The following is a 47,914-nucleotide window of genomic DNA, read 5'->3' as shown; positions in this document are numbered from 1 at the left end:
ATGTTTCGGTGGTCATAGCGTTAGGGAAACGCCCGGTTACATTCCGAACCCGGAAGCTAAGCCTTTCAGCGCCGATGGTACTGCAGGGGGGACCCTGTGGGAGAGTAGGACGCCGCCGAACTATTTTTGGGGGGAGCCCCGCACCGTATGGTGCGGGGCTTTCCTGCGTTTACGGCCAGCTAGAAGGGGCCACCTCCCGCCGAGGTGGCCCCTTTCGCATGCGTCTGTGTACGCGCCTGTGTTTCCTGAGTTAAAGACGGCCCGCTGCCTTCAGGGCAAGATAGGCGTCGGCAAGGGCCGGCGCGAGATTGTCCGGGGTGGCGTCCACGACAGTGACACCGTGGCGCTGAAGCTGTTCGGACGTACGACGCCGCTGAGCCTGGGTCTGTGTGCCGGCCGCCGCCTCGTAGACGGCGTCGACGGTGCCACGAGCCTCGGACATGCGCTGAGTGTGCGGGTCGGACACAGACGCCACGAGGACGGTGTGGCGCTGAGTGAGCTGCGGCAGCACGGGGAGCAGGCCCTCTTCGATGGGGGCTGCGTCCAGGCTGGTGAGAAGAACGATCAGAGACCGGCGCGGAGCGCTGCTGAGGGCGGCGGCGCTCAGACCCCGGGCGTCGGTTTCGACGAGCTCCGGCTCCAGCGGGGCCAGGGCATTCACCATGGTCGGCAGGAGGTCGTTGGCCGTGCGGCCTTGGACCCGGGCCCGGACGCGGCGGTCATAGGCCAGGAGGTCGACCCGGTCGCCAGCTCGTGAAGCGAGCGCCGTGAGGAGCAGCGTGGCGTCCATGGCGGCGTCCAGACGCGGGACGTCGCCCACACGGCCAGCCGATGTGCGGCCGGTGTCGAGGACGATGAGGATGTGGCGGTCGCGCTCCGGCCGCCAGGTGCGTACGGCGACCGTCGTCTGGCGGGCGGTGGCGCGCCAGTCGATGGAGCGGGTGTCGTCGCCGGGGACGTACTCCCGCAGGCTGTCGAATTCGGTGCCTTCGCCACGGGTGAGGACGCTGGTGCGTCCGTCCAGTTCACGGAGGCGGGCCAGCTTGGAGGGCAGGTGCTTGCGGCTGGTGAAGGGCGGCAGGACCCGGACCGTCCAGGGGACGGTGTGATTGCCCTGGCGGGCGGCGAGGCCCAGCGGGCCGTACGAGCGCACCGTGAGGCGGGCGGCCTGGCGGTCACCGCGGCGGGTGGGCCGCAGGACCGTCGTGAGTCGTCGGCGCTCGCCTGGGGGGACGGCCACCTTGTGCCGGGACGCGGGCTGCTCGGTGCCGGGAAGCCAGCTGCTGGGCGGCCATGCGTCACGGAGCTGGGCGCGAAGACGGCGGCGCGAGGGGTTCGTGACGGTCAGATGAACCTCGACGCTGTCACCCAGTCGAACTGTTGTGTCACCGCTTCGGGTGAACTGCAGCGTTCGCACTGGCGCGGCGAGAGCGTAGTCGCACAGAATTGCGAGTGAGAGGGGCGCGTTGACGGCGAGCATCCCCGCCCAGCTGGGGGCGAGGATGCCGACGGGGAGAGAGCCGATCGCGGCGAGGAGCGCGGTTCGTCCGGTGAGGGCCACGGTTCACTGCCTCATCGCGGAACGGGGACGTGGGCCAGGATCGACGTGATGACGGAGTCGGGAGTGACTCCCTCCATCTCGGCCTCCGGGCGCAGTTGTATGCGGTGACGCAGGGTGGGCAGGGCCAGGGCCTTCACATCGTCCGGGATGACGTAGTCGCGGCCGGTGAGCCAGGCCCATGCGCGTGCGGTGGAGAGCAGAGCGGTGGCGCCTCGAGGGGAGACGCCAAGGGTGAGCGAGGGGGATTCACGGGTGGCTCGGCAGATATCGACGACGTAGCCGGCGATTTCGGCGGAGACGGAAGTCTTGGCGACCGCCGCGCGGGCGGCCTCCAGCTCTGCCGGTCCGGCGACGGGGCGCACTCCGGCGGCCTGGAGGTCGCGAGGGTTGAAGCCTTCCGCATGACGGGTGAGCACATTGATCTCGTCCTCCCGCGAAGGCAGAGGGACCGTCAGCTTCAGCAGGAAGCGGTCCAGTTGGGCCTCGGGAAGCGGATAGGTGCCTTCGTACTCGACCGGGTTCTGCGTTGCCGCGACCAGGAAGGGGTCTGGGAGGGGGCGGGGCGTGCCGTCGACGGTGACCTGGCGCTCCTCCATGGCCTCCAGGAGGGACGACTGGGTCTTCGGAGGCGTGCGGTTGATCTCGTCCGCGAGCAGGAGGTTGGTGAAGACCGGGCCCGGCTGGAAGGAGAACTCGGCGGTGCGGGCGTCGTAGACGAGGGATCCGGTGACGTCGCTCGGCATCAGGTCAGGGGTGAACTGGACGCGCTTGGTGTCCAGTTCGAGCGAAGCGGCCAGGGCCCGGACGAGCAGCGTCTTGGCGACGCCGGGCACACCCTCGAGGAGGACGTGGCCTCGGCAGAGCAGGGCGACGACGAGTCCCGTGACAGCGGGATCCTGCCCGACCACGGCCTTCGCGATCTCGGTGCGCAGAGCCTCCAGGGAGGAGCGGGCGCTGTCCGAGATCTCAGGGTTCTCGGGGGTCGGGGCACTCATGAGGTGCGTACCTCTCTTTCGAGGGCGTCGAGTTGGTCTGCCAGGAGAACGAGCGCGGCGTCGTCGGAGGGAGCCGGGCCGAAGAGGAGAGCTCTGGCGTCCCGGTCTCCGGACGTCAGCCGGGCGGAGACGGCCGGGAGCAGGGCATCGGGGGAGTGGGCGGCCGTCGGGGGAACGCCCAGGAGGGGAGCGAGACGGGTACGGGTCGCCGTGCGCAGGACGGTGGCCGCGCGGTCACGCGCGTTCGCCTTGCGGTAGAGGCGGGCGCGGCCCTCGGTGGATTCGGACGCGCGGATCGCCACAGGGAGACGCTCGGTCACCAGGGGACCGAGGCGGCGGGCTCGCCAGATGGCGGCGAGGACGGCGGCGAGGGCGAGTTGGAGCGTGCCCCACAGCCAGCCGGACGGGATGAGGTCGAGGAACGCGCCTTCGCTGTCGGTGCCGCTTCCGTCGCCGTCCTCACCGCCGCCGCCCGCGGCGGAGGGATCACTGAGTGAGGGGAGGTACCAGACGAGATGAGAGCGGGAACCGAGGAGCTGCAGGGCAAGGGAAGCGTTGCCCTGCTTGTCCAGACGGTCGTTGTAGAGGATGTCGGGTGCGCCGAGGAGGACGGTGTCGCTCGTGGCGGGGCCCTTGATGCGCAGCAGCGTCGGCAGGCCGTCGCTGGGGTAGCACTTGTCCGCGCCCGGGGCGCCGGTCGTGTAGCGCTCGCCGCCGGTGTCGGCGTCACCCGCGCGTACCGCGGCCGGCAGAGAGCAATCCGGGTCGTGGGCCGACACCGGGATGGAGGAGCCGGTGCTCACTCCCGGGGCCAGGGTGTCGACGGAGGGGGCGCCCGCGCCGACGAGGACGGTGCGGCCCGCGCTGTCCATGGCGTCGCGCAGCAGGTCCTGCTGATGCCCGGTCAGCATGTCCGGGTTCGTGACGAGGAGAGTGGTGTCCGGGCCGGCCGCGCCGGTGGCCTCGTCGAGGGTGGTGACCACTCGGGTGGTGACGCCCCGGTCCTTGAGGAGCTCCGCGACGGCTCGGCTGCCTTTGGGGTCGGCCGAGCGAGGATCGAGACGGCCGTGCTGTGCGCCGGAGCGTACGAGGGCCATGACGATTCCGGCGACGACGAGGAGCGTGAGGGCGATCAACAAGCCGCGGGTGCGGATCCAGATCTGACGGGTGGTGAGGGAGGAGGAGGTGGTCGCGGCGGTCATCCGGCCGCTCCCTGGGCCGCGTCGCTCAACAGAGGCTTTGCCCGTTCGATGGTGGTGTCCAGGTCCTTGAGGCGCTGGTATGTGTCCCGGTCGGCGGTGCGGCCGCCGTATGTGACCTCGTCGAAGGCCCGGGCGGCGGCCCGGAGTTCGTCCGCGTGGGCGGGCAGCGGGCGGCCCGCTTCGGCGGCTGCCTCGTCGGCGGTCCGGCCCGGGCGGGGATCGAGCAGGGTGCGTTCCTCCAGCGAGCGGACGACGGCCCGCATCCGTTCCTGGACGGCCTGGTTCCAGCGGCCCGCGGCGGCGTGCCGGTCGGCTTCGGTGCGGTGCTCGGCGGCGCTGCGGGGGCGGTCGTCGAAGAGGGAGTCCGCTGTGGTGGCCGCGCGCCGCGGGGTGCCCAGCCGCCACCACAGAGCACCGATCAGTGCCACGACGACCAGGGCGATGACGACGAGGCCGAGCGGGCCGCCCGGGGCGGCACCCGACGCGGAGTCGAAGATGCCGCCCACCCACTCCCAGAAGCGGTCGAGTGCCCGCTGGAGGATGCTCGGGTCGTTCTCGTGGTACATCGGCTTGGACAGTTCCCGCTCGGCCGCCTCCCGGGCGGGGACGCGGGGAGTGTCCACCGGCACGTCATCGTTCGCGCGGGTCAGCAGCCACGCCGTCGTCGGTCCCCCCGTGATCGGCACGGCATCAGCCCCCGGGAGTGTCGTTGGGCGAAGGGGAGCCGTAGCCGGGCACGCCCGCCGCGCGGGCGAGTTCCAGGTCGAGGGCCTCGCGCCGGATCCGCTGGTCGACGTAGAGGAGGACGCCGACGCCGGCGGAGATCGGGTACGTGATCGAGGACGCGATCACCGCGCCGATGCCCGTGACGATCAGGAAGGGCCAGCCGAACTGGGGGGTGTCGCCGGAGAGCAGCCCGCCGAGCCCCTCGCCGTCCACCGCGTAGGCGAGGAGACCGAACGGGATCGCGATGATCATCGAGACGAGGAACGTCAGCAGCGCCGTCAGGGTGAGGATGCCGAAGATCCGCCACCACGCGCCCTGGACGAGCTTCGCCGAGCGGCGCAGGGACGCGACGACTCCCTGACGTTCCAGCATCAGCGCGGGGGACGAGAGGCTGAACCGGACCAGGATCCACAGGACGAGCACGGCCGCGGCGAGGGCGCCCACGAGGGTCAGTGCGACACCCGCGGCGGAACCGGACAGCAGCAGCCCGGGAAGCACGCACACGGCGACGATCCCGACGCTGATCAGCGGCAGCAGGAAGGTCAGACCGAGGAGCTGCAGGAGCCGGGGCCGGGCCTCGTGCCAGGCGTCGGAGAGCGTCACCCGGCGGCCCAGCACCGAGCGACTGATGACCACGGTCAGCAGTGCGGTGCTGATGACGGTGGCGATGAGGGTCAGGAGCATCGTGGGGCCGAGATTGACCAGGCTCGCCTGCAGCGAGTCGATCGATTGCTCGAGCTGCTCCGACGGGCTGGCGTTGGGATCGATCTCCGGCGGCGCGGGCATGACGTACCGCTGCAGAAGGATGTCGCCGATCTGCGTGATCACGGAGATGGTGATCGTGATGCCCAGAACCGTGCGCCAGTGGGCCCGCAGGGTGGCGACCGCTCCGTCAAGGATCTCGCCGACGCCGAGAGGGCGCAGCGGGATCACGCCGGGCTTGGCTGCCGGTGGCCGGTTCCAGCCGTCATGGTGCCGTCCGCCGCCCCAGGCCGGAGGCGGGGGCGGCACGGGGCCGTCCGGGACGGGGCCGGGCGCGGTCGGCGGGGACCACTGTCCGGCCGGCGGCTGGTCCTTGGACCACTTGGACGCGGCGCCGCGCTCGTCGGCGGGCTCCGCAGGCCGGGGGATGTCGCCGCCCCGGCCCTCGGAGGGGGCAGATCCGGGCGAGGCCCAGCCCGGAGTGTCGTTCACGGTCGTCCACCTCGTGGATTGGTCGCGGTACCGGCTCGTCGAGCCGGCTCGGTCACGGTGCCGGGCCGCCCGGCGGGGCGGCGGTTCGCCAGCCATCGTGCCACGCGCCGCTCGGCACCGGACCTGGGGCCGTATCTCGTTCGCACCTTCATTGTCGGTCGTTCAGCGGGCAGACTGGGCGGATGGCTGATCAGTACGCACAAACTCCCGTCGGCACGGCGCCACCCGCGATTCCGTCCCTGCGCTGGGAGGAGCCGCCGGAGGGCCCGGTGGTCGTGCTCCTCGACCAGACGCGGTTGCCGGCCGACGAGGTCGAGCTGGTCTGTACGGACGTGCCGGCCCTGGTCCGGGCCATCCGGACCCTTGCCGTCCGCGGGGCCCCGCTGCTGGGCATCGCCGGCGCCTACGGGGTGGCTCTCGCGGCAGTGCGCGGATACGACGTCGACGAGGCCGCCGAACTGCTGGCGGGCGCGCGGCCCACCGCCGTGAACCTCGGCTACGGCGTGCGGCGGGCGGCAGACGCCTACCGGGCGGCGGCGGAGAAGGGCGCGGACCGGCAGGAGGCCGCCGAGGCGGCCCTGTGGGCGGCCAGGGAGCTGCACCGGGAGGACGCCGAGGCCAGTGACCGCATGGCGGCCCACGGGCTGGCCCTGCTCGACGAGCTGCTTCCCGGCGGCAGCCACCGGATCCTCACTCACTGCAACACCGGGGCGCTGGTCTCGGGCGGGCGGGGGACCGCGTTCGCCGTGGCGCTGGAAGCGCACCGGGCGGGCCGGCTGCGGCGGCTGTGGGTGGACGAGACGCGCCCGCTGCTTCAGGGGGCCCGGCTCACCGCGTACGAGGCGGCGCGCAACGGACTGGCCTATACGCTGCTCACCGACAACGCCGCCGGCTCGCTGTTCTCGGCCGGGAAGGTGGACGCCGTCCTCGTCGGCGCCGACCGGATCGCCGCCGACGGCTCCGTGGCCAACAAAGTGGGCAGCTACCCTCTGGCGGTGCTGGCCAAGTACCACCATGTGCCGTTCGTGGTGGTGGCGCCGACCACGACGATCGACCTTGCCACCCCGGACGGGGCCTCGATCGAGGTGGAGCAGCGGTCCGGGCGCGAGGTGACAGAGTTCACTGCGGCGCCGCAGATCACGGCGGCCGGGAAGGGCGGCGGTGCCGGTCTGCCGGTGGCGCCCCTGGGAACCCAGGCCTACAACCCCGCGTTCGATGTCACGCCCCCCGAGCTCGTGACGGCTGTCGTCACCGAATCAGGGGTGGTGTCACCGGTGACCGGAGAAGGAATTGCCGAGCTGTGTGCCAGGTCACGTCAGGTAACGATTAGCTAATGGGATGATGTCGAATATGAAGGGACGCGTCCTTGTCGTCGACGACGACACCGCACTGGCCGAGATGCTCGGGATTGTGCTGCGTGGTGAAGGTTTCGAGCCGTCGTTCGTAGCGGATGGCGACAAGGCACTTGCCGCATTCCGGGAGGCAAAGCCGGACCTGGTGCTGCTCGACCTGATGCTGCCCGGCCGGGACGGCATCGAGGTGTGCCGGCTCATCCGGGCCGAGTCCGGGGTGCCGATCGTGATGCTCACGGCCAAGAGCGACACCGTCGACGTGGTGGTCGGGCTCGAGTCCGGGGCCGACGACTACATCGTCAAGCCGTTCAAGCCGAAGGAGCTCGTCGCCCGGATCCGGGCGAGGTTGCGGAGGTCCGAGGAGCCCGCGCCGGAGCAGCTGACCATCGGAGACCTCGTCATCGACGTGGCCGGGCACTCCGTGAAGCGGGACGGCCAGTCGATCGCGCTGACCCCGCTCGAGTTCGACCTGCTGGTCGCGCTGGCCCGCAAGCCCTGGCAGGTGTTCACCCGCGAGGTGCTGCTGGAGCAGGTCTGGGGCTATCGCCACGCCGCCGACACGCGGCTGGTCAACGTGCATGTGCAGCGGCTGCGCTCCAAGGTCGAGAAGGACCCGGAGCGGCCGGAGATCGTCGTGACCGTCCGTGGCGTCGGTTACAAGGCCGGACCGAGCTGACATGTCCCGCGGCAGTGCTGCTCCGAAGCCCGGGAACCCGGGAGTCCGTGCGGGGCGGGCTGCCGGGCCGGGGCGTGGTCACTCGCGCCTCGGCCGACTCCTCCAGGGCGGTCGGCTGCTGAAGGACGGGACACCGGTCAGCCCGGTGCTCCGGCTTCTGGTGCGCCTGGTGCGCCGACCGCTGCTGCCGGCCGTCCGGCTGTGGCGGCGCAACATCCAGCTGCGGGTGGTCGCCTACACGCTGCTGATGTCACTCGGCGTGGTGCTGCTGCTCGGGTTCGTCGTCATCGGCCAGATGCGCAACGGTCTGCTGGACGCCAAGGAGAAGGCGGCGCAGAGCCAGGCGTCCGGCGGCTTCTCGGCCGCCCAGGACCAGGCCATCGCCGCGCCTCCGACCGGGCCGGACGGCAGCGGAGGGGCCGGCACGACCGCGCGGGCCTCCCTGAACTGGCGCTCCGACCTCGTGGTGCAGCTCGCCAGCGGCGGGCAGAGCGCGTACAACGTGGTGGCGCTGAGCTCCGACTCGGCCGGCGCGGCTCCCAGCCGCGGCGCCCGGGCATCGGGCGGCGTCGAGCCCGCGACCAGTATTCCGGCCGGGCTGCGCGAGTTCGTCGCCCAGGGGACCGGCACGTTCCAGACGTTCACGCGGATCCACTACACCGACGGCAAGGCATCCGAGGCCGGTCTCGTCATCGGCAAGCGCCTCAACGACATCGAGGGCAATTCGTACGAGCTGTACTACCTGTTCCCGCTGACGCAGGAGGAGGAGTCGCTCGCCCTGGTCAAGACGACCCTCGCGACGGCGGGGCTGTTCGTCGTCGTGCTGCTGGGCGCGATCGCGTGGCTCGTGGTGCGGCAGGTCGTGACACCGGTGCGGATGGCGGCGGGGATCGCCGAGCGGCTGTCCGCCGGCCGCCTCCAGGAGCGGATGAAGGTCACCGGCGAGGACGACATCGCACGCCTCGGCGAGGCCTTCAACAAGATGGCGCAGAACCTGCAGCTGAAGATCCAGCAGCTGGAGGACCTGTCCCGGATGCAGCGGCGGTTCGTCTCCGACGTCTCGCACGAACTGCGGACGCCGCTGACGACCGTACGGATGGCCGCCGACGTCATCCACGAGGCGCGCGAGGACTTCGACCCCGTGACGGCCCGCTCGGCGGAACTGCTGGGGGACCAGCTGGACCGGTTCGAGTCGCTGCTGTCCGACCTGCTGGAGATCAGCCGGTTCGACGCGGGCGCGGCGGCGCTGGAGGCGGAGCCGATAGACCTGCGGGAGGTCGTACGCCGGGTGATCGGCGGGGCCGAGCCGCTCGCGGAGCGCAAGGGCGGCCGGATCGTCGTCGTGGGCGACGAGCAGCCGGTGGTCGCGGAAGCTGACGCCCGCCGTGTCGAGCGGGTGCTGCGGAACCTGGTGGTCAACGCCGTCGAGCACGGTGAGGGCCGGGACGTCGTGGTGAGGATGGCGGCGGCCGGTGGTGCCGTGGCCGTCGCGGTGCGTGACTACGGAGTGGGCCTCAAGCCGGGCGAGGCGACGCGCGTGTTCAACCGCTTCTGGCGGGCCGACCCGGCGCGCGCCCGCACCACCGGTGGTACGGGCCTCGGGCTGTCCATCGCCGTCGAGGACGCCCGGCTGCACGGCGGCTGGCTGCAGGCATGGGGAGAGCCGGGTGGCGGTTCGCAGTTCCGGTTGACGCTGCCGCGTACGGCGGACGAGCCGCTGCGCGGTTCACCGATACCCCTGGAGCCGGAGGACTCACGGCGCAATCGGGAACGGGCCGCGGCCGAGGAGGCACAGGACGGTGCCCGGAGGGCGACCGTCCCCGGCCAGGGCGGTACGGTCAGGCCCGCCCCTCCGGGGTCGGCGCGCACGTCGATACCGCCGCGGCAGGCGCCCGCGGCCGCCGATCCGACGGCGCTGCCCGGCAACGGCGCCAGGGTCGTACCTCGCGGGGCGGGGGAGCGGACGGGCGACAGCGCCCGGTCCGGACAGGACGCGGATCGGGAGGGTACGACTCGTGGGCGCTGAGCGTCGTCACAGCCGTGGACGCACGGTGCGAGGGGTGGCGGCGCTCGGCTGCGCCGCGCTGCTCGCCGGGTGCGCGTCGATGCCGGACAGCGGGGACGTGTCCGCCGTCAAGGCGTCACAGCCCGGGGACTCCCAGGTACGGGTGTATCCGGTGCCGCCGCGGGAGAACGCCGAGCCGGGCGAGGTCGTCGACGGGTTCCTGGAGGCCATGACGGGCGACGACCCGGGCTTCGCGGTGGCCCGCATGTACCTGACGAAGCAGGCGGCGCGGTCCTGGAAGCCCGAGGAGCGCACCACGGTCCTGACGGCCGCCCCGACGCGCAGGCAGCCCGAGCGGATCAGCAGCCAGGAGTCGCAGAGCATCGTCTACCCCCTCTTCGGGCAGCAGGTCGCGACGGTCGACGGCCGGCAGGCCTACCAGCCGGTGGCCCCGACCGACTTCACGGGCACGATCCGCCTGGTGCAGGTGACCGGTCCCGACGGCAAGGGCAGGGAGTGGCGTATCGACAGCCTGCCGCCCGGTCTCGTGCTCAGCGAGTCGGACTTCCAGCGCAACTACCGCTCCGTGAACAAGTACTACTTCGCCTCGGGGCGGAACTGGGTCGTGGCCGACCCGGTGTACATCAGACAGCGGCAGGATCCGGTCACCCGCATGGACACCGTGGCGCAGACGGTGAAGGCCCTGCTTGACGGGCCCACCAGGTGGCTGAAACCGGTGGTGGACTCGCGTTTCCCGACCGGTACGAGCCTGCGGGACGACGTCAGGTCGCTGACCGTCGACGACCAGAGCACCCTGAAAGTGCCGCTGAACGCCAGGGCGAACAATGTGGGGCGCGCCCAGTGCAAGAACATGGCGGCCCAATTGCTTTTCACCGTGGGGGATTTGACGCCCACACGGGTGGGACAGGTGGAGTTGCTGCGTTCGGACGGTTCCACGCTGTGCGTTCTCAGTGAGGGGGAGAAGGCCGACTTCATGGCCGATCCCTCGCCCGGCACCTCCGCCTATTTCGTCGACGACGCCCACAAACTGCGTGAGCTGGAAGTCGGGGCGAAGGACGTGAGCCAGCCGCCGGCGGTGCCCGGGCCGTTCGGCGACGGCTCGACGAAGGTGGACACGGTCGCCGTCTCCCGGGACGAGCGGCGCGTGGCCGCTGTCTCGGAGGGCGGACGCCAGCTGCGCGTCGCCGCGATGCGCGCCGAGACGGAGCTGCCCGAGCCGCTGCTGGCCAGCTCCGGCAAGGTGCCCGAGGAGCGGCTGTCCGCGCCGAGCTGGGACGCCCGCAACAACCTGTGGGTGGCCGACCGCAACCTCGCCAAGCCACGTTTGATGATCTTCCCGGGCGGTACCGGTGAGCCGCTGGACGTGAGCACGCCGTGGCTGCGCGACGGAGTGCGGATCGAGGCGCTGCGGGTCTCCGAGGACGGGGTGCGCATCGCGCTGCTGCTCACCAAGGGCGGCAAGACGACCCTGCACATCGGCCGCGTGGAGCGGCACGGGGCCGGCGCCCAGCAGTCCGTCGCCGTGGCGGAACTGCAGTCGGTGGCGCCCAGTATGGAATCGGTGACCTCGGTGTCGTGGGCCGGGCCGAGCCGGCTGGTGGTCCTCGGCAAGCTGGCCGGTGGCGTGCAGCAGGTGCGGTACATCCAGACGGACGGTTCGACGTCGGCCGCGGGCATCCCCGGCCTCAACCAGGTCAAGGCGGTCGCGGCGGCGAACAGCGACGGTCTGCCGCTGGTGGCGGCGTCGGCGGACGACGGAATCGTACGGCTGCAGTCCGGCGGAAACTGGCAGCCGATGGCCGAGAAGGGCACCTCTCCGGTCTACCCGGGCTGACGAGGCCGTCCGGCGGTTGTCCACAGGGGTGGCCGCGGTCCGCGGCCCGCGGCACAGTGATGTCATGCGGGGATGGTGGCGGGAGATCACCGGCCTCGTGCTGCCGGTCGCCTGCGGGGGCTGCGGTGCCCCTCGTACCCAGCTGTGCGAGGCGTGCGCACGGGCCTTGTACGGGGCGCCGGCCCGTCGGGTACGGCCCGTGCCGGAGCCGGCCGGCCTGCCGGTCGTGCACGCCGCCGCGCCCTACGCCGACGCCGTACGGGCGGTTCTCCTCGGTCACAAGGAGCGCGGGGCGCTCGGGCTGGCCCGGCCGCTCGGAAAGGCCCTGGCAGTGGCCGTCAGAGCCGCTGTACCGCCGTCTGACGGCTCGCGGGCCGGACCCGTGCTGCTGGTACCGGTGCCGTCCCCGCGGCGCGCGGTGCGGGCACGTGGCCACGACGCGGGCCGGCGGCTCGCCCTGGCGGCCGCCGCGGAGCTGCGGCGTACGGGGACGGCGGCCCGGGCCCTGCCGGTGCTGCGGCAGCGCCGGCACGTGGCGGACCAGTCCGGGCTGGACGCACGGGGGCGCATGGCCAACCTGACGGGAGCGCTGGCCACCGGGGACGGGGCGGGCCGGCTCCTGGCGGGCGGACGCGTGGTGGTCGTGGACGACCTGATGACCACCGGCGCCTCGATCGCCGAAGCGATCAGGGCACTGCGTGCCACGTCGGGGCGCCCCGGCCCGGGATTCGCACACCTGAGCGCTGCGGTGATCGCCGCTCCACCGGATTCGTTCGAAATAAACCGGAACTGACAGGGAAGTTTCAACGTTGCTGGTGGTAAGAGAGTCGAACCACCTGATTGGACGTACGTGCTGGTAGCGGGTGCCGACACCCGTCCTAGCGAGCTATGTTCGGTTGTGAGGAATGGCGAAAGCCGCGCTTCACCGAATGCACTGTTGTGCTTCCGGACGGATTCCGGGACTGGACAGGACATACGAGGTTGGTGGGGTGGGGATCTTGTCGACTGGGGAGGAGGAGGTCGAAGTCGCCAAGTCCGAGGCTCCGGTGTTCATCGGGGCCTGGTGCAACAGGGAGACGCTCGCCGGCTGCTGAGCCGGTGGGAGCGATCCGGGAACGGAGTTCTGCGTGGACATCGTCGTCAAGGGCCGCAAGACCGAGGTGCCCGAGCGGTTCCGCAAGCACGTGGCCGAGAAGCTGAACCTGGAGAAGATCCAGAAGCTCGACGGCAAGGTGATCAGCCTCGACGTCGAGGTGTCCAAGGAGCACAACCCGCGGCAGGCCGACCGGTCCGACCGCGTGGAGATCACCCTCCACTCCCGAGGCCCGGTGATCCGGGCGGAGGCGGCTGCAGGCGACCCGTACGCAGCGCTTGACCTGGCCACGGGCAAGCTCGAGGCGCGGCTGCGCAAGCAGCACGACAAGCGCCACACGCGCCGTGGCACCGGCCGGCTGACCGCGGCCGAGGTGGCCGACGCCGTTCCGGGCGTGGCCCGGCTGAACGGGAACGGCGCCGTCGTGACCGAGGAGCGGGCGGAGACCATCCCCACCACCAGGATGGGCTCGCTCGAAGTGCGCGGTGAGGGGCCGCTGGTGGTGCGCGAGAAGACGCACACCGCCGCCCCGATGACGCTCGACCAGGCGCTCTACGAGATGGAGCTGGTCGGGCACGACTTCTATCTGTTCGTCGACTCGGAAACCAAGCAACCCAGCGTCGTCTACCGGCGGCACGCCTACGACTACGGCGTCATCCACCTCGAGAGCGACCCGCTGGCCGGGTCCGAAGGAAGCGGCGCCGGCGGCGCGCTCGGCGGCTGACGGCCCTCGCCCCACCTCCGTCCAGTGGTGCCCCTGGAGCGCCTCGTGCGCCCCCAGGGGCACCCCCGTGCCACCACAGGATCACCGCTTCGTCGTCCGGGCATGAAATCATGGCGACGCGCGCCAACCGGTGCGCTCTCGACTCCGGTTGGCGTACCGACCATGACCATCAGGCCACGGCCTTCAGGGGGAGGAACGATGGCGGACAGCTTCGGCCCGGTGCACCACCCGGGCGGCTCCGGCGCCCCGGCGGGCGGGGCGGACGCCGGGAGCGATCCCGGCCCCGACGCGGACGACGGCACGTCCCGCAAAGAGCCCATCAGGGTCCTCGTGGTCGACGACCACGCGCTCTTCCGGCGGGGACTGGAGATCGTCCTCGCGCAGGAGGAGGACATCCAGGTGGTCGGGGAGGCGGGCGACGGCGCGGAAGCCGTCGACAAGGCCGCCGACCTGCTCCCGGACATCGTGCTGATGGACGTCCGGATGCCCAAGCGCGGCGGCATCGAAGCCTGCACCTCCATCAAGGAAGTGGCCCCCAGCGCGAAGATCATCATGTTGACGATCAGCGACGAGGAGGCCGACCTCTACGACGCGATCAAGGCGGGCGCGACCGGCTATCTCCTCAAGGAGATCTCCACCGACGAGGTGGCCACCGCCATCCGAGCCGTCGCCGACGGGCAGTCGCAGATCAGCCCCTCGATGGCCTCCAAGCTGCTCACCGAGTTCAAGTCGATGATCCAGCGCACCGACGAGCGCAGGCTCGTTCCGGCGCCGCGGCTGACCGACCGGGAGCTGGAGGTCCTCAAGCTGGTCGCCACCGGCATGAACAACCGGGACATCGCCAAGGAGTTGTTCATCTCCGAGAACACCGTGAAGAACCACGTCCGCAACATCCTGGAGAAGCTCCAGCTGCACTCCAGGATGGAAGCGGTGGTCTACGCGATGCGGGAGAAGATCCTCGAGATCAGATAGCCCCGGCGGGGATCAGATCAGCGCGGCCGTCAGCTCGGCGGTGAGCTCCGGGCGGTCGACCCGCTCGACACGGACGGAATCGCAGCCCACCCATTCGGCGGCCTCCCGCAGCGCCTGAGCCATCGGGCGTACGGCCTTGGGGCCGTCCAGCGACACCTGCTTCGCCACCAGCGTCCTGCCCTCGCGCGCCGGATCGACGCGGCCCAGCAGTTTCCCGCCCGCCAGCAGCGGCATCGCGAAGTAGCCGTGTATGCGCTTCTGCTTCGGGACGTACGCCTCCAGACGGTGGACGAAGCCGAAGATCCGCTCCGTGCGCGCCCGCTCCCAGATCAGCGAGTCGAACGGCGACAGCAAGGTCGTACGGTGCCGGCCGCGCGGCTCGGTCGCGAGCGCCTTCGGATCCGCCCAGGCCGGCTTCTCCCAGCCCTGCACCCGCACCGGTACCAGCCCCGAGTCGGCGACCACCGCGTCGAACTGCTCACCCTTGATCCGGTGGTAGTCGGCGATGTCCGCGCGGGTACCCACCCCCAGCGCCTCACCCGCCAGCCTGACCAGCCGACGGAGGCACTCGGTGTCGTCCAGCTCGTCATGGAGCAGGTGATCCGGGATCGCGCGCTCGGCCAGGTCGTACAGGCGCTTCCAGCCGCGCCGCTCGGTGCACACGACCTCGCCGTACATCAGCGCCCGCTCGACGGCGACCTTCGACGCAGACCAGTCCCACCACTCGCCGCCGTTCTTCGCGCCACCGAGCTCGGTCGCGGTCAGGGGGCCCTCGGCGCGCAGCTGCTTGATCACCGTGTCGTACGCGCTGTCCGGAAGGTCGTGGTACCACTGCGGGCGGTTGCGGTAGGCGCGGCGGCGGAAGGCGAAGTGCGGCCACTCCTCGACCGGCAGGATGCACGCCGCGTGCGACCAGTACTCGAAAGCGTGGGGTGGTGCCGGAGGCTCGCCTTTCGACGCGGTGGTCCAGTACGCGGTGTCGACCGCGGTCCGGCCGACCGCGCCCAGCCGCGCGTACGGAATCAGCTCGTGGGAGCGCGCCAGCACGGAGATCGTGTCCAGCTGCACCGCACCCAGATGACGCAGGACGCCGCGCACCCCCGCGCGCCGGTCCGGAGCTCCCAGGAAACCCTGGGCGCGCAGCGCGATGCGACGGGCCTCGTCGGCGGAGAGTTCGGCGGTGGGAGGCGGCAGGGTCGTCATGGCTCCGCACGATAGACGGGGCCACTGACAATCGGTTCCGGTCGGCAGGAGCCCGGTCCGCGGCGTCTCCGGCGAGCGGGCGACCCGGCCGGCAGCGGACCGGTGGGCCGGGCCGCTGAGCCGTGGGCCGGTCAGCCGCGGGCCGGGAGATAGGGGGTGGGGCCCGGGAGGTCCAGGTCCGAGGGGAGCAGCGAGCCGATCCAGCAGTCACGGCGCGTCTGGCGGTGGTCGTGGCCGGCCCGCAGGACGCCCTCCACCGTGAAGCCGGCCTTCTCGGCCACGGCCCGCGAGCCGGTGTTGCCCACTTCTGCCCGCCACTCCAGGCGGGAGCAGCCGAGGGCGGTGAAGGCCCAGCGGGCCAGCGCCGAGACGGCTTCCGCGGTGTAGCCCCGGCCCCGGTGCTCCTTGACCGTCCAGAAGCCGATCTCCCACGTGCCCGGGCCGGGGTGGTGCAGGCTCGTCGAGGCGAGGAGCGGCCCGCCCTCACGGAGCCGCACGGAGAAGGTGTACTCGGTGTCCTCCCGCCAGCCGTCCGGGACGGTCCGGCCGGTGAAGTGCTCCGCGTGCTGCTGTTCGTACGGCCACGGCAGGGGGATCCAGCGCTGGATGTCGGGGTCCTGGACGGCGGCGCGCACCTCGTCGGTGTCCGCGGGGGTGAAGGCGCTCAACAGCAGGCGTTCGGTGATCAGGGTGGTGGGCTCCATGTGAGGATTCTGGTTCCGCCCGAGTGCACTGTGCGAGCACTTTTCGGTACGGGCGGCACCTTCCAGGCGTCCCGTGCGTTCTCCTTACCGGGCAGCAGTCGGCCTCCCGGGGTGGAGGAGCTCCCGGCGCAGCGGGGTCCTCGCTTACGATGGCCGTTGCGGTGGGGCCCACCTGCCGTGCCCGTGCCCGTGTCCATGACAAGACCCAGTGCCAGGCCCGACCGGCAAGGAGACCAGCCTCAGTGTCCGTCTTCAACAAGCTCATGCGTGCAGGCGAAGGCAAGATCCTGCGCAAACTGCACCGCATCGCGGACCAGGTCAACTCCATCGAAGAGGACTTCGTCAACCTCTCCGACGCCGAGTTGCGGGCGCTCACCGAGGAGTACAAGGAGCGCTACGCCGACGGCGAGAGCCTCGACGACCTGCTCCCGGAGGCGTTCGCGACCGTCCGCGAGGCGGCCAAGCGCGTGCTCGGCCAGCGTCACTACGACGTCCAGCTGATGGGTGGCGCCGCGCTGCACCTCGGCTACGTCGCCGAGATGAAGACCGGTGAGGGCAAGACCCTCGTCGGCACGCTCCCGGCGTATCTGAACGCGCTGTCCGGCAAGGGCGTCCACCTGATCACGGTCAACGACTACCTGGCCGAGCGTGACTCCGAGATGATGGGCCGGGTGCACAAGTTCCTCGGCCTGTCGGTCGGCTGCATTCTGGCCAACATGTCGCCCGCACAGCGCCGCGAGCAGTACAACTGCGACATCACGTACGGCACGAACAACGAGTTCGGCTTCGACTACCTGCGCGACAACATGGCGTGGTCCAAGGACGAGCTCGTCCAGCGCGGCCACAACTTCGCCTGTGTCGACGAGGTCGACTCCATCCTGGTCGACGAGGCCCGTACGCCGCTGATCATCTCCGGCCCGGCCGACCAGGCCACCAAGTGGTACGGCGACTTCGCCAAGCTCGTCACCCGCCTCACCCGGGGCGAGCCCGGCAACCCGCTCAAGGGCATCGAGGAGACCGGCGACTACGAGGTCGACGAGAAGAAGCGCACGGTCGCCATCCACGAGGCCGGTGTGTCCAAGGTCGAGGACTGGCTGGGGATCGACAACCTCTACGAGTCGGTCAACACCCCCCTCGTCGGTTATCTGAACAACGCCATCAAGGCGAAGGAACTGTTCAAGAAGGACAAGGACTACGTCGTCATGGACGGCGAAGTCATGATCGTCGACGAGCACACCGGCCGCATCCTCGCCGGCCGCCGCTACAACGAGGGCATGCACCAGGCGATCGAGGCGAAGGAAGGGGTGGACATCAAGGACGAGAACCAGACCCTCGCCACGATCACCCTCCAGAACTTCTTCCGCCTCTACGACAAGCTGTCGGGCATGACCGGTACGGCCATGACCGAGGCCGCCGAGTTCCACCAGATCTACAAGCTGGGCGTCGTCCCGATCCCGACGAACAGGCCGATGATCCGCAAGGACCAGTCGGACCTGATCTACCGCACCGAGGTGGCCAAGTTCGCCGCCGTCGTCGACGACATCGCGGAGAAGCACGAGAAGGGCCAGCCGATCCTCGTCGGTACGACGTCGGTCGAGAAGTCCGAGTACCTGTCGCAGCAGCTGTCCAAGCGCGGCATCCAGCACGAGGTGCTCAACGCCAAGCAGCACGACCGTGAGGCGACGATCGTCGCCCAGGCCGGCCGCAAGGGCGCCGTCACCGTCGCCACGAACATGGCCGGCCGTGGTACGGACATCAAGCTCGGCGGCAACCCCGACGACCTCGCCGAGGCGGAGCTGCGCCAGCGCGGCCTCGACCCGGTCGAGCACGTCGAGGAGTGGGCCGCGGCCCTGCCCGCCGCTCTGGAGAAGGCCGAGCTGGCGGTCAAGGCCGAGTTCGAAGAGGTCAAGTCGCTGGGCGGGCTCTACGTGCTCGGCACCGAGCGGCACGAGTCACGGCGTATCGACAACCAGCTGCGCGGCCGTTCCGGCCGTCAGGGCGACCCCGGCGAGTCCCGGTTCTACCTGTCGCTCGGCGACGACCTGATGCGGCTGTTCAAGGCCCAGATGGTCGAGCGCGTCATGGCGATGGCCAACGTGCCGGACGACGTGCCGATCGAGAACAAGATGGTCACGCGGGCCATCGCGTCCGCCCAGTCGCAGGTCGAGCAGCAGAACTTCGAGACGCGCAAGAACGTCCTGAAGTACGACGAGGTGCTCAACCGGCAGCGCGAGGTCATCTACGGCGAGCGCCGCCGCGTCCTGGAGGGCGAGGACCTGCACGAGCAGGTTCGGCACTTCATGGACGACACGATCGACGCGTACATCCAGGCGGAGACCGTCGAGGGCTTCGCCGAGGAGTGGGACCTCGACCGGCTGTGGGGCGCCTTCAAGCAGCTCTACCCGGTGAAGGTGACCGTCGAGGAGCTCGAGGAGGCCGTCGGCGACCGGGCCGGCATCACCGCCGAGTTCATCGCCGAGATGGTCAAGGAGGACATCCACGAGCAGTACGACGCGCGTGAGAAGCAGCTCGGCTCGGACATCATGCGCGAGCTGGAGCGCCGCGTGGTGCTGTCGGTCCTCGACCGCAAGTGGCGTGAGCACCTCTACGAGATGGACTACCTCCAGGAGGGCATCGGCCTGCGCGCCATGGCCCAGAAGGACCCGCTCGTCGAGTACCAGCGCGAGGGCTTCGACATGTTCACCGCGATGATGGAGGGCATCAAGGAGGAGTCCGTCGGCTACCTGTTCAACCTGGAGGTCCAGGTCGAGCAGCAGGTCGAGGAGGTCCCGGTGCAGGACGCGGCCGCCAAGACCTCCCTGGCCAAGGAGGACGCCGTGCCCGCCGGCGCGGGGCGCCCGGAGATCCGGGCCAAGGGCCTGGACGCGCCGCAGCGTCCGGACCGGCTGCACTTCACCGCGCCGAAGGTCGACGGGGACGGCAGCATCGTCGAGGGCGACTTCGACAGCGGTGAGGGCCCGGCCCGCTCGGAGTCCGACGGCATGACCCGCGCGGAGCGCCGCAAGGCGCAGAAGGGCGGCCGCCGCCGCAAGAAGTGACCCTGGGTCCAGCGGTCTTCGGGGCCGGTCACGCGTGTGTCGCGTGACCGGCCCCGCTTCGTTCCGCCGGCCGGACCCACAGGGCCTTCCCGGCGTTCCCGGCGTTCCCGAGCGTCCCTGTGCCCGGCTGAGCCCCGCCCGGTGGCCGCCCGGCCGGGTCATGGGGAGATGCGGCTCCCGCCCAGTTCCACGGCCGCGCAGCGCCACTTGCGGTCCCTGCCCTGCTCGAGGCGGAAGGCCATCGCCCGGACCTGCTCGCCCGCCGCGACGCTCGCGTACGCCTCCACGACGCCCGGCCGCAGGGGGGAGCCGCCGCACCGGCGGATCACGGCACGGGCGCCCCGGCCGCGCAGCGGCGCGCTGGGGGCGAGACGGATCAGCTGGTCGTAGGCCTCGCCGACGGTCTGGCCGAGCATCCAGTGGACCGGGCGCTCCCCGCTCAGCACGGCGAGCAGGCGCTCGGCGAACACCGCGTGCGGCGGGCGGGGCCGACGGCCCGCACCCCCGCCCGCGGCCGGAGCGGGGCGGCGCTGGTCGCGGCGCCCGCCGGGACCGGTCGTCGCGCGTGCGCCGGGCCTCGCCGTGCCGGTCCTGGCCGTGGCGGTGCGAGTGGTGGTGCCGGTGCTGGCGGTGGTGCGGGTGGTGGTGTCCATGGTGATCGCCCCCGGTGCTCGCCGACCCGGTGATACCGGTCGGTAACTTCTGTTGGGGATCTTGTACGGGCGGGCCGGGAGCACCCGCAATGAACATGTGTCTCCCCCGGCTCCGGAGCGCGGATCACCTATCCGGACGACCGAGGCACTGGTGGCGCGTGGCAAGGGCGTGGAGGAGTGTTGCCAGGTGGACGAAGCGGCCCGTCGGGCACCGGGCCCCGAAGGGGGACGCGCACGTATCCTGAAAGGCGTCTCCCGACTACGAAAGCGGCCTGCCATGCGCGTGTACGTCCCCCTGACGCTCCCCGGTCTCGCACAGGCGCACACAGCGGGCGAGCTCGGCCCCGGCCCGCTGACGGCCTACGCCGTGACGCCCGGGCTGCGCGAGTGGTACGTCTCCGACGACATCGAGGAGCTCGAGTACGCGGCGCTGAGCCGGGCGGCGGCCGCCTCACTGCGGCTGATCGCCGGAGACCCCGGCGCCCCGCGCAGGCGGGTCGTCGTGGCGGTCGACGTACCGGACGGGGCCGCGGTCGCCGACCCCGACGGCGGGCTGCACGCCTCGTCGGTCGGCGAGGTGCGGATCGCCCGTGCGGTGCCGCTGGCCAAGGCGGCCGCGGTGCACGCCGACGGCGACGACGCGGAGGCCGATGTGTCGGCCGCGGCGGACGCCCTGGGCGCGGCGGACCTGGGCGACGACGACGCGCAGTTCACGGTGGACGGCGCGGAGGATCACGAGCTGCTGTGGTTCGGGGTGCAGGAAATCCCCAACCTCATCGGCTGACGGGCCGGTTGTCGGACCCGGTCGGTACGGTTTCGGGGATGGGGAAGGGTATGGGGAAGCGCGGCGCTCACCTGGTGTGGGACTGGAACGGCACGCTGCTGGACGACACCGCCGCGGTCATCGGCGCGACGAACGCGGCGTTCGCGGAGATAGGCCTCGAGCCGATCACCCTCGCGCAATACCGCGAGCTGTACTGCGTGCCCGTGCCGTTGTTCTACGAGCGGCTCATGGGGCGGTTGCCCACGGAGGACGAGTGGGCGCTGATGGACGGGGCGTTCCACCGCCACTACTGGGCCAGGGCCGACGCGTGCGGGCTGACCGTCGGCGCCGCGGATCTGCTGGCGTCCCGGCAGCACGCCGGGTACACCCAGTCGCTGCTCTCGCTGGCCCCGCACGAGCATCTCGTACCGATCGTGCGGCGTCACGGCATCGAGGAGCGGTTCGTCCGCGTGGACGGGCGGATCGGCGCGTCCACGGCGGGCAAGGCCGAGCACATGGTGCGGCACCTGCTGGCGCTGGACGGCACCGTGGCCTCGTCGCCCGAGCGGATCGTCGTGATCGGGGACGCCGCGGACGACGCGGTGGCGGCGGCGCACGTGGGCGCCAGGGCGGTGCTGTACACGGGCGGCTCGCACAGCCGCGCCAGCCTCGAAGCGGCGGGTGTGCCGGTCGTGGACACCCTGGACGAGGCCGTCGCGGTCGCGGAGGAACTGGCGGGCTGACGCCGCTTCGCTCAGGTCGTCGGCGACTTCGCCCGGAGGATCCGGAGGAACTCCCGCATCCACGCCGGGTGGTCCGGCCAGACGCGGGAGGAGACCAGGGTGCCGTCCACCACGGCCTCGGTGTCCTGGAAGGTGGCGCCGGCGGCCTGCATGTCCAGTTCCAGGGCCGGATAGGCGGTCACCCGGCGGCCCTCCAGCGCGCCCACCGCGGCCGTCAGCTGCGGGCCGTGGCAGATCTGGGCCACCGGTTTGTCCGCGTCGAAGAAGGACTTCAGGATCTTGCGCAGTTCGGGGTCGTTGCGGAGATACTCGGGGGCCCGGCCGCCCGGGACGACCACCGCCACGTACTGGCTCGGCTCGACTTCCGAAAAGGCAAGATCGGCGGGCCAGCTGTAGCCCGGCTTCTCGGTGTAGGTGTCGAAGCCCGGCTCGAAGTCGTGGACGACGAACCGCAGCTTCTTGCGTGCGGGGGCGGCGATGTGGACCTCGTACCCCTCCTCGCGCAGCCGCTGGTACGGGTACAGAACCTCGAGGGACTCCGCCGCGTCGCCGGTGACGATCAGGATCTTGGCTGCCATGACTGCTGCTCCCCGGAAGTCGGAGGTCAACGTACGTCGGTCCTATCAGTGTGCCCAGACCGCCCGTGTCGCTGTCCAGAGTGTCAAACTTCGGGCCCCTCTTTTGTACACATACGGCTCATGACGGCCCAGGGGTGAGGAGCGATAGCCTGGACCCGTGATCAGCGCGATATGCCGTGGAGGCAGCGAAGCCTCCACCCCACGCCCGGCACGCTACAGCGCCCGGGCGATGCTCGATCACCCCAATCCGGCCCGGACGCCAAAAATGGCTGATAACCGCCCGGACATCTCTCATCGCGGCATAGCGTCGATTCCGACCGGAAACCCCGCGTCGTGGCGTTGTGTCACTTCTCATTTCCCCTACGTCACGCAACGGCGCGCGACAGGAGCCAGAGGACATGCAGACCAAGCTGGACGAAGCCAAGGCCGAGCTGCTCGAACGGGCCGCCCGGGTAGCTGAGCACAGTCCGGTCGGGGGGCAACTCACGACCGGGCCGGACACCGGGGAGCGTCCGGACCAGGACATGCTGCTCGACTACCTCCAGCGCTACTACCTGCACACCGCTCCTGAAGACCTCACGGACCGCGACCCGGTCGACGTCTTCGGCGCGGCGCTCTCCCACTACCGGCTGGCCGAAAACCGTCCCCAGGGCACGGCCAACGTGCGCGTCCACACGCCGACCGTCGAGGAGAACGGCTGGACCTGCAGCCACTCCGTCGTCGAGGTCGTCACGGACGACATGCCGTTCCTCGTCGACTCCGTCACCAACGAGCTCTCCCGCCAGGGCCGTGGCATCCACCTCGTGGTCCACCCCCAGGTCCCCGTCCGCCGCGACGTGACCGGCAAGCTCGTCGAGGTCCTCCCCGAGTCCGCCGCCAGGGCCGCCCAGCAGCAGCACGACGTGCTGATCGAGAGCTGGATCCACGTCGAGATCGACCGCGAGACCGACCGGGGCGACCTCAAGCAGATCACCGCCGACCTGCTGCGCGTCCTGTCCGACGTCCGTGAGACGGTCGAGGACTGGGAGAAGATGCGCGACGCCTCGCTGCGCATCGCCGAGCAGCTGCCGAACGAGCCGATCGCCTCCGACCTGCGTGAGAGCGAGGTCGAGGAGGCCCGGGAGCTGCTGCGCTGGCTCTCCGAGGACCACTTCACCTTCCTCGGGTACCGCGAGTACGAGCTGACCGCGGACGACGCCCTGCGGGCCATCCCCGGCACCGGCCTCGGCATCCTGCGCTCCGACCCGCACCACGCGGAGGACGAGGCCCACCCCGTCTCGCCGTCCTTCAACCGGCTGCCGCGTGACGCCCGCGCCAAGGCCCGTGAGCACAAGCTGCTCATCCTGACCAAGGCCAACAGCCGCGCCACCGTCCACCGGCCGTCCTACCTCGACTACGTCGGCGTGAAGAAGTTCGACGCCGAGGGCAACGTCATCGGCGAGCGCCGCTTCCTGGGCCTGTTCTCGTCCGCGGCGTACACCGAGTCCGTCCGCCGCGTGCCCGTCATCCGCCGCAAGGTCGAGGAGGTCCTCGACGCGGCCGGCTTCTCGCCGAACAGCCACGACGGCCGCGACCTGCTCCAGATCCTGGAGACCTACCCGCGCGACGAGCTCTTCCAGACGCCGGTGGACAAGCTCCGCGAGATCGTCACCAGCGTGCTCTACCTGCAGGAGCGCCGCCGGCTGCGGCTGTACCTGCGCCAGGACGAGTACGGCCGCTACTACTCGGCCCTCGTCTACCTGCCGCGCGACCGGTTCACCACCGGCGTCCGGCTGCGCCTCATGGACATCCTCAAGGAGGAGCTCGGCGGCACCAGCGTCGACTTCACCGCCTGGAACACCGAGTCGATCCTCTCCCGGATCCACTTCGTCGTCCGCGTCCCACAGGGCACCGAGCTCACCCCGCTGACCGACGCCGACGTCGAGCGCGTGGAGGGCCGGCTCGTCGAGGCCGCCCGCTCCTGGGCCGACGGCTTCGCCGACGCGCTCAACGCGGAGCTCGGCGAGGAGCGCGCCGCCGAGCTGCTGCGCCGGTACGGCAACTCCTTCCCCGAGGGGTACAAGGCCGACCACAGCCCGCGCGCCGCCGTCGGCGACCTGGTCCAGCTGGAGCAGCTGGCCCGGGGCGAGAAGGAGTTCGCGCTCTCGCTGTACGAGCCGGTCGGCGCCGGCCCCGGCGAGCGCCGCTTCAAGATCTACAAGGCCGGTGCACAGGTCTCCCTCTCCGCTGTCCTGCCGGTCCTCAACCGGCTCGGCGTCGAGGTCGTCGACGAGCGCCCGTACGAGCTGCGCTGCTCGGACCGTACCCAGGCGTGGATCTACGACTTCGGGCTACGCATGCCGCACGGCAACGGCGACTACGTCGCCGACGACGCGCGTGAGCGGTTCCAGGAGGCGTTCGCCGCGTCCTGGACCGGCCGGGCCGAGAACGACGGCTTCAACGCGCTGGTGCTGAGCGCCAAGCTGAACTGGCGCGAGGCGATGGTGCTGCGCGCGTACGCCAAGTACCTGCGCCAGGCCGGTTCGACCTTCAGCCAGGACTACATGGAGGACACCCTCCGCAACAACGTCCACACCACCCGGCTGCTGGTGTCGCTCTTCGAGGCCCGGATGGCGCCGGAGCGCCAGCGCGCCGGCACCGAGCTGATCGACGGGCTCCTGGAGGAGCTGGACGGCGCCCTCGACCAGGTCGCGTCCCTCGACGAGGACCGCATCCTGCGGTCGTTCCTCACCGTCATCAAGGCCACCCTGCGGACCAACTTCTTCCAGAAGACCGAGAGCGGCGAGCCGCACGACTACGTCTCGATGAAGTTCGACCCGCAGGCCATCCCGGACCTCCCGGCGCCCCGCCCGGCGTTCGAGATCTGGGTGTACTCGCCGCGGGTCGAGGGCGTCCACCTGCGCTTCGGCAAGGTCGCCCGAGGAGGCCTGCGCTGGTCCGACCGGCGTGAGGACTTCCGTACCGAGATCCTCGGACTGGTCAAGGCGCAGATGGTGAAGAACACCGTCATCGTGCCGGTCGGCGCCAAGGGCGGCTTCGTCGCGAAGCAGCTCCCGGACCCGGCCGTCGACCGCGACGCCTGGCTCGCCGAGGGCATCGCCAGCTACCGGACCTTCATCTCCGCGCTGCTCGACATCACCGACAACCTGGTGGCGGGCGAGGTCGTGCCGCCGGCCGACGTCGTCCGGCACGACGAGGACGACACCTACCTCGTCGTCGCCGCCGACAAGGGCACCGCCACCTTCTCCGACATCGCCAACGAGGTCGCCGTCGCCTACGGCTTCTGGCTCGGTGACGCGTTCGCGTCCGGCGGCTCCGCCGGATACGACCACAAGGGCATGGGCATCACGGCCCGCGGCGCCTGGGAGTCCGTCAAGCGGCACTTCCGCGAGCTCGGCCACGACACCCAGACGCAGGACTTCACCGTCGTCGGCGTCGGCGACATGTCCGGTGACGTCTTCGGCAACGGGATGCTGCTCTCCGAGCACATCCGGCTGGTAGCGGCCTTCGACCACCGCCACATCTTCATCGACCCGAACCCGGACGCGGCCGTCTCCTACGCCGAGCGGCGCCGCCTGTTCGAGCTGCCGCGCAGCTCCTGGGCCGACTACGACAAGGAGCTGCTGTCCGCGGGCGGCGGCATCCACCCCCGTTCCGCCAAGTCGATCCCGGTCAACGCGCACATGCGGGCGGCCCTCGGCATCGAGGGCACGGTCACCAAGCTGACCCCCGCCGAGCTGATGAAGGCGATCCTCCAGGCGCCGGTCGACCTGCTGTGGAACGGCGGCATCGGTACGTACGTCAAGGCCGCCACCGAGTCGCACGCCGACGTCGGTGACAAGGCCAACGACGCCATCCGCGTCAACGGCGAGGACCTGCGCGTCAAGGTCGTCGGCGAGGGCGGCAACCTGGGCCTGACCCAGCTCGGCCGGATCGAGTTCGACCGCAAGGGCGGCCCCGAGGGCAAGGGCGGCCGGGTCAACACCGACGCCATCGACAACAGCGCCGGCGTGGACACCTCCGACCACGAGGTGAACATCAAGATCCTGCTCAACGGTCTGGTCACCGAGGGCGACATGACCGTCAAGCAGCGCAACAAGATCCTCGCGGAGATGACCGACGAGGTCGGCGCGCTGGTGCTGCGCAACAACTACGCGCAGAACGTGGCCCTGGCCAACGCCGTGATCCAGTCCCCGTCCCTGCTCCACGCCCACCAGCGCTTCATGCGCCGGCTGGGCCGGGAGGGACACCTCGACCGGGCGCTGGAGTTCCTGCCGAACGACCGGCAGATCCGCGAACTGCTGGGCCAGGGCAAGGGCCTCAGCCAGCCCGAGCTGGCGGTCCTGCTCGCCTACACCAAGATCACGCTGGCGGAGGAGCTGGTCCACACCGCCCTGCCGGACGACGTGTACCTGCGCGGGCTGCTCCACGCGTACTTCCCCTCGAAGCTGCGCGCGGAGTTCCCCGAGCACATCGACGCCCATGCGCTGCACCGCGAGATCATCACGACGGTGCTGGTCAACGACACGGTCAACACCGGTGGTTCGACCTTCCTGCACCGGCTCCGCGAGGAGACCGGCGCCTCCACCGAGGAGATCGTCCGGGCGCACACCGCGGCCCGCGCGATCTTCGGCCTCGGCGAGGTGTGGGACGCCGTCGAGGCCCTGGACAACAAGGTCGCGGCCGATGTCCAGACCCGCATCCGGCTGCACTCGCGCCGGCTGGTCGAGCGCGGTACCCGGTGGCTGCTGGGCAACCGGCCGCAGCCGGTGCAGCTCGCCGAGACCATCGACTTCTTCGCCGAGCGGGTGGAGACGGTCTGGGCGAAGCTGCCGCAGCTGCTGCGCGGCGCGGACCTGGAGTGGTACGAGTCGATCGTCACCGAGCTCACCGAGGAGGGTGTGCCCGAGGAGCTCGCGCTGCGGGTCGGAGGATTCTCGTCGGCCTTCCCGACGCTCGACATCGTCCAGATCGCGGACCGCACCGGCAAGGACCCGCTGGCCGTCGCCGAGGTCTACTACGACCTGGCGGACCGGCTGAGCATCACGCAGCTGATGGACCGGATCATCGAGCTGCCGCGCACCGACCGCTGGCAGTCCATGGCCCGCGCCTCCATCCGCGAGGACCTGTACGCGGCGCACGCCGGGCTGACGGCGGACGTGCTGACCGCCGGCAACGGCACCTCGACGCCGGAGCAGCGGTTCAAGGCCTGGGAGCAGAAGAACGCCGCGATCCTGAGCCGGGCGCGCACGACGCTCGACGAGATCCAGAGTTCGGACGCGTTCGACCTGGCGAACCTGTCGGTGGCGATGCGGACGATGCGCACCCTGCTGCGTTCGCACACCTGAGGCACGCCGGCAGCGGAGTGCCGGTGACCGGTGAGTGAAGGGGCGCCCGCCCGAGTGGTGGGCGCCCCTTCGCGTCATCCGCCGCGCGGGCGATGTCCGGGGCGGGGCCCTCGGCCGGCGCGGCGTCAGCCGATCCAGTCCTCCAGCGACTTGGGGGCGGAGGCGGCCCACAGGCGGCGGCAGGACACCAGCGCGGCGGCGAGCAGCAGCGCGTTGCGCAGCACCATGACCGCGCAGCCCAGGGGTGTCACGGCCAGGACGTCCTCGTACAGCACGGGGTAGGCCAGGGTGCTGAGCGCGGCGGCCGGTACCAGCAGGAGGGCGACCGAGCGCTGGCTGGTCTCACGGCAGGTGAGGCAGACCGCCGCCAGGCCCAGCAGCCAGATCATGTACTGGGGGCTGATGACCCGGCTCGTGACGGTGAAGAGCAGGACGGCGGCGAGCGCGGCGTCCGGCAGGGTGGCCGGGCTCCAGCGCCGCGCCCTGACCCGCCACAGCAGCAGCCAGCAGAACGCGGCGGTGGTGAGCAGCAGGGCGAGATGCGCCACGCTCGACACGTACGGCCCGACGAGCTCGAAGGCCCCGTACTGGTACCGCACCTCGCCCGGCCAGCCGGCGAGGCGGGCCACGGACAGGGCCGTGCCGCCGAGCGACTCGATCTGCACACCGCGGTCGCCCTGCTGGCGCAGGAAGTCGAGGCTGTGGCTGAAGCCGAGCAGGAGGAGGCCGAGCAGCGCGCCCGCCGTGACGACCGCGGCGGTCCAGGACTGACGGGTGGTGCGGCCGCGGTCCGTGCCGAACAGGGCGAGCGCCGGCCACACCTTGACCATGGCGCCGATTCCGGCGAGGACGCCCCCGAGGCGCGTCCGACCCGTTCGTACCGCCAGCAGCGCGAACACGGCGAGGGCGGTGACCTGGACGTCGTACCGGGCGAGCGGCAGGTGAGCCAGCAGCGGCAGCCCGCCCACCCACACCCAGGCGCCGCTGCCCCCGACACGGGCGAGGGCGACGGCGACGGCCAGGTCGGCGAACAGGGTCAGGGCCACGAACGCCTGGAAGTAGGTCAGTCCGGGCACCAGCCCGGGCGCCAGGAAGACCAGGCCCGCTCCGGGCGGGTACTGCCAGGAGGCGTCGCCGAACGGGAAGTCTCCCGCGGAGAGCCGTCCGTACCAGTGCTGGTACTGCAGGTAGACCTCGCGGGCGATCCCGCCGATGCCGAGGCTGTCGTCCCACAGCAGCAGGAGCATCCCGGCACGGGTGAGGACCCAGACGGAGAGCAGGGCGGGCATGTAGGGTCGCCGGCCACTGAACCGGGGGGTCCGGGTGGGTGCGCTGATCCGATACGTCGTCATCCCGCCGCACTTTAGAGCATTATGTCCGGAATTCAGACTATTTCTTCTTCGTGTGTGCCTCGTACGCGTCGACGACGTCCCCCGCCGGGCCGTCCATCATGAGACTCCCGGCCTCCAGCCAGATTGCCCGGTCGCAGGTCTGCCGGACGGTCGAGTTGCTGTGGGTGACGAGGAAGACCGTGCCCGCCTCCTGGCGCAGCTCGTTGATCCGCTCCTGGCTGCGGCGCTGGAACCTCGCGTCGCCGGTCGCCAGCGCCTCGTCGATCAGCAGGACGTCGTGGCTCTTCGCGGCGGCGATGGAGAACCGCAGCCGGGCGCCCATCCCGGAGGAGTACGTGCGCATGGGCAGCGAGATGAAGTCGCCCTTCTCGTTGATCCCCGAGAAGTCCACGATCTCCTCGTAGCGCTCCTGGATCTCCTCGCGGGACATGCCCATCGCGAGCCCGCCCAGGACGACGTTGCGCTCACCGGTCAGATCGCCCATCAGTGCCGCGTTCACACCGAGGAGGGAGGGCCGGCCGTGGGTGTAGATCCGGCCCTCGCTCGCCGGCAGAAGCCCGGCGATCGCCTTGAGCAGGGTCGACTTGCCCGATCCGTTGGAGCCGATCAGTCCGATCGCCTCGCCCTTGTACGCGGCGAAGCTGACGCCCTTGACGGCGTGGACCGTACGGGTGCCGGGGGGCGTACGCCGGCGTGACAGGAGCCTGCCGAGCGCGGCGGGGGCGCTGCTCCTGCCGGTGTTCCGGCCCGCGCCCTGGACGGTGTACTTCACATGGACGCCGTCGACCACGACGGTCGGGATCCGCTGTGCGGTGCGGGTGTCAGCCACGGCCGTACGTCTCCTCCGCCTTCCAGAACCAGATGAAGCCGCCCACCGACGCGAGCAGCGCCCAGCCGGTGGCGACGGCCCAGACGTGCGGCGGCAGCTGGTCCGAGGTGAAGCTGCCGATGAGCGCGAAGCGCACGAGGTCGATGTAGACGGCGGCCGGGTTGCACTCCAGCGCCAGCAGGACCGCGCGCGGCAGATGGTTGTTCGCCAGTACGTGCTGGACGCTCCACATCACGCCGGAGACGTACATCCAGGTGCGCAGGGCGAACGGCACCAGCTGTGCGATGTCGGGGGTGCGGGCCGCGAGCCGGGCCATCACCATCGAGGCGCCGGTGTTGAACAGCGCCTGGAGGAGGAGCGCCGGGGCCGCCAGCAGCCAGGACGGGCCGGGGGTCACGCCGAAGCAGAACAGGATGGCCACCAGGGCGCACAGCGAGAAGGCCAGCTGCTGGAGCTGCTGGAGCCCGAGTGCGATCGGCAGGCCGGCGCGCGGGAAGTGCAGGGCCCGCACCAGCCCCAGGTTGCCGCTGATGGCGCGGGTGCCGGCGGTGATCGAGCCGGCCGTGAAGGTCCAGATGAAGACGCCGGTCACCAGGAACGGCACGAAGTCGGGGACGCCGCTGCGGGTGTTCATCAGCACGCCGAAGATGAAGTAGTAGACCGTCGCGTTGAGTAGCGGGGTCATCACCTGCCACACCTGGCCCAGCCGGGCCTGGCTGTACTGCGCGGTCAGGCGGGCCGTCGCGAAGGCGGTGATGAAGTGCCGGCGTGACCAGAGCTGCCGGACGTACTCCCGGAGCGGAGGGCGCGCGCCGCTGACGGTCAGCCCGTGCCGCAGGGCGAGCGCCCGCAGATCGTCGGCCGGCTCCACCGGCGGCGGGGCGAGTGTCCGGGTGCTCACGACGGCGGTCCCCTCTCAGTGGTCGGAGCGACGGAACGGAACCGTATCGTCGCCACGTCGAGAGTAGGGCGCGGTCACGTCGGAACGCAACCGTCCCGTCGTCACGTGGGCGGCGGCTATGATCCGGGTCATGACGACGCAGCCCGGGACCCCACGCCGCGCGCCCGCCGGAGCGGCGGTGCTCCGGGAGGACGTGACGGACGCCATCCGTGCCGCCGTCTTCGAGGAGCTGGCCGCGGTCGGCTTCGCCCGCATGTCCATCGAGGGCATCGCCCGCCGGGCCGGCGTGGGCAAGACCGCCGTCTACCGGCGCTGGAAGTCCAAGCTGTCGCTCGTGCTCGACCTGGTGACCGCCTTCGCGGCCCAGGGCCTGCCCGCACCGGCGACCGGCTCGCTCTACGGGGACGTGCGCGCCCTGCTCGAAGTCGCCTCGCACACACTGCGCCACCCCGTCGCCTCGCAGGTCATCCCGGACCTCCTGGTCGAGGCCGCCCGCCACCCCGAGATCGCCGACGCCGTCAAGGCGGCCCTGCTCGACAGCCAGCAGGGCGTGGCCGCCCTGGTCGTCAGGGACGCGGTCGCCCGCGGGGAACTCCCCGAGGGGACCGACCCCGACCGTGCCCTCGACCTGATCGTCGGACCGCTCTACTGGCGGCTCGTCGTGATCCGCACCGACCTCCCCGAGGGCTACCTCGACGACCTCGCCACGGCCGCCGTCGCCGCGCTCAGGAGCTGACGGTCACCCGTCCGGTCGTGGCCCGAGTGACGCCCCGGGCGCCAGGCGGTTGAGCCTGCCGACACGAAAGGACGGTGGGCCACCGATGCGTGAACTGAGCATTCAAGGCGCGTGGGTCATGGAACCGAAGATCTTCCGGGACGACCGCGGCACGTTCCACGAGTGGTTCCGGGCACCCGAGCTCGTGGAGGCCGCGGGCCACGGCCTCGGCCTCGCCCAGGCCAACTGCTCCGTCTCGGCCCGCGGCACCCTGCGCGGCATCCACTTCGCCGACGTGCCGCCCGGCCAGGCCAAGCACGTCACCTGCGTCCGCGGCGCCGTGCTCGACGTGATCGTCGACATCCGGACCGGCTCCCCGACCTACCGGGCCTGGGAGGCCGTGCCCCTCGACGACCGCGACCACCGCGCCGTCCACGTCGCCGAGGGCCTGGGCCACGCCTTCATCGCGCTCACCGACGACGCGACCGTCGTCTACCTCTGCTCGCGCGGCTACGCCCCCGCCCGCGAACACGGCGTCCACCCGCTCGACCCGGACCTCGCCATCGAATGGCCCGCCGGGCTCACCCCGGTCCTGTCCGAGAAGGACGCGTCGGCCCCCACCCTCGCCGAGGCGGAACGCCAGGGCCTGCTGCCGTCCTACACGGTCTGCGCCGACTGGTACGAGACGCTGCGGGCCGGCATCGCCCGTCCGCTGATCCCGGCGCAGCCGTGACCGGATCACCGGCACGGCCGTGACGGGCGCACCGGCGCCGCTCCGCGCCCGTGCCGGGCCACGGACGTGCCCGGGGCTGCCGGCCGCCGGGCCCTTCTGCCAGGATCCGCGCATGGATCTCGCACGCGCGCTCGACGGCCTCGACGACCAGCCCTGGCACACCACTTCGCACGCCTACGGAAGCGCCGACGACCTCCCGGACGTCCTCCGCGCGCTCGCCGGTGACGACCCGGGGGCGGCGGAGGAAGCCGTGTCCGAGCTGTACAGCAGCGTTCTGCACCAGGGCACGGTCTACCCCGCAACCGTCGCCGTGGTGCCCTTCCTCGCCCGGATCGCGTCGGCCGGACGCGCCGCGGCCGACATCCTCGGGCTGCTCGGCGGCATGGCGGAGAGCGAGGACGAGTGCGACACGGAACCCGGCGCCGTCCGGGCGGCCGTCGTCGCGCAGCTCCCGCTGATCCTGCCGCTGCTCTCCGACCGGGACACCGGGATACGGCAGGCCGCCGCCTGGGCCGCGGGACAGACCCGCGAAGCGTCCGTGCTGCCCGTACTGCGCGACCGCTGGGAGCACGAACGGGCGCCCCTGGTACGGGCGGAGCTGCTGACCGCGCTCGCCCGGCTGGACGCCGCCGGCGCCACCGTCCTCGCTGAAGCCGCACTCGACCCGGCCCAGGCACCCCACCTGCGCATCGCCGCCGTGTTCGCCTCCCTCGACGGTGGTGCGCCCTGGAGCGCGGCGCACCACGACACCGTCCTGTCCCTGCTCCCGGCCGACCCGCTGATGGTGAAGCGACTCGACATCGAACGCACGGAACCGCTGCACGCGATCGTCGGCGCGCTGCTGAACCGTGACACCGACGCCGACCGGGCCGCCGTGGCGGCCCTGCTGCACGCCGCACTGCGGGACGGCCGCGCCGAGGTCCGCACCGAAGCCCTGTGGGCGGCCGAACTGGCCTGCCGGGTCTCCCGCGGCCTGCCCCCGCTGCTCATGCCCGTCCTGCTCGAACTCGCCGCCGAGCCTGGCGCGGTGCGTGCCACGCTCCCCCTCCTCACCCTGCTCGGGCCCGCGGCGGCGGACGCCGCCCCGATGCTGGAGCGGACGGCCGACGGCGAGGGCGACGCCGCCGACGAGGCACTGGCCGCGCTCGCCGCCGTGGCACCCGAGCAGGCCGCGCGGCTGCTCGCCCGGCACCTGGGGCACCGGCCCCGCGCACTCGACGCCGCCGCCGGGTTCATGGCGCCGGCGGGCACGGTCTTCCCGTTCAACGCCGAGCTGCTGCACGCCGTGCGCGTCCGGCTGGCCGGGGACGACCCGCGGGCCGAGGAGCCCCTGCTGCTGATGAACCTGCTGCGGCAGTGGGGCCCGCGGGCCGCCCCGGCACTGCCGGAGCTGTACGCGGTGCTGCCCCGCTTCCCCGGCCGTGCGGCCGAGACGATCGCGGCGGTCGCGGCGGCCCCGGCCGGCCGTGCGGACACGGCCGAACGCCCCGGCGGCGACGAACGCGACCCGGGTGACGAGCGCGCACGGGCCGCCGGTGTGCTGCGCGAGGCGGCCGCCGACGGCTCGCTCGCGGTCGCGCGGGCGCTGTACGACCTGACCGGCGAGAGCGGCCCGCTCCTGGAGGTGCTCGACAGACGTCTGGAGGGTGGCCCCGACCTGGTCGTCGAAGCCGCCCGGACGGCCGCCGCACTCGGCCCGGGCGCCCGGGCCCTGCTCCCCGCCCTGCGGGACGCCGTGAGCGCGCCGCGCGCCGACGGCTCGTCCACCTCGCCGGAGCTCGACGCCGACGTGGCCGTCGCGGAAGCCCTCTGGCACGTCGCCGGGGAGACGGACACGCCGCTCGACATCCTGGGCTCGGTGCTGCGCCGGGCCGCCGGTGAGCCCTGGTTCTGCTGGAGCGCGGCACGTGCCGCGCGGGCGGCCGCCCTCCTCGGCCCGGCCGCACGTCCGCTGGTCCCGGGCCTGAGGAAGTTGCTCGACGACCCCGAGCAGGCGCCTTCCGCCGTCCTCGCCCTCGCCGCCGTCGCCGAACCGGACGCCCTGGACCGGACCGCGCTGGCCGAGGCCGCCCTGCGGTCCGCCGAACTGCGTGCCGACCTCATGGGGGCGTGCGACGCCCTGGAGGCGCTGGGCGCGGCGGCCCTGACACCGGACCAGGTCCGCCGCCTGAGGGTCCTCGCCGAGGGCGACACCCGCGTGACCGGAGCGGTGCTGGACCACGAGGTGGTCCGTGCGGACGAACGGCTGCGGGCGCGGCTGTGCGAGGTGCTCGCCGCGCGCTGACGGTCATCGCGGCCCGGCGGACCCGGTCCCGGACAGAGCGGGAAGCGCCTCCCGCAGCGCTTCCCGCCAGTCCCGCGGGGACGCGATCCCCGCCTCCCGCCACCGGCCGTGGCCGAGCACGCTGTAGGCGGGGCGGGGTGCCGGGCGGACGTAGGCCGCGCTCGTCGTCGCCCGGACCCGGGCCGGGTCGGCGCCCACGCCGCGGAAGACCTCACGGGCCAGGTCGCACCAGGTGCCCTCGCCCCCGTTGGTGGCGTGGTAGACACCGCCGGGCGCCCCGGAGCGGCCCAGGGCGACCAGCAGCCGGGCCACGTCCGCGGTCCATGTCGGCTGGCCGCGCTGGTCGTCGACCACGTCGAGGAACTCCCGGGTCGCCTCCAGCCGCAGCATCGTCCGGACGAAGTTGTTCCCGCCCGCCCCGTACAGCCACGCCGTGCGCACCACGTAGCCGCGTTCCGGCAGCAGTTCCAGCACGGCCCGCTCGCCGGCCAGCTTGGTCCTGCCGTAGGCCGTGCGGGGGCCCGGGACGGCGTCCTCCGGGTAGGGCACGCGCGCGTGGCCGCCGAAGACGTAATCGGTGGAGACGTGGAGCAGGGCGCAGCCGGCCGCGGCGCACGCCTCCGCCAGGTGCCGCACCGCCGTGCCGTTGACCGCGAGCGCCTCGGTCTCCCGGGACTCGGCGTCGTCCACCGCCGTCCACGCCGCGCAGTTCACGACGGCGCGCGGGCGCAGGGTCGTCAGGGCCGAGCGGACCGCGGCCGGGTCGCACACGTCCAGCCCTCCCCGGTCCAGACCCACCCCCTCGTCACCCAGGAGGGCCAGCACGTCCCGGGCCAGCATTCCGGCGGCGCCGGTCACGAGCCAGGTCACAGCGCCGCCCGGTCCAGCAGCGGCTGCCACCAGGAACGGTTCTGCTCGTACCAGGCGACGGTCTCCGCGAGCCCGGAGGAGAAGTCCTTGCGGGGCACGTACCCCAGTTCCTCGCGGATCTTCGTCCAGTCGACCGAGTACCGCCGGTCGTGCCCCTTGCGGTCCCCGACGTGGTCGACGCGCGACCAGTCGGCGCCGCAGGCCTCCAGCAGCAGTGCGGTCAGGTCACGGTTGGTCAGTTCCGTACCGCCGCCGATGTTGTAGATCCCGCCCGCCCGGCCCCGGGTGCGCACCAGTTCGACCGCCCGGACGTGGTCGTCGATGTGCAGCCAGTCCCGGACGTGCGAGCCGTCGCCGTACAGCGGCACCCGGCCGCCGTCGAGCAGCCGTGTGATGAACAGCGGAATGAGCTTCTCGGGGAAGTGGTGGTGGCCGTAGTTGTTGGAGCAGCGTGTCACCCGCACGTCGAGTCCGTGCGTGCGGTGGTACGACAGCGCCAGGAGATCGCCGGCCGCCTTGGTCGCGGCGTAGGGGGAGTTGGGCCGGACCGGCTCGTCCTCCGTCCACGAGCCGGTCTCCAGCGAGCCGTAGACCTCGTCCGTGGAGATCTGCACGAAGGTGCCGATACGGTTCCTCAGCGCCGCGTCGAGCAGGGTCTGCGTCCCCAGCACATTGGTGCGCACGAACGCGTCGGCGCCCTGGATGGACCGGTCCACGTGCGACTCGGCGGCGAAGTGCACGATCTCGTCGTGCTCGGAGACCAGCTTGTCGACCAGGACCGGGTCGCAGACGTCGCCGCGCACGAAGGCGAATTCCGGACGGTCGCGCACGGAGTGCAGGTTGGCCGGGTTGCCGGCGTAGGTGAGCCGGTCGAGGACGGTGATCTGGAGGCCGCCGGGGCCCTCGGGCCCCAGCAGCGTACGGACGTAGTGCGAGCCGATGAAACCGGCGCCGCCGGTCACCAGGACGCGAGTGACGGTGTTCATGCGGAGATCTGCACCTTGCTGTGATCGCCGAGCACCAGGCGGTGGGCGGCCGGGATGGGCGGGGCCGGGGTGATCTCGACGTTACGGCCGATCAGCGAGGCCTCCACGCGCCCCACGCCGAGCAGGGACGAGCCGCTGAGCACGATGGAGTACTCGATCTCACTGTCCGTCACCCGGCAGTCCTCCGCGATGGAGGTCGACGGCCCGATGTACGAGTTCTCCACGACCGTGTGGGCGCCGATGATGACCGGACCGACGATCCGCGAGCCGCGCACCGTCGCACCGCCGCCGATCCGTACCCGGCCGATGATCTCGGTGGCGTCGTCGACCGTGCCCTCGTTGTGCGGGGTCAGCAGTTCCAGGACCGACCGGTTGACCTCCAGCATGTCCGCGACGTTCCCGGTGTCCTTCCAATAGCCGGAGATGATCGTCGACTTGACGGTGCGCCGCTCGTCGATGAGCCACTGCAGGGCGTGGGTGATCTCCAGTTCGCCGCGGGCCGAGGGCCGGATGGACCGGACGGCCTCGTGCACGGCGGGGGAGAAGAGATAGACCCCCACGAGCGCCAGGTCGCTGCGCGGGACCGCGGGCTTCTCCTCCAGCCGTGCCACCCGCCCGTCGATGTCCAGCTCGGCCACGCCGAACGCGCGCGGGTCCGGGACCTTGGTCAGCAGGATCTGCGCGTCGGGCCGGGTCGAGCGGAACTCCTCGACCAGATCGGTGATCCCGCCGACGATGAAGTTGTCCCCGAGGTACATCACGAAGTCGTCGGAGCCGAGGAACTCCCGGGCGATCAGGACGGCATGGGCCAGTCCGAGCGGCGCGGCCTGGGGAATGTAGGTGACGTCCAGACCGAATCGGGAGCCGTCCCCCACCGCGGCCCGGATCTCCTCCGCCGTGTCGCCGACGATGATGCCGACGTCCCGGATGCCGGCCGCGGCGATCGATTCGAGTCCGTAGAAGAGCACCGGCTTGTTGGCGACCGGCACGAGCTGTTTGGCGAAGGTGTGCGTAATGGGGCGCAGCCGGGTGCCGGCGCCGCCGGAGAGTACGAGAGCTTTCACTTCGACCGACCTGACCTGGGGTGCGGGGATACGGAACAAGGTGCAGGTTGTGAACGAGAGTTGAGCGCCACGAATTACGTGATGGGCCATACGTGTGATTCGGGAATTCATTTCCGGGGCGATAACGCCTCCCTGCGGGCCCGCGGTGAACTCCGGTCCGGGTTAAGTGTGTTAATCGGTGCTTCGTCTGGTGCCGCAGGTATTGCTACGTTCGGCCACCATGAACGTCCGAATGTCGTCCCTGTCCTGGGATGTACGGAAAGCCCGGATCGCCGTCCTCGTGGTCGCGGCGATCGCGTTCGTGTCGAAAGTGGCGCTCGCGGCATCCACCCGCGGGCCCGCCGACGTGCGTTTCTTCTGGGGCTTCGCGCGGGCCATCGCCCGTACGGACCCCATTCGCGTCTACGCCGAGCCGTTGCCCTGGCTGCCGGTCTACAACCACCCCCCGCTCGCGAGCTGGCTGCTGCTGGGGCTCGAACGACTCGCCCAGGAGCACATCCCCTGGCGGCCCCTGATCCGCTTCCCGGCGTGCCTGGCCGACTTCCTCACCGTGCTCCTGGTCTTCGAGATCGTGCGGCGGCGGGGACGGCTCCGGACGGCCGTCCTCTGCGCGCTCGGCGCGGCCCTGTGCCCCGTCCTGGTGGCCACCTCCGGCTACCACGGGAACACCGACACGGTCGCGGTGATGTTCGCCTTCGCCGCCGCGTACCTGCTCACCGACCGCGGCGCGCCCCTGGCGGCCGGCCTCTCCGCGGCCGCCGGCATCAGCGTCAAACTGATCCCGGTGGTGGCCGTACCGCTGCTCTTCGCCGCCGCCTGGCGCTCCGGCCGGCGCACACTGCTGCGGTTCACGGCCGGCTTCGCGGTGCTGTTCCTCGCCGTGTGGGGGCCCGTTGCCGCCACTGTCCCCGGCGGGCTCAAGGCCAAGGTGCTGGAGTACGCGGGCGGCAACTTCAGCTTCTGGGGCATCGTGCGGTTCGCCCGCTGGGCCGGTGTGCCCGAGGAACTCGTGACCGTACTGCGCGGCCCCGGCCACTATCTGATCGTCGCCGTGATCATGGCCGTCGGGGTGTGGATCGCCCTGCGCCGCCCCGCCGACACCCCGCTCGCCGTCGCCGTCACGCTCGGGCTGCTGCTCCTGCTGAGCACCGCGTCGGGCGTGCAGTACCTCGCCTGGCCGGCGGCCGGGCTCTTCGTCGTCGGCCTGTGGCAGGGGCTCACGTACGGGGTCGTCGTCGGCGGCGTGACCGCGTCCGTGTACTCCGGGCAGCGGCCCGTCCACTGGACCGACACGGAGATGGCGTTCGGCGCGCTCGGCTGGGCGGTCCTCGCGGTGTGCCTCCTCACCGCGATCCGGCGCGCCCGGGCGGCCCCCCGTCCACGGGGCCCGGCGCCGGCCGTGGACATCGCCGGACCACGCACGGCAGAGCAGTCACCCTCCTCCGCCAACTGACCCCGTCCCGACCCCGCGAGATCGGAGAAGTCACGTGAGTCCCGAGAGCCCCGTGCATCCTGTGAGTCCCATGGGTCCCGCGAGTCCCGGGACGGAGGGCGCCGGCCCCCGGATCGGCATCCTCGTGGTGGCGTACAACGCGGAAACGACCCTGGAGAAGACGCTCGACCGCATCCCGGAGGACTTCCGGACGAAGATCGCCGAGATCCTGATCCTCGACGACGCCAGCCACGACGCCACCTTCACCGCCGGCTGCCGCTGGTCCCAGCACGACGGCAGCCCGCCGACGGTCGTCATGAGGCACACCAAGAACCTCGGCTACGGCGGCAACCAGAAGGCCGGCTACGCCCTGGCCGCCGAACGCGGCCTGGACATCGTCGTGCTGCTGCACGGCGACGGGCAGTACGCCCCCGAACTGCTGCCCGACATGGTCGAGCCGCTCGAGAAGGGCGAGTGCGAAGCCGTGTTCGGCTCACGGATGATGCGGCCCAAGGACGCACTGCGCGGCGGCATGCCCGTCTACAAATGGCTCGGCAACCGCGTCCTGACCCGCCTGGAGAACACCCTCATCGGCTCCCGGCTCACCGAATTCCACTCCGGCTACCGCGCCTACAAGGTCGACGCCCTGCGGCGCCTGCCCATCGACCGCAACACCGACGCCTTCGACTTCGACACCCAGATCATCGTCCAGCTCGTCGACGCCGGGATGCGCATCCGGGAGATCCCCATCCCCACCTACTACGGGGACGAGATCTGCTACGTCAACGGCATGCGGTACGCCAAGGACGTCATCAAGGACGTCCTCGCCTACCGGTTGGCCAAGAAGGGGTTCGGCACCTGCGACTGGATCCCCAAACCCGCCGCGTACGCCTTCAAGGAGGGCGACGGCTCCTCGCACGCCGTCATCCTGGAGGCGATGCGCACCCTGCCGCCGGGACGCGTCCTGGACGTCGGCTGCTCCGGCGGCCTCTTCGCCGAGCGCCTCGAAGCCCTCGGCCACGAAGTCACCGGCATCGACCGCGTCGAGACCGACGGCGTACGGCAGCGCTGCTCCGGCGGATTCCTCCTCGCCGACCTGGAGGACGGCCTGCCCGACGGCATCGGCGACGACTACGACTACATCGTCGCCGGAGACGTCGTCGAACACCTCTCCCGGCCCGAACACCTGCTGAACGGGCTGCGCGACGTCCTCGCCCCGGGCGGCCGGGTCCTGCTGTCCGTACCGAACTTCGGCCACTGGTACTCCCGGCTGCGCGTCGCCCTCGGCATCTTCGACTACGACCGGCGCGGCATCCTCGACGAGACCCACCTGCGCTTCTTCACCCGCGCCAGCCTGCGCCGCACCGTCCGATCCGCCGGATACGACGTGCTGTCCCTCACCGCGACCGGCGCCCCCTTCTGGTCGGTGCTCGGCGGCGGCCTCCCGGCCACCGTCCTCGGCCGGGTGTCGAAGCTGCTGACCCGCATCCGGCCGACCCTCTTCGGCTACCAGTACGTCGCCCTGCTCACGCCGCACGCGGCGCGGACGCTCATCGCTGGGGAGCACATCGATGTCCAGGACATCCTCAACCGTCAGTTCACCCCCGCCGACCGCGCCCCCACCGACCGCGTGGGCGTGTGAGCCGCCACCGGCGGCAACCGGGAGAAGGACCGTGACCCTGCCCAGCCTCCTCCTGCTGCTCTTCGCGGTCCTCTCGTCCGCCGCCGGGCAGATCATGCTCAAGCACGGCATGCGCGCCGCCGCCACCGCCGCCGAGAAGGACGGCGGCTCCCTCGCCGCCCGGGCCGCCACCACACCCTGGGTCGTGCTCGGGCTCGCGGTCTTCGCCGTCTCCGCCGTCGCCTGGATGTCCACCCTCGCCAGGGTGCCGCTCTCGGTCGCGTACCCCTTCAACGCCCTCGGCTACCTGCTGATCGTGCTGGCCGGCTCCACGCTCCTGCACGAGCGGACCTCGGTGTGGACCTGGACGGGCTCCCTCCTGGTGGTCATCGGCCTGGTCACCGTCTTCGCCGGCCAACGCAACTGAACCCCCTCTACAAGGACCGCACGCCCCCCATGACCCACCTCAGCGTCATCGTGTCCGGCCGCTGCGAACACAGCCGGCTGCGCGCCTGCCTGGAGAGCGTCACCGGACAGACGCACCCCGACCTCGACATCGTGGTGACCGTCGCCGACGACACCGCCCGCGCCCTCGTCGGCGTCCACGAACTGCGCGACCCGCGCGTCACCGTGGTCCCCGTCCCGCCAGGCGCCCCCGCCGCCGTCGCCCGGGCCGCCGGAGCCCGCGCCGCCACCGGTGCCTACCTGCAGTTCCTGCACCCGGCCGACCGGCTCCCCGACGGCGCGGCAGCGGCCCTCGCCACCCGGCTCGACCGGCTCGGCGGCACCCCCGTGCGGCCCGACGTCCTGGTGTGCGACCACCACCGGGCCACCTGGTGGGACGACGCCGCCCCCAGCGGCGACACCGCCATCCTCGGCCGGGCCCCCGCGACCACCACCCTCGCCGCCACCCCCGCCCTCCTCGACCTCGCGCCCGTCCTCGGCAACCGGCTCATCAGCGCCCGACTCCTCCAGGACCACCCCGAACTGATCGGCACCGAAGGCCACGACGAGCTGTACCTCTCGCACGCCGTGCTGCTCCTCGCCCGCTCCGTCGCCTGCTGCGACACCGTCGCCCTCGCCCACCGCACCGACCGGCCCGCCCAGCGCCGCGCGGCCGGTGCCGAGCAGTACTTCACCGTCTTCGGCCAGTACGAGCGGCTGCACCGGCTGTCCGCCGCCGCCGACACGCCCGCCGCCCTGCGCGCCCGGCTCTACGACCGCATGGTCGGCGACTACCTGGCCACCCTCGCCCGCCGCGACGAACTGCCGCCCGCCCTGCTCACCGAGTACTTCCGGCGGGCCGCCCGGCACGCCGCCCGGTACCGGCCCGACGGCCACCGGCGGCCCGCCGGCCTCGACGGCGTACGCCACTCCCTGCTCGGCCACAACGCCTATCTGCGCTACCGGCTGCTGCGGATCGTCAACGACAAACGCCGCACCGTCCAGGACGGCGTCACCGCCGGGGCCCGCCGCGCGGCCGGCGTCCGCACCCGCCGCCGCTACCACCGCGCCCTGCGCCGGCCGGTCGACGAGGACCTCGCGGTCTTCTCCGCGTACTGGGGGCGCGGCGTCTTCTGCAACCCCGCCGCCATCGCCGCCGAACTCGCCGAACTCGCCCCCGACATCCGCCAGGTGTGGATCGCCGAGGAGGACCGGGTCCCGCTGCTCCCGTCCGGCACCGACCACGTCGTCCCCGGGACGCGCCGCTACTGGGACGTCCTCGCCCGCGCCAAATACCTCGTCAACAACGTCAACTTCCCCACCGCCGTCGTCAAGCGCCCCGGCAGCGTCCACGTCCAGACCCACCACGGCACCCCCCTCAAACGCATGGGCGTCGACCAGCGCGCCCACCCCGCCGCCGCCCGCGGACTCAACTTCGACACCCTGCTGGAACGCGTCGACCGCTGGGACTACAGCCTCTCCGCCAACAGCCACTCCACCGAGACCTGGCGGCGCGCCTACCCCTCCGGCTACCGCTCCCTCGACTACGGCTATCCCCGCAACGACATCCACTACCGGGCCACCGCCGACGACGTCCTGGCCGCCCGCGCCCGCCTCGGCATCGAACCCGGCCGGCGTGCCCTGCTGTACGCCCCCACCCACCGCGACTACGAGGCCCGCTGGACACCCCGCCTCGACCTCGTCCGGCTCGCCGACCAGCTCGACGAGGACACCGTGCTCCTCGTCCGCGGCCACTACTTCCACACCGCCCTGCCCGGCGCCCCGCACCGCCGGGTCCTCGACGTCACCGGCTACGACCCCGTCGAACACCTCGCCCTGGCCGCCGACGCCCTCATCACCGACTACTCGTCGATCATGTTCGACTACGCCAACCTCGACCGCCCCATCGTCGTCCACGCCGACGACTGGGAGACCTACACCGTCACCCGCGGCGTCTGCTTCGACCTGCTCGCCGAACCTCCCGGACCCGTCGCCCGAAGCCAGGACGAACTCACCGGCATCCTCACCGACGGCACCTGGTGCGACGAGGCAGCCGCCAAACAGCGCCACGACTTCCGGCTGCGGTTCTGCGAGTACGACGACGGCCACGCCGCCGAGCGCGTCGTACGCCGGGTGTTCCTCGGCGAGGGCGAGGAGAGCCTGCCGCCCGTGCTGCCGCTCGACCGGCGCACACCCGCCCCCACCCCGCAGGAGGCCGCACGCCGATGAGCACCCGCACGGGCACCGGCCCCGACGTCACCGTCACCGTCATCGTCCACAACGACGCCGGCCGGCTGCGGCGCGCGGTCGACTCCGTACGCTCCCAGTCGCACCGCGCCGTCGAGATCGTCATCAGCGACGACCACTCCACCGACGCCACCCCGGAGGTCGCGGCCGCCCTGGCCGCCAAGGACGACCGGATCCGCGTCCTGCGGCTGCCGGAGAACAGCGGCGGCTGCGGCGCCCCGCGCAACCGCGCCATCGAGAGCGCCCGCGCACCGTTCCTGATGTTCCTCGACAGCGACGACGAACTGCCGCCCAGAGCCGTGGAACTGCTCCTCGCCGCCCACGCCGACGCCGCCCGCACCGGGCAGGACGCCGACTTCACCATGGGCGCCGTCGAGCGGGTCCGCACCGACACCGGCGACACCTCGCTGTGGATGGGGCACCTCTTCGGCCGGCGCCGCACCGTCCGCGGCATCGAGGACGAACCCCGGCTCCTCTTCGAACCCCTGTCGACGAACAAGATGTACCGCGCGGAGTTCCTGGACCGGCACGGCCTGCGCTTCCCGGAGGGGCTCCACTACGAGGACCAGCTCTTCTCCGCCCAGGCCTACACCCTCGCCCGCGCGTTCACCGTCATCACCGAGCCCGTCTACCGCTGGTACATCGCGCCCCACGCGGCCGTCGGGGACGCCACCATCTCCAACCGCCGCCACCTCATCGCCAACGTCCGCGACCGCGTCACCGTCGCCCGCCGCATCGACCGGTTCCTCGCCGAACACGGCGTCGCGGCGGCCGTCCGCGAGGAGAAGGACTACAAGTTCCTCTCCCACGACCTCCGGCTGTACGCCGGCGACCTGCCCGGCCGGGACACCGGCTGGATCGCCGAGTTCGCGGCCGTCCTGATGCCCTACCTCGACGGCCTCTCGGACACGGCCTTCGAGCGGCTCGACCGGACCGAGCGCGTCGTGATCGGCCTGCTGCGGGAGTGCCGGTACGAGGAGGCGCGCCTCGCCGCCCGGGGGCTGCGGCACGGCGCCGGCCCCCGCGAGACCGTCACCGGCGAGGACGGCCGCACCTACTGGGGCGGCACCCTGCCCGCCGGGGACGCGGCCCGGCGCGACCTCGACCTGACCGGACTCGACCTGGCGGGCTGCCCGTTCGGTTCGGCCTCGTTCCGTCACGAGATCACCCGCGTCGACCGGGGACCGGGCTCCTCCGTCGACCTCACCGTACGGACCTACGACCCCGGACTGCGGCTCCCGCTCGCCCCGCTCGCCGCCCGGGTGCACCTCTCGCCCGCCGGGCGGCGCCACACCACCCGGCTGCGGATGGACCCGGCGGGCCGCGGCGCCTTCGAGGGCGTCGTACGGCTCGATCCGGCGGCCGCCCCGCTGCCCGTGCACGGCTTCCGGGGGGTGCGCCACCCGGTGCTCGAGGTGAGCGACGGCCACACCGGCAACACCGGGGTCCTGCTCGCGCCCCTGGACTTCGAGCCGTTCGAGGTGGCCGGGCCCGGCCGGCACCGGATCACGGTCGAGCCGGAGGGCCGGGACGCGGGGCGGCTGCAGATCCGCTGGCAGCCGCGGGGCCTGGCCGGCCGGCTCCTCGGCCCGGTCGTGCAGCGCGGGCCGGTGCGGCGGATGGCCAAGGCCCTGGTCCGCGGCTGACCGCCCGCGCCCCGGGGAGGAGGCCCGGGTGCCGGAAGGAGGTTCGCGGCTGGACGGCACCCGGGACGACTGAACGCGGGCCCGGTCTAGGGGCTCGCGGGGGCGTCCTGCGGGGCGCGCCGCTGGGCCGCCGGGAACACCGTCGTCCCGGCGGCGCCCGCAGCCGGTGCCGGACTGCGCTTCTCCAGCGGTACGACCGGCGGCAGACCGGCCGGGTCCTCGCCCAGGAACAGGTGCCGCACCACCCGCTCGGCGGCGAACCCGTCGTCGTACGGACAGAACCGCGCCCGGAACGCCGCGCGCAGCTGGGCGGAGCGCGAGCCGCGCCAGTGACCGGTGGCGAAGATGTCGATCAGCTCGTCCTGGCTGCGGGCGACGGCTCCCGGCGGGAAGGCCCGCAGGTCGAAGTAGGTGCCGCGGGTGGCGTCGTACGCCTCCCAGTCCTCGGCGTGCACGACGATCGGCCGGTCGAGGCCCGCGTAGTCGAACATCAGCGACGAATAGTCCGTGACAAGCGCGTCCGACGCCAGGCACAGCGCCTCGACCGAGGGGTGGTCGGAGACGTCGATGATCCGCGGGTGGTCGACCGGTTCCGGGCCGTCCCCGTGCGTGGGGTGCCTGCGGTCCAGGATCACGAACCGCGGGCCCAGCTGCAGCAGCACCCGCTCCAGGTCGAGCAGCCGGCGCTGCGGCCGGACGTGGTCGCGGTGCGTCGGCGCGTACAGGATCGCCGTGTGACCGGCCGGGATGCGCAGGGTCTCACGCAGCCGGGCCACATCGGTGGCGGTCGCCCGCTGGAAGACGTCGTTGCGCGGGGAGCCGTACTCCAGCATCCGGTAGGCGGCCGGGTAGACCCGTTCCCACACCATCGAGGAGTGGGGGTTGGCGGACACCAGGCAGTCCCACTTGTCGATGTTGCGCAGCAGCCCGGCGAAGTCCGTGGTGCCGCCGGCGGCCGGCCGGAACTGCAGGTCCAGGCCCATGTGCTTGAGCGGTGTGCCGTGCTGGGTCTGGATCAGCAGCTGGCCGCGCCGCTTCACCAGCCGCCGGTCGAAGTTGACGTTGTTGACCAGGTACCGGGAGCGGGCCAGCGCCGTCCAGTACGCCGCCGACCCCGGCCGTACCTTGCGGGTGCCGGGCGGAACGGTGTGCGCGTACGCGGGGGCGCAGATCCACGATGTGCGGATCCGCGGGGCCAGTTCCCGCACCCGCTCCTCGATCGCCGCCGGGCTGCAGGCGTACCCACGGCTCCAGTACGCGCTGAACACGGCCCGGTCGTCGCGCAGCGGCAGGCAGAGCTGGATGCGGTAGTGCAGCTGGAGCAGGGCGCCGCGCACCGCCCGCAGCGCCGTGGAGGCGTGGCGCAGGGCCGGCCCCCTGGCCGCGCGGAGCAGAGTGATGGCGCGGAAGGCGCGGTGGCTGCCGAGGCGCACGAACGCGTGCCGCAGCCGGGTGGTGAACTTCGGTGTGGCACCGGGGGTGCGGTAGCGGTGGTAGTGGGCGCGGGCCCGGCGGAAGAAGTCGGCGCGGGTGCCGCGCGGCAGCCGCCCGGGCGCCGTGAACACCGAGGTGAAGTGGTCCACCATCCGCCGGAACAGGACGGGGCGCCAGCGGGCCAGTTCAGGGTGGGCGTCGATGAAGGCGAAGACCCGGTCGTACTGCTCGAACAGATCGAAGTGCCTGATGCTGGTGGTGCGCAGGATGCTGCCGGTACGGCGCTGGCGGTAGTGGACGCAGACCCGGTCCAGGGTGGCGATGGTGTCGGCCGCCATCAGCACCGGATAGGTCCACGGTGTGTCCTCGTAGATCCCCGGCGGGAAGGTGAAGCCCTCCCGCTCCAGGAACTCCCGCCTGTAGGCCTTGTTCCACACCACCATCAGGACGTTGAGGAGGCCGGGACGGTCCGTGAGCGCGAAGGGCGCCGGGCCGCCCTGGCCGAGGTGGCGGCGGAACTCGTGGCGCACCGCCTCGCCCGACCAGTACACGCGCGCGTAGTCGTACACCAGGACGTCGGGCGAGTCGGTCTCCTTGAGCCGGTCGGAGACCGCCTGCAGCGCCCCGGGGACCAGCGTGTCGTCACCGTCCAGGAAGACGACGTAGTCGCCGGTCGCCCGGGCGAGACCGGCGTTGCGCGCGGGGCCGAGACCGGTGTTCTCCGTGAGGTGGACGGCGGCGACCCGGGGGTCGCGCGCGGCGAACTCGTCGATGATCGTTCCGCAGCCGTCGGGCGAGCAGTCGTCCACGGCGATCAGCTCGAGATCGTCGCAGGACTGCGAAAGCACGGACTCCAGGCACTCGTGGAGGTACGCCTGAACCTTGTACGCGGGGACGATGACGCTGAACCGGGGCATGGCCCGGAAACTGCCGATGAACCGATCGGGTTACGCCGACCGTGGCATACGGGGGACAAATGCCGGACCGGGGGCCCGAGGGATCATCCCCCGGGCCCCGTGGGTCACTTGACCCCCTCACTTCACGGCGCCCGCCATCACTCCGGAGACGAACTGGCGCTGGAAGGCGAAGAACACGGCGAGCGGGATCACCATCGAGACGAAGGCCCCGGGCGCCAGAACGTCGATGTTGTTGCCGAACTGGCGTACCTGCTGCTGGAGCGCCACCGTGATCGGCGGCGACTCGGAGTCCGCGAAGATCAGCGCGACCAGCATGTCGTTCCACACCCACAGGAACTGGAAGATGCCGAGCGAGGCGATGGCCGGGCCGCCGAGCGGCAGGACCACCCGGGTGAACAGCCGGATCTCGCCCGCCCCGTCCAGCCGCGCCGCCTCCAGCAGCTCGCGCGGGATCTCCGCGAAGAAGTTCCGCAGCAGGAAGATCGCGAACGGCAGGCCGAACGCCACGTGGAAGAGCACCACGCCGGCCGTCGTCTCGAAGATGCCGATCACACCGAACAGCTTCGACACCGGCACCAGCGCCACCTGCACGGGCACCACCAGCAGCCCCACCACCAGCAGGAACCACCAGTCACGGCCGGGGAACTCCAGCCATGCGAACGCGTACCCGGCGAGCGAGCCGATCACCACCACGAGCACGGTCGCCGGCACGGTGATCGACACGGTGGAGACCAGTGAGCCCGTGAGGGTCTCGTTCTCCAGGAGGCGCGCGTAGTTGGCGGTGGTCAGCTGCGCCGGGGCGGTGAAGACCTCCCACCAGCCGGAGGCACTGATGTCGGCCGGGTCGCGCAGCGAGGAGAGCAGCAGACCGACCGTCGGCATCAGCCAGAACAGCGCCACGAGCACGAGGAAGACCCGCAGGGCCCCGCCGCCGGCACGGGCGGCGATCCGACCGCCGAGCGACCGCCGGGCCCGGACCATGGTGTCGCTCATCGCCGGCCCTCCCTTCTGATGCGGCGGACGTTGAAGAACA

37 protein-coding genes and 1 rRNA gene (1 of these 38 running past the window's edge) are annotated in these 47,914 nt (G+C 71.8%); 20 read left to right on the top strand and 18 right to left on the bottom strand.

Annotated elements, in window-relative coordinates; translation table 11 throughout:
• Window positions 1-4: 4 nt before the first annotated feature.
• Window positions 5-121: ribosomal RNA gene (gene rrf / locus ACY34K_RS15495) — 5S ribosomal RNA — on the top strand.
• Window positions 122-250: 129 nt separating this feature from the next.
• Here rrf and ACY34K_RS15490 read toward each other — a convergent pair.
• Genes ACY34K_RS15490 through ACY34K_RS15470 form a run of 5 tightly spaced genes read right to left on the bottom strand, consistent with a single transcriptional unit; the run spans window position 251 to window position 5,678 of the window.
• Window positions 251-1,561: a DUF58 domain-containing protein gene (locus ACY34K_RS15490; protein WP_462747216.1), complete on the bottom strand. Its 1,311-nt coding sequence runs from the start codon at window positions 1,559-1,561 to the stop codon at window positions 251-253.
• Between the two features lie 11 nt (window positions 1,562-1,572).
• On the bottom strand, window positions 1,573-2,556 hold the full coding sequence (locus ACY34K_RS15485; RefSeq protein WP_462747214.1) for an AAA family ATPase: 984 nt from the start codon (window positions 2,554-2,556) through the stop codon (window positions 1,573-1,575).
• Window positions 2,553-3,758, bottom strand: a complete 1,206-nt coding sequence (locus ACY34K_RS15480) for a DUF4350 domain-containing protein (RefSeq protein ID WP_462747212.1) — start codon at window positions 3,756-3,758, stop codon at window positions 2,553-2,555. The genes ACY34K_RS15485 and ACY34K_RS15480 overlap by 4 nt, the downstream gene beginning before the upstream one ends.
• Window positions 3,755-4,444 (bottom strand): DUF4129 domain-containing protein, encoded by a 690-nt coding sequence (locus ACY34K_RS15475; RefSeq protein WP_462747210.1) that lies wholly within the window; start codon window positions 4,442-4,444, stop codon window positions 3,755-3,757. The genes ACY34K_RS15480 and ACY34K_RS15475 overlap by 4 nt, the downstream gene beginning before the upstream one ends.
• Window positions 4,445-4,448: 4 nt before the next feature.
• Window positions 4,449-5,678, bottom strand: a complete 1,230-nt coding sequence (locus ACY34K_RS15470) for a DUF7544 domain-containing protein (RefSeq protein ID WP_462747208.1) — start codon at window positions 5,676-5,678, stop codon at window positions 4,449-4,451.
• A gap of 182 nt (window positions 5,679-5,860) precedes the next feature.
• Here ACY34K_RS15470 and mtnA point away from each other — a divergent pair, with 182 nt between their 5' ends.
• From mtnA to ACY34K_RS15435, 7 genes are all read left to right on the top strand, one after another.
• Window positions 5,861-7,012, top strand: a complete 1,152-nt coding sequence (gene mtnA, locus ACY34K_RS15465) for an S-methyl-5-thioribose-1-phosphate isomerase (RefSeq protein WP_462747207.1) — start codon at window positions 5,861-5,863, stop codon at window positions 7,010-7,012.
• A gap of 4 nt (window positions 7,013-7,016) precedes the next feature.
• Window positions 7,017-7,706 carry a two-component system response regulator MtrA gene (mtrA, locus tag ACY34K_RS15460; RefSeq protein WP_219852863.1) on the top strand — a complete coding sequence of 230 codons (690 nt, stop codon included), beginning with the start codon at window positions 7,017-7,019 and terminating at the stop codon, window positions 7,704-7,706.
• 1 nt (window position 7,707) lies between these two features.
• On the top strand, window positions 7,708-9,732 hold the full coding sequence (mtrB, locus tag ACY34K_RS15455) for an MtrAB system histidine kinase MtrB (RefSeq protein ID WP_462747204.1): 2,025 nt from the start codon (window positions 7,708-7,710) through the stop codon (window positions 9,730-9,732).
• Window positions 9,722-11,566, top strand: coding sequence for an LpqB family beta-propeller domain-containing protein (locus ACY34K_RS15450; protein ID WP_462747202.1), 1,845 nt, complete (start codon window positions 9,722-9,724; stop codon window positions 11,564-11,566). Before mtrB ends, ACY34K_RS15450 begins: the two co-directional genes overlap by 11 nt.
• A 64-nt stretch (window positions 11,567-11,630) precedes the next feature.
• Window positions 11,631-12,359: a ComF family protein gene (locus tag ACY34K_RS15445; RefSeq protein WP_462747200.1), complete on the top strand. Its 729-nt coding sequence runs from the start codon at window positions 11,631-11,633 to the stop codon at window positions 12,357-12,359.
• A gap of 334 nt (window positions 12,360-12,693) precedes the next feature.
• Window positions 12,694-13,383, top strand: coding sequence for a ribosome hibernation-promoting factor, HPF/YfiA family (gene hpf, locus ACY34K_RS15440; protein ID WP_462747198.1), 690 nt, complete (start codon window positions 12,694-12,696; stop codon window positions 13,381-13,383).
• Between the two features lie 198 nt (window positions 13,384-13,581).
• On the top strand, window positions 13,582-14,355 hold the full coding sequence (locus ACY34K_RS15435) for a response regulator (protein WP_462747197.1): 774 nt from the start codon (window positions 13,582-13,584) through the stop codon (window positions 14,353-14,355).
• A 12-nt stretch (window positions 14,356-14,367) separates the two neighbouring features.
• On the opposite strand, the gene ACY34K_RS15430 is transcribed toward ACY34K_RS15435, so the two are convergent.
• Together ACY34K_RS15430 and ACY34K_RS15425 are read right to left on the bottom strand one after the other, a co-directional pair.
• Window positions 14,368-15,558: a winged helix-turn-helix domain-containing protein gene (locus tag ACY34K_RS15430; RefSeq protein WP_462747195.1), complete on the bottom strand. Its 1,191-nt coding sequence runs from the start codon at window positions 15,556-15,558 to the stop codon at window positions 14,368-14,370.
• 131 nt (window positions 15,559-15,689) lie between these two features.
• Window positions 15,690-16,262 (bottom strand): GNAT family N-acetyltransferase, encoded by a 573-nt coding sequence (locus tag ACY34K_RS15425; RefSeq protein ID WP_462747193.1) that lies wholly within the window; start codon window positions 16,260-16,262, stop codon window positions 15,690-15,692.
• 242 nt (window positions 16,263-16,504) lie between these two features.
• Between ACY34K_RS15425 and secA the strand changes: the two genes are divergently transcribed.
• Window positions 16,505-19,321, top strand: a complete 2,817-nt coding sequence (gene secA / locus ACY34K_RS15420; RefSeq protein WP_462747191.1) for a preprotein translocase subunit SecA — start codon at window positions 16,505-16,507, stop codon at window positions 19,319-19,321.
• A 158-nt stretch (window positions 19,322-19,479) separates the two neighbouring features.
• Here the strand turns inward: secA and ACY34K_RS15415 are convergent, their stop codons facing one another.
• Entirely contained in the window at window positions 19,480-19,974 is a 495-nt protein-coding gene (locus tag ACY34K_RS15415) for an Rv3235 family protein (protein WP_462747189.1), read from the bottom strand.
• Window positions 19,975-20,251: 277 nt separating this feature from the next.
• Between ACY34K_RS15415 and ACY34K_RS15410 the strand changes: the two genes are divergently transcribed.
• Both ACY34K_RS15410 and ACY34K_RS15405 read left to right on the top strand, forming a co-directional pair.
• The gene (locus ACY34K_RS15410; RefSeq protein WP_462747187.1) at window positions 20,252-20,758 is read left to right on the top strand and encodes a DUF6912 family protein; all 507 of its coding nucleotides are present in this window, start codon (window positions 20,252-20,254) and stop codon (window positions 20,756-20,758) included.
• A gap of 50 nt (window positions 20,759-20,808) precedes the next feature.
• Window positions 20,809-21,480 carry an HAD family hydrolase gene (locus tag ACY34K_RS15405; protein ID WP_462747220.1) on the top strand — a complete coding sequence of 224 codons (672 nt, stop codon included), beginning with the start codon at window positions 20,809-20,811 and terminating at the stop codon, window positions 21,478-21,480.
• A gap of 11 nt (window positions 21,481-21,491) precedes the next feature.
• On the opposite strand, the gene ACY34K_RS15400 is transcribed toward ACY34K_RS15405, so the two are convergent.
• A complete protein-coding gene (locus ACY34K_RS15400; RefSeq protein WP_462747186.1) occupies window positions 21,492-22,058 on the bottom strand; it encodes a DJ-1/PfpI family protein in 567 nt (188 codons plus the stop codon).
• 398 nt (window positions 22,059-22,456) lie between these two features.
• Here ACY34K_RS15400 and ACY34K_RS15395 point away from each other — a divergent pair, with 398 nt between their 5' ends.
• Window positions 22,457-27,406, top strand: a complete 4,950-nt coding sequence (locus ACY34K_RS15395; protein ID WP_462747184.1) for an NAD-glutamate dehydrogenase — start codon at window positions 22,457-22,459, stop codon at window positions 27,404-27,406.
• A 125-nt stretch (window positions 27,407-27,531) separates the two neighbouring features.
• Here the strand turns inward: ACY34K_RS15395 and ACY34K_RS15390 are convergent, their stop codons facing one another.
• The 3 genes from ACY34K_RS15390 to ACY34K_RS15380 are packed head-to-tail and all read right to left on the bottom strand — an operon-like array spanning window position 27,532 to window position 30,488.
• Window positions 27,532-28,758, bottom strand: coding sequence for a glycosyltransferase 87 family protein (locus ACY34K_RS15390; protein WP_462747182.1), 1,227 nt, complete (start codon window positions 28,756-28,758; stop codon window positions 27,532-27,534).
• Between the two features lie 37 nt (window positions 28,759-28,795).
• The gene (locus ACY34K_RS15385; protein WP_462747180.1) at window positions 28,796-29,587 is read right to left on the bottom strand and encodes an ABC transporter ATP-binding protein; all 792 of its coding nucleotides are present in this window, start codon (window positions 29,585-29,587) and stop codon (window positions 28,796-28,798) included.
• On the bottom strand, window positions 29,580-30,488 hold the full coding sequence (locus ACY34K_RS15380; protein ID WP_462747178.1) for an ABC transporter permease: 909 nt from the start codon (window positions 30,486-30,488) through the stop codon (window positions 29,580-29,582). The genes ACY34K_RS15385 and ACY34K_RS15380 overlap by 8 nt, the downstream gene beginning before the upstream one ends.
• A gap of 118 nt (window positions 30,489-30,606) precedes the next feature.
• On the opposite strand from ACY34K_RS15380, the gene ACY34K_RS15375 reads away from it, so the two are divergent.
• The 3 genes from ACY34K_RS15375 (at window position 30,607) to ACY34K_RS15365 (ending at window position 34,220) form a co-directional block, all read left to right on the top strand.
• Window positions 30,607-31,224, top strand: coding sequence for a TetR/AcrR family transcriptional regulator (locus ACY34K_RS15375; protein ID WP_462747177.1), 618 nt, complete (start codon window positions 30,607-30,609; stop codon window positions 31,222-31,224).
• Between the two features lie 85 nt (window positions 31,225-31,309).
• On the top strand, window positions 31,310-31,936 hold the full coding sequence (locus ACY34K_RS15370; protein ID WP_462747176.1) for a dTDP-4-dehydrorhamnose 3,5-epimerase family protein: 627 nt from the start codon (window positions 31,310-31,312) through the stop codon (window positions 31,934-31,936).
• A 112-nt stretch (window positions 31,937-32,048) separates the two neighbouring features.
• Window positions 32,049-34,220 carry a HEAT repeat domain-containing protein gene (locus tag ACY34K_RS15365; RefSeq protein WP_462747174.1) on the top strand — a complete coding sequence of 724 codons (2,172 nt, stop codon included), beginning with the start codon at window positions 32,049-32,051 and terminating at the stop codon, window positions 34,218-34,220.
• Window positions 34,221-34,223: 3 nt separating this feature from the next.
• Here the strand turns inward: ACY34K_RS15365 and rfbD are convergent, their stop codons facing one another.
• Genes rfbD through ACY34K_RS15350 form a run of 3 tightly spaced genes read right to left on the bottom strand, consistent with a single transcriptional unit; the run spans window position 34,224 to window position 37,140 of the window.
• Window positions 34,224-35,090: a dTDP-4-dehydrorhamnose reductase gene (gene rfbD, locus ACY34K_RS15360; RefSeq protein WP_462747173.1), complete on the bottom strand. Its 867-nt coding sequence runs from the start codon at window positions 35,088-35,090 to the stop codon at window positions 34,224-34,226.
• A complete protein-coding gene (gene rfbB, locus ACY34K_RS15355) occupies window positions 35,087-36,076 on the bottom strand; it encodes a dTDP-glucose 4,6-dehydratase (RefSeq protein ID WP_462747172.1) in 990 nt (329 codons plus the stop codon). Before rfbB ends, rfbD begins: the two co-directional genes overlap by 4 nt.
• The gene (locus tag ACY34K_RS15350) at window positions 36,073-37,140 is read right to left on the bottom strand and encodes a glucose-1-phosphate thymidylyltransferase (RefSeq protein ID WP_462747170.1); all 1,068 of its coding nucleotides are present in this window, start codon (window positions 37,138-37,140) and stop codon (window positions 36,073-36,075) included. The genes rfbB and ACY34K_RS15350 overlap by 4 nt, the downstream gene beginning before the upstream one ends.
• 220 nt (window positions 37,141-37,360) lie before the next feature.
• Between ACY34K_RS15350 and ACY34K_RS15345 the strand changes: the two genes are divergently transcribed.
• The 5 genes from ACY34K_RS15345 to ACY34K_RS15325 all read left to right on the top strand — a co-directional run bounded on the left by ACY34K_RS15345 (window position 37,361) and on the right by ACY34K_RS15325 (window position 44,530).
• The gene (locus ACY34K_RS15345; protein WP_462747168.1) at window positions 37,361-38,593 is read left to right on the top strand and encodes a glycosyltransferase family 39 protein; all 1,233 of its coding nucleotides are present in this window, start codon (window positions 37,361-37,363) and stop codon (window positions 38,591-38,593) included.
• A 70-nt stretch (window positions 38,594-38,663) separates the two neighbouring features.
• Window positions 38,664-40,214 (top strand): methyltransferase domain-containing protein, encoded by a 1,551-nt coding sequence (locus ACY34K_RS15340; protein ID WP_462747167.1) that lies wholly within the window; start codon window positions 38,664-38,666, stop codon window positions 40,212-40,214.
• Window positions 40,215-40,245: 31 nt separating this feature from the next.
• Complete coding sequence (locus ACY34K_RS15335) at window positions 40,246-40,620, top strand: DMT family transporter (protein ID WP_462747165.1); 375 nt, start codon at window positions 40,246-40,248, stop codon at window positions 40,618-40,620.
• A 29-nt stretch (window positions 40,621-40,649) separates the two neighbouring features.
• Window positions 40,650-42,866 (top strand): CDP-glycerol glycerophosphotransferase family protein, encoded by a 2,217-nt coding sequence (locus ACY34K_RS15330; protein ID WP_462747163.1) that lies wholly within the window; start codon window positions 40,650-40,652, stop codon window positions 42,864-42,866.
• Entirely contained in the window at window positions 42,863-44,530 is a 1,668-nt protein-coding gene (locus tag ACY34K_RS15325; protein WP_462747162.1) for a glycosyltransferase family 2 protein, read from the top strand. The genes ACY34K_RS15330 and ACY34K_RS15325 overlap by 4 nt, the downstream gene beginning before the upstream one ends.
• A gap of 86 nt (window positions 44,531-44,616) precedes the next feature.
• Here ACY34K_RS15325 and ACY34K_RS15320 read toward each other — a convergent pair whose 3' ends face one another.
• The 3 genes from ACY34K_RS15320 to ACY34K_RS15310 all read right to left on the bottom strand — a co-directional run.
• Window positions 44,617-46,881, bottom strand: a complete 2,265-nt coding sequence (locus ACY34K_RS15320) for a bifunctional glycosyltransferase/CDP-glycerol:glycerophosphate glycerophosphotransferase (protein ID WP_462747160.1) — start codon at window positions 46,879-46,881, stop codon at window positions 44,617-44,619.
• Window positions 46,882-46,998: 117 nt separating this feature from the next.
• Window positions 46,999-47,874, bottom strand: a complete 876-nt coding sequence (locus ACY34K_RS15315; protein ID WP_462747158.1) for a carbohydrate ABC transporter permease — start codon at window positions 47,872-47,874, stop codon at window positions 46,999-47,001.
• Window positions 47,871-47,914: the final stretch of a carbohydrate ABC transporter permease gene (locus ACY34K_RS15310; RefSeq protein WP_462747157.1), read on the bottom strand. Its footprint extends 1,387 nt past the window's final position; only the last 44 of its 1,431 coding nucleotides appear in the window; its start codon lies beyond the right edge, outside the window; it ends in the stop codon at window positions 47,871-47,873. Before ACY34K_RS15310 ends, ACY34K_RS15315 begins: the two co-directional genes overlap by 4 nt.

This window comes from Streptomyces sp. STAM6 (assembly GCF_054963715.1).
This window is presented reverse-complemented; position numbering and strand designations above follow the sequence as displayed.

Bases quoted from the DNA above. Each gene is read 5' to 3' on its own strand.
- ACY34K_RS15485 (WP_462747214.1), bottom strand. From the start codon at position 2,556: ATGAGTGCCCCGACCCCCGAGAACCCTGAGATCTCGGACAGCGCCCGC.
- ACY34K_RS15480 (WP_462747212.1), bottom strand. From the start codon at position 3,758: ATGACCGCCGCGACCACCTCCTCCTCCCTCACCACCCGTCAGATCTGG.
- mtnA (WP_462747207.1), top strand. From the start codon at position 5,861: ATGGCTGATCAGTACGCACAAACTCCCGTCGGCACGGCGCCACCCGCG.
- mtrA (WP_219852863.1), top strand. From the start codon at position 7,017: ATGATGTCGAATATGAAGGGACGCGTCCTTGTCGTCGACGACGACACC.
- mtrB (WP_462747204.1), top strand. From the start codon at position 7,708: ATGTCCCGCGGCAGTGCTGCTCCGAAGCCCGGGAACCCGGGAGTCCGT.
- ACY34K_RS15445 (WP_462747200.1), top strand. From the start codon at position 11,631: ATGCGGGGATGGTGGCGGGAGATCACCGGCCTCGTGCTGCCGGTCGCC.
- ACY34K_RS15435 (WP_462747197.1), top strand. From the start codon at position 13,582: ATGGCGGACAGCTTCGGCCCGGTGCACCACCCGGGCGGCTCCGGCGCC.
- ACY34K_RS15430 (WP_462747195.1), bottom strand. From the start codon at position 15,558: ATGACGACCCTGCCGCCTCCCACCGCCGAACTCTCCGCCGACGAGGCC.
- ACY34K_RS15425 (WP_462747193.1), bottom strand. From the start codon at position 16,262: ATGGAGCCCACCACCCTGATCACCGAACGCCTGCTGTTGAGCGCCTTC.
- ACY34K_RS15415 (WP_462747189.1), bottom strand. From the start codon at position 19,974: ATGGACACCACCACCCGCACCACCGCCAGCACCGGCACCACCACTCGC.
- ACY34K_RS15410 (WP_462747187.1), top strand. From the start codon at position 20,252: ATGCGCGTGTACGTCCCCCTGACGCTCCCCGGTCTCGCACAGGCGCAC.
- ACY34K_RS15405 (WP_462747220.1), top strand. From the start codon at position 20,809: ATGGGGAAGCGCGGCGCTCACCTGGTGTGGGACTGGAACGGCACGCTG.
- ACY34K_RS15400 (WP_462747186.1), bottom strand. From the start codon at position 22,058: ATGGCAGCCAAGATCCTGATCGTCACCGGCGACGCGGCGGAGTCCCTC.
- ACY34K_RS15395 (WP_462747184.1), top strand. From the start codon at position 22,457: ATGCAGACCAAGCTGGACGAAGCCAAGGCCGAGCTGCTCGAACGGGCC.
- ACY34K_RS15390 (WP_462747182.1), bottom strand. From the start codon at position 28,758: ATGACGACGTATCGGATCAGCGCACCCACCCGGACCCCCCGGTTCAGT.
- ACY34K_RS15375 (WP_462747177.1), top strand. From the start codon at position 30,607: ATGATCCGGGTCATGACGACGCAGCCCGGGACCCCACGCCGCGCGCCC.
- ACY34K_RS15370 (WP_462747176.1), top strand. From the start codon at position 31,310: ATGCGTGAACTGAGCATTCAAGGCGCGTGGGTCATGGAACCGAAGATC.
- ACY34K_RS15365 (WP_462747174.1), top strand. From the start codon at position 32,049: ATGGATCTCGCACGCGCGCTCGACGGCCTCGACGACCAGCCCTGGCAC.
- rfbB (WP_462747172.1), bottom strand. From the start codon at position 36,076: ATGAACACCGTCACTCGCGTCCTGGTGACCGGCGGCGCCGGTTTCATC.
- ACY34K_RS15345 (WP_462747168.1), top strand. From the start codon at position 37,361: ATGAACGTCCGAATGTCGTCCCTGTCCTGGGATGTACGGAAAGCCCGG.
- ACY34K_RS15340 (WP_462747167.1), top strand. From the start codon at position 38,664: ATGGGTCCCGCGAGTCCCGGGACGGAGGGCGCCGGCCCCCGGATCGGC.
- ACY34K_RS15330 (WP_462747163.1), top strand. From the start codon at position 40,650: ATGACCCACCTCAGCGTCATCGTGTCCGGCCGCTGCGAACACAGCCGG.
- ACY34K_RS15325 (WP_462747162.1), top strand. From the start codon at position 42,863: ATGAGCACCCGCACGGGCACCGGCCCCGACGTCACCGTCACCGTCATC.
- ACY34K_RS15320 (WP_462747160.1), bottom strand. From the start codon at position 46,881: ATGCCCCGGTTCAGCGTCATCGTCCCCGCGTACAAGGTTCAGGCGTAC.
- ACY34K_RS15315 (WP_462747158.1), bottom strand. From the start codon at position 47,874: ATGAGCGACACCATGGTCCGGGCCCGGCGGTCGCTCGGCGGTCGGATC.